Annotated in this window: 51 protein-coding genes, 1 tRNA gene, 1 other RNA gene and 1 riboswitch (1 of these 54 only partly in view); of the genes, 29 read left to right on the plus strand and 24 right to left on the minus strand. The window is 64.2% G+C overall.

Annotated elements, in window-relative coordinates:
* Positions 1–22: 22 nt before the first annotated feature.
* The gene (locus HMI58_RS00250) at positions 23–1,516 is read right to left on the minus strand and encodes a helix-turn-helix domain-containing protein (RefSeq protein ID WP_171617984.1); all 1,494 of its coding nucleotides are present in this window, start codon (positions 1,514–1,516) and stop codon (positions 23–25) included.
* Between the two features lie 142 nt (positions 1,517–1,658).
* Between HMI58_RS00250 and aceA the strand changes: the two genes are divergently transcribed.
* The 3 genes from aceA to HMI58_RS00265 all read left to right on the plus strand — a co-directional run bounded on the left by aceA (position 1,659) and on the right by HMI58_RS00265 (position 5,485).
* Positions 1,659–2,975: an isocitrate lyase gene (gene aceA, locus HMI58_RS00255; protein ID WP_171586207.1), complete on the plus strand. Its 1,317-nt coding sequence runs from the start codon at positions 1,659–1,661 to the stop codon at positions 2,973–2,975.
* A gap of 109 nt (positions 2,976–3,084) precedes the next feature.
* Positions 3,085–4,704: a malate synthase A gene (gene aceB, locus HMI58_RS00260; RefSeq protein ID WP_171586208.1), complete on the plus strand. Its 1,620-nt coding sequence runs from the start codon at positions 3,085–3,087 to the stop codon at positions 4,702–4,704.
* A gap of 64 nt (positions 4,705–4,768) precedes the next feature.
* On the plus strand, positions 4,769–5,485 hold the full coding sequence (locus tag HMI58_RS00265; RefSeq protein WP_171617762.1) for a DsbA family oxidoreductase: 717 nt from the start codon (positions 4,769–4,771) through the stop codon (positions 5,483–5,485).
* Here HMI58_RS00265 and HMI58_RS00270 read toward each other — a convergent pair.
* From HMI58_RS00270 to HMI58_RS00290, 5 genes are all read right to left on the minus strand, one after another.
* Positions 5,482–6,189 carry a LytR C-terminal domain-containing protein gene (locus HMI58_RS00270; protein WP_171586210.1) on the minus strand — a complete coding sequence of 236 codons (708 nt, stop codon included), beginning with the start codon at positions 6,187–6,189 and terminating at the stop codon, positions 5,482–5,484. The genes HMI58_RS00265 and HMI58_RS00270 overlap by 4 nt on opposite strands.
* The gene (locus HMI58_RS00275) at positions 6,182–6,481 is read right to left on the minus strand and encodes a type II toxin-antitoxin system VapB family antitoxin (protein ID WP_171586211.1); all 300 of its coding nucleotides are present in this window, start codon (positions 6,479–6,481) and stop codon (positions 6,182–6,184) included. Before HMI58_RS00275 ends, HMI58_RS00270 begins: the two co-directional genes overlap by 8 nt.
* 85 nt (positions 6,482–6,566) lie before the next feature.
* Entirely contained in the window at positions 6,567–7,676 is a 1,110-nt protein-coding gene (locus HMI58_RS00280) for a multicopper oxidase domain-containing protein (protein ID WP_318779093.1), read from the minus strand.
* Positions 7,673–9,118 carry a multicopper oxidase domain-containing protein gene (locus HMI58_RS00285; protein ID WP_171617763.1) on the minus strand — a complete coding sequence of 482 codons (1,446 nt, stop codon included), beginning with the start codon at positions 9,116–9,118 and terminating at the stop codon, positions 7,673–7,675. Before HMI58_RS00285 ends, HMI58_RS00280 begins: the two co-directional genes overlap by 4 nt.
* The gene (locus HMI58_RS00290) at positions 9,111–9,776 is read right to left on the minus strand and encodes a hypothetical protein (protein WP_225667805.1); all 666 of its coding nucleotides are present in this window, start codon (positions 9,774–9,776) and stop codon (positions 9,111–9,113) included. The genes HMI58_RS00285 and HMI58_RS00290 overlap by 8 nt, the downstream gene beginning before the upstream one ends.
* A gap of 99 nt (positions 9,777–9,875) precedes the next feature.
* Between HMI58_RS00290 and HMI58_RS00295 the strand changes: the two genes are divergently transcribed.
* Complete coding sequence (locus tag HMI58_RS00295) at positions 9,876–10,769, plus strand: hypothetical protein (protein WP_171617764.1); 894 nt, start codon at positions 9,876–9,878, stop codon at positions 10,767–10,769.
* On the opposite strand, the gene HMI58_RS00300 is transcribed toward HMI58_RS00295, so the two are convergent.
* A complete protein-coding gene (locus tag HMI58_RS00300) occupies positions 10,766–11,266 on the minus strand; it encodes a glutathione peroxidase (RefSeq protein WP_171617765.1) in 501 nt (166 codons plus the stop codon). The two genes, HMI58_RS00295 and HMI58_RS00300, sit on opposite strands and share 4 nt — an antisense overlap.
* A 74-nt stretch (positions 11,267–11,340) precedes the next feature.
* Between HMI58_RS00300 and HMI58_RS00305 the strand changes: the two genes are divergently transcribed.
* Entirely contained in the window at positions 11,341–12,300 is a 960-nt protein-coding gene (locus HMI58_RS00305) for an oxygenase MpaB family protein (RefSeq protein WP_171617766.1), read from the plus strand.
* Positions 12,301–12,453: 153 nt separating this feature from the next.
* Here HMI58_RS00305 and HMI58_RS00310 read toward each other — a convergent pair.
* Positions 12,454–12,538 (minus strand) — tRNA-Ser (locus HMI58_RS00310).
* Between the two features lie 124 nt (positions 12,539–12,662).
* On the opposite strand from HMI58_RS00310, the gene HMI58_RS00315 reads away from it, so the two are divergent.
* The 5 genes from HMI58_RS00315 to recR all read left to right on the plus strand — a co-directional run bounded on the left by HMI58_RS00315 (position 12,663) and on the right by recR (position 18,816).
* Positions 12,663–14,150 carry a glycosyltransferase family 39 protein gene (locus HMI58_RS00315; RefSeq protein ID WP_171617767.1) on the plus strand — a complete coding sequence of 496 codons (1,488 nt, stop codon included), beginning with the start codon at positions 12,663–12,665 and terminating at the stop codon, positions 14,148–14,150.
* Positions 14,151–14,197: 47 nt separating this feature from the next.
* An RNA gene (ffs, locus tag HMI58_RS00320) (signal recognition particle sRNA small type) lies at positions 14,198–14,293 on the plus strand.
* A 24-nt stretch (positions 14,294–14,317) separates the two neighbouring features.
* The gene (gene gluQRS, locus HMI58_RS00325) at positions 14,318–15,211 is read left to right on the plus strand and encodes a tRNA glutamyl-Q(34) synthetase GluQRS (RefSeq protein WP_171617768.1); all 894 of its coding nucleotides are present in this window, start codon (positions 14,318–14,320) and stop codon (positions 15,209–15,211) included.
* A gap of 44 nt (positions 15,212–15,255) precedes the next feature.
* Positions 15,256–18,180: a DNA polymerase III subunit gamma and tau gene (locus HMI58_RS00330; protein WP_171617769.1), complete on the plus strand. Its 2,925-nt coding sequence runs from the start codon at positions 15,256–15,258 to the stop codon at positions 18,178–18,180.
* Positions 18,181–18,219: 39 nt separating this feature from the next.
* Positions 18,220–18,816 carry a recombination mediator RecR gene (gene recR / locus HMI58_RS00335; RefSeq protein ID WP_171586220.1) on the plus strand — a complete coding sequence of 199 codons (597 nt, stop codon included), beginning with the start codon at positions 18,220–18,222 and terminating at the stop codon, positions 18,814–18,816.
* Positions 18,817–18,937: 121 nt separating this feature from the next.
* Here recR and HMI58_RS00340 read toward each other — a convergent pair whose 3' ends face one another.
* Positions 18,938–20,074, minus strand: a complete 1,137-nt coding sequence (locus HMI58_RS00340) for an ABC transporter permease (RefSeq protein WP_171617770.1) — start codon at positions 20,072–20,074, stop codon at positions 18,938–18,940.
* Positions 20,071–21,003, minus strand: coding sequence for an ABC transporter ATP-binding protein (locus HMI58_RS00345; protein WP_171617771.1), 933 nt, complete (start codon positions 21,001–21,003; stop codon positions 20,071–20,073). The genes HMI58_RS00340 and HMI58_RS00345 overlap by 4 nt, the downstream gene beginning before the upstream one ends.
* A gap of 162 nt (positions 21,004–21,165) precedes the next feature.
* Here HMI58_RS00345 and HMI58_RS00350 point away from each other — a divergent pair, with 162 nt between their 5' ends.
* Positions 21,166–22,458 carry an aspartate kinase gene (locus tag HMI58_RS00350; RefSeq protein WP_171586223.1) on the plus strand — a complete coding sequence of 431 codons (1,293 nt, stop codon included), beginning with the start codon at positions 21,166–21,168 and terminating at the stop codon, positions 22,456–22,458.
* Here HMI58_RS00350 and HMI58_RS00355 read toward each other — a convergent pair.
* The gene (locus HMI58_RS00355) at positions 22,455–22,676 is read right to left on the minus strand and encodes a hypothetical protein (protein ID WP_225667826.1); all 222 of its coding nucleotides are present in this window, start codon (positions 22,674–22,676) and stop codon (positions 22,455–22,457) included. The genes HMI58_RS00350 and HMI58_RS00355 overlap by 4 nt on opposite strands.
* A 216-nt stretch (positions 22,677–22,892) precedes the next feature.
* Here HMI58_RS00355 and HMI58_RS00360 point away from each other — a divergent pair, with 216 nt between their 5' ends.
* Positions 22,893–23,327 carry a maleylpyruvate isomerase family mycothiol-dependent enzyme gene (locus HMI58_RS00360; protein ID WP_225667807.1) on the plus strand — a complete coding sequence of 145 codons (435 nt, stop codon included), beginning with the start codon at positions 22,893–22,895 and terminating at the stop codon, positions 23,325–23,327.
* A 205-nt stretch (positions 23,328–23,532) separates the two neighbouring features.
* On the opposite strand, the gene HMI58_RS00365 is transcribed toward HMI58_RS00360, so the two are convergent.
* The gene (locus tag HMI58_RS00365; RefSeq protein WP_171617772.1) at positions 23,533–23,736 is read right to left on the minus strand and encodes a hypothetical protein; all 204 of its coding nucleotides are present in this window, start codon (positions 23,734–23,736) and stop codon (positions 23,533–23,535) included.
* Positions 23,737–23,921: 185 nt separating this feature from the next.
* On the opposite strand from HMI58_RS00365, the gene HMI58_RS00370 reads away from it, so the two are divergent.
* From HMI58_RS00370 to purL, 5 genes are all read left to right on the plus strand, one after another.
* On the plus strand, positions 23,922–24,848 hold the full coding sequence (locus HMI58_RS00370) for a 3-methyladenine DNA glycosylase (protein ID WP_171617987.1): 927 nt from the start codon (positions 23,922–23,924) through the stop codon (positions 24,846–24,848).
* 77 nt (positions 24,849–24,925) lie between these two features.
* Complete coding sequence (locus HMI58_RS00375; RefSeq protein ID WP_171617773.1) at positions 24,926–25,486, plus strand: hypothetical protein; 561 nt, start codon at positions 24,926–24,928, stop codon at positions 25,484–25,486.
* A gap of 200 nt (positions 25,487–25,686) precedes the next feature.
* Positions 25,687–25,959 carry a phosphoribosylformylglycinamidine synthase subunit PurS gene (gene purS / locus HMI58_RS00380; protein ID WP_171586227.1) on the plus strand — a complete coding sequence of 91 codons (273 nt, stop codon included), beginning with the start codon at positions 25,687–25,689 and terminating at the stop codon, positions 25,957–25,959.
* Complete coding sequence (purQ, locus tag HMI58_RS00385; RefSeq protein WP_318779094.1) at positions 25,956–26,717, plus strand: phosphoribosylformylglycinamidine synthase subunit PurQ; 762 nt, start codon at positions 25,956–25,958, stop codon at positions 26,715–26,717. Before purS ends, purQ begins: the two co-directional genes overlap by 4 nt.
* Complete coding sequence (gene purL, locus HMI58_RS00390; protein WP_171617774.1) at positions 26,718–29,030, plus strand: phosphoribosylformylglycinamidine synthase subunit PurL; 2,313 nt, start codon at positions 26,718–26,720, stop codon at positions 29,028–29,030.
* A 138-nt stretch (positions 29,031–29,168) separates the two neighbouring features.
* Here the strand turns inward: purL and HMI58_RS00395 are convergent, their stop codons facing one another.
* The gene (locus tag HMI58_RS00395) at positions 29,169–29,696 is read right to left on the minus strand and encodes a DUF1990 domain-containing protein (RefSeq protein WP_171617775.1); all 528 of its coding nucleotides are present in this window, start codon (positions 29,694–29,696) and stop codon (positions 29,169–29,171) included.
* Positions 29,683–30,078: an MmcQ/YjbR family DNA-binding protein gene (locus HMI58_RS00400; protein ID WP_171586230.1), complete on the minus strand. Its 396-nt coding sequence runs from the start codon at positions 30,076–30,078 to the stop codon at positions 29,683–29,685. The genes HMI58_RS00395 and HMI58_RS00400 overlap by 14 nt, the downstream gene beginning before the upstream one ends.
* Before the next feature lie 60 nt (positions 30,079–30,138).
* Here HMI58_RS00400 and HMI58_RS00405 point away from each other — a divergent pair, with 60 nt between their 5' ends.
* Entirely contained in the window at positions 30,139–30,966 is an 828-nt protein-coding gene (locus HMI58_RS00405) for a DUF1206 domain-containing protein (RefSeq protein WP_171617776.1), read from the plus strand.
* A 17-nt stretch (positions 30,967–30,983) separates the two neighbouring features.
* Here HMI58_RS00405 and HMI58_RS00410 read toward each other — a convergent pair whose 3' ends face one another.
* Positions 30,984–31,400 (minus strand): CoA-binding protein, encoded by a 417-nt coding sequence (locus HMI58_RS00410; protein ID WP_171586232.1) that lies wholly within the window; start codon positions 31,398–31,400, stop codon positions 30,984–30,986.
* Positions 31,397–32,407: a helix-turn-helix domain-containing protein gene (locus tag HMI58_RS00415; protein ID WP_171617777.1), complete on the minus strand. Its 1,011-nt coding sequence runs from the start codon at positions 32,405–32,407 to the stop codon at positions 31,397–31,399. The genes HMI58_RS00410 and HMI58_RS00415 overlap by 4 nt, the downstream gene beginning before the upstream one ends.
* A gap of 81 nt (positions 32,408–32,488) precedes the next feature.
* Between HMI58_RS00415 and HMI58_RS00420 the strand changes: the two genes are divergently transcribed.
* The 11 genes from HMI58_RS00420 to HMI58_RS00470 all read left to right on the plus strand — a co-directional run bounded on the left by HMI58_RS00420 (position 32,489) and on the right by HMI58_RS00470 (position 47,371).
* A complete protein-coding gene (locus HMI58_RS00420) occupies positions 32,489–32,668 on the plus strand; it encodes a hypothetical protein (protein WP_171586107.1) in 180 nt (59 codons plus the stop codon).
* Positions 32,668–32,886 (plus strand): hypothetical protein, encoded by a 219-nt coding sequence (locus HMI58_RS00425; protein WP_171617778.1) that lies wholly within the window; start codon positions 32,668–32,670, stop codon positions 32,884–32,886. The genes HMI58_RS00420 and HMI58_RS00425 overlap by 1 nt, the downstream gene beginning before the upstream one ends.
* Before the next feature lie 210 nt (positions 32,887–33,096).
* Complete coding sequence (locus tag HMI58_RS00430) at positions 33,097–33,909, plus strand: ABC transporter ATP-binding protein (RefSeq protein WP_171586235.1); 813 nt, start codon at positions 33,097–33,099, stop codon at positions 33,907–33,909.
* Between the two features lie 151 nt (positions 33,910–34,060).
* Positions 34,061–35,104, plus strand: coding sequence for an aliphatic sulfonate ABC transporter substrate-binding protein (locus tag HMI58_RS00435; protein ID WP_171586236.1), 1,044 nt, complete (start codon positions 34,061–34,063; stop codon positions 35,102–35,104).
* The gene (locus tag HMI58_RS00440; RefSeq protein WP_171617779.1) at positions 35,101–36,015 is read left to right on the plus strand and encodes an ABC transporter permease; all 915 of its coding nucleotides are present in this window, start codon (positions 35,101–35,103) and stop codon (positions 36,013–36,015) included. Before HMI58_RS00435 ends, HMI58_RS00440 begins: the two co-directional genes overlap by 4 nt.
* Positions 36,006–37,982, plus strand: coding sequence for an acetate--CoA ligase (gene acs, locus HMI58_RS00445; RefSeq protein ID WP_171617988.1), 1,977 nt, complete (start codon positions 36,006–36,008; stop codon positions 37,980–37,982). Before HMI58_RS00440 ends, acs begins: the two co-directional genes overlap by 10 nt.
* A 67-nt stretch (positions 37,983–38,049) precedes the next feature.
* Positions 38,050–38,745: a hypothetical protein gene (locus HMI58_RS00450; protein WP_171617780.1), complete on the plus strand. Its 696-nt coding sequence runs from the start codon at positions 38,050–38,052 to the stop codon at positions 38,743–38,745.
* Between the two features lie 75 nt (positions 38,746–38,820).
* A riboswitch (SAM riboswitch) is annotated at positions 38,821–38,925 on the plus strand.
* A 6-nt stretch (positions 38,926–38,931) separates the two neighbouring features.
* Positions 38,932–40,089: a dimethylsulfone monooxygenase SfnG gene (gene sfnG, locus HMI58_RS00455; RefSeq protein ID WP_171586240.1), complete on the plus strand. Its 1,158-nt coding sequence runs from the start codon at positions 38,932–38,934 to the stop codon at positions 40,087–40,089.
* The gene (locus tag HMI58_RS00460; RefSeq protein ID WP_171586241.1) at positions 40,089–41,423 is read left to right on the plus strand and encodes an O-acetylhomoserine aminocarboxypropyltransferase/cysteine synthase family protein; all 1,335 of its coding nucleotides are present in this window, start codon (positions 40,089–40,091) and stop codon (positions 41,421–41,423) included. The genes sfnG and HMI58_RS00460 overlap by 1 nt, the downstream gene beginning before the upstream one ends.
* A complete protein-coding gene (locus HMI58_RS00465; protein ID WP_171586242.1) occupies positions 41,420–41,923 on the plus strand; it encodes a CoA-binding protein in 504 nt (167 codons plus the stop codon). The genes HMI58_RS00460 and HMI58_RS00465 overlap by 4 nt, the downstream gene beginning before the upstream one ends.
* 294 nt (positions 41,924–42,217) lie before the next feature.
* A complete protein-coding gene (locus HMI58_RS00470) occupies positions 42,218–47,371 on the plus strand; it encodes an Ig-like domain-containing protein (protein ID WP_225667808.1) in 5,154 nt (1,717 codons plus the stop codon).
* 84 nt (positions 47,372–47,455) lie between these two features.
* Here HMI58_RS00470 and HMI58_RS00475 read toward each other — a convergent pair whose 3' ends face one another.
* From HMI58_RS00475 to HMI58_RS00510, 8 genes are all read right to left on the minus strand, one after another.
* Positions 47,456–48,709, minus strand: coding sequence for an ATP-binding protein (locus tag HMI58_RS00475; protein WP_171617782.1), 1,254 nt, complete (start codon positions 48,707–48,709; stop codon positions 47,456–47,458).
* 86 nt (positions 48,710–48,795) lie between these two features.
* On the minus strand, positions 48,796–49,494 hold the full coding sequence (locus HMI58_RS00480) for a response regulator transcription factor (protein ID WP_225667809.1): 699 nt from the start codon (positions 49,492–49,494) through the stop codon (positions 48,796–48,798).
* Between the two features lie 83 nt (positions 49,495–49,577).
* Positions 49,578–50,552 carry a BTAD domain-containing putative transcriptional regulator gene (locus HMI58_RS00485; RefSeq protein ID WP_171617784.1) on the minus strand — a complete coding sequence of 325 codons (975 nt, stop codon included), beginning with the start codon at positions 50,550–50,552 and terminating at the stop codon, positions 49,578–49,580.
* Between the two features lie 263 nt (positions 50,553–50,815).
* Complete coding sequence (mmsB, locus tag HMI58_RS00490; RefSeq protein WP_171586247.1) at positions 50,816–52,015, minus strand: multiple monosaccharide ABC transporter permease; 1,200 nt, start codon at positions 52,013–52,015, stop codon at positions 50,816–50,818.
* A gap of 5 nt (positions 52,016–52,020) precedes the next feature.
* On the minus strand, positions 52,021–53,550 hold the full coding sequence (gene mmsA, locus HMI58_RS00495; RefSeq protein ID WP_171617785.1) for a multiple monosaccharide ABC transporter ATP-binding protein: 1,530 nt from the start codon (positions 53,548–53,550) through the stop codon (positions 52,021–52,023).
* Between the two features lie 98 nt (positions 53,551–53,648).
* Positions 53,649–54,764, minus strand: coding sequence for a multiple monosaccharide ABC transporter substrate-binding protein (gene chvE, locus HMI58_RS00500; RefSeq protein WP_171617786.1), 1,116 nt, complete (start codon positions 54,762–54,764; stop codon positions 53,649–53,651).
* 51 nt (positions 54,765–54,815) lie between these two features.
* Positions 54,816–56,333 carry an L-arabinose isomerase gene (gene araA / locus HMI58_RS00505; protein WP_318779095.1) on the minus strand — a complete coding sequence of 506 codons (1,518 nt, stop codon included), beginning with the start codon at positions 56,331–56,333 and terminating at the stop codon, positions 54,816–54,818.
* Positions 56,330–56,936, minus strand: the 3' portion of a protein-coding gene (locus HMI58_RS00510) for an L-ribulose-5-phosphate 4-epimerase (RefSeq protein WP_171586250.1). The gene runs 113 nt beyond the window's last position; the window shows 607 of its 720 coding nt (coding positions 114–720); its start codon lies off the right edge, out of view; it ends in the stop codon at positions 56,330–56,332. The genes araA and HMI58_RS00510 overlap by 4 nt, the downstream gene beginning before the upstream one ends.

Genomic DNA, 56,936 nt, shown 5'->3' on the forward strand with positions numbered 1-56,936 from the left:
GCTAGATGGGGATAGTGCCTTCTCAGCCCGAGTGGGCCTCGAGAAATGTGTAGACCTCGGTTTCGTCGACGCCGGGGAACGCCCCGGGCGGCATTGCAGCCAACAGATGCGAATGTGCACGGGCGCTGGGCCACGCGTGGCCCGCCCAGTTCTCTGCCAACGACGACGGCGGCCGCCGACAGCACGACTCGTCGGGGCAAAAGGACTTCTCCCGTATGGGGGTGTCCCTGCCCCTAAACCACTTCACATGCGCGTAAGGCACCCCGATGCTCAGCGAGAACTCGCCGGCCGCTGACCGCTCGGTGCGCGCCGTGCACCAGTAGGTGCCGCTTGGGGTGTCGGTGTACTGGTTATAGGCACGGAACTTGTCGGCCACCTCGAACACCACCCGTGAGGTCCACCGTTTACAGGACGGTTGGCCCTCGATGGCCCCGGTGTGATCCTGGGGGAAGGTGACGCCGTCGTTCTCGTACGCCTTGTAGATGATCCCGCTCTCATGGGTCTTCTGAAAATGGGTGGGAATGCCCAGATGCTCGGTGGCCAGGTTGGTGAACCGGTGCGCGGCGGTCTCGTAGGACACCGCGAAGGCGTCGCGGATGTCCTCGACGGCGATCTCCTTGGCCGCCTTGGACCGCTGCAGGAACTCCACGGCTGGCTTCTCCGGGAGCAGCAGGGCCGCAGCGAAGTAGTTGGTCGCGACCCGCTGCCGCAGAAATTCGCGATAGTTTTCGGGTGTCTGATGATCCAGCACGTAGTGGCCCAGGGCCTGCAACAGGACGGAGCGCGGGTCATGATCGGTCCGCTGCGACTGGGTCAGGTAAATCCGGCGGTTCTTCAGATCGGTGACTGACCGGGTGGAGTGCGGTAGGTCCCCCACGTGGTGCAGGGTGAACCCCAGGTGGGCGGCGATGTCAGCGATCAGGTGCTGCGACATGGGTCCGGTGGTGTGCCCGACCGAATCGAGGACCTTCTGCGCTTCAGCCTCGAGCTCGGGAAAGTAGTTGTTCTGCTGGCGCATTTCCCGCCTCAACTCGGCGTTGGCCCGCCTGGCCTCCTCCGGGGTGGCGACTTGCTCGTTCAGGCGCCGCTCCAGTTCGCCCTGGAGGCCCACCAGTGATTCGAGCACCTCCATGGGCAGCCGGGACGAGATGCGCACCTTCGGCAACCCCAAGGACCCGTACAACGGCCCCCGCTGGGCCCTCTCCAACTCGATCTCCAGGGCGGCCCGGCGGGTCGGCGGTTCAGCACCGAGCAGCTGGTCGATCCCCACGCCGAGGGCAGCAGCCAGCCCCTGCAACATGCCCAGCTTGGGCTCCCGTTTGCCGTTCTCGATCAGCGACAACTGGGAGGCCACCGTCCCGACCAGCGCCCCAAGGTCATCGAGGGTCATGCCCTTGGCTTTGCGGAGGTGGCGGATCCGGCGCCCGAGACTGATCACGTCCAGCTCCGCGGGCGCTGCCGACGATCCCGCGCCGGACGGGTCCGGTCCGGGGCGGTTCCAGGTGGAAGTGGGCATTATCTTCGTCATTTGTTGAGGTTACGCCAAGAATCGCATTTCTTGCCAGGAGTTTTCTCTAGAAAGCCCCTTGAAATGCGAGAAAGGTTGGTTTTACGAAGCCCAAGACACTAGCGGCACCGGGAATTCAAAGGAGAATGCAATGACACAGGACCAGAGCACACCATCCGCCACCGAGGGATCGACGGAGCGGGAACTGGAACTCGAATGGGCAGCCAACCCGCGCTGGGAGTCAGTCCGTCGGGATTACTCGGCGGCCGACGTCGTCCGCCTCCGCGGCCGTGTCCAGGAAGAGCACACGCTGGCCCGGCGCGGCGCCGAGAAGCTCTGGACTCAGCTCACGGACCAGGCGCGCACTGGTGAGTACACTCACTCGCTGGGCGCCCTCACCGGCAACCAGGCGGTGCAGCAGGTCAAGGCGGGCCTCAAAGCCATCTACCTGTCCGGGTGGCAGGTAGCGGCGGATGCCAACAACTCCGGTCACACCTACCCGGATCAGTCCCTCTACCCTGCCAACTCAGTCCCAACTGTGGTGCGACGCATCAACAACGCACTGCTCCGCGCCGACCAAATCGACTTTGCTGAGGGCGTCCAGACGGTGGAGGACTACCTGGTTCCCATCATCGCTGACGCTGAAGCCGGTTTCGGTGGCCCGCTGAACGCCTACGAGCTGATGAAGTCGATGATCCAGGCCGGCGCCGCGGGCGTCCACTGGGAGGATCAGCTGGCCTCCGAGAAGAAGTGCGGGCACCTCGGCGGGAAGGTGCTCATTCCGACGCAGCAGCACGTCCGCACCCTCAACGCTGCCCGGCTGGCCGCCGACGTCGCCGGGACACCGTCCGTGGTGGTGGCCCGCACCGATGCGGAAGCCGCGACCCTGATCACCTCGGACGTGGACGAACGTGACCAGCCGTTCATCACCGGTGAGCGCACCCCTGAGGGTTTCTACAAGGTCCGCAATGGCCTTGAGGCCTGCATCGCCCGTGGCCGGGCCTACGCACCCTATGCGGACCTGCTGTGGATGGAGACCGGCACCCCGGACCTCGACCTGGCGCGAAAGTTCGCTGAGGGCATCAAATCGGAACACCCCGACCAGATGCTGGCGTACAACTGCTCGCCGTCGTTCAACTGGAAGAAGCACCTCGACGATTCGACGATCGCCAAGTTCCAGCGGGAGCTCGGCGCGATGGGCTTCACCTTCCAGTTCATCACCCTGGCGGGCTTCCACGCCCTGAACTACTCGATGTTCGATCTCGCCGAAGGCTACGCCCGCAATGGCATGAGCGCTTACGTCGAACTGCAGGAGCGGGAATTCGCTGCCGAGTCCCGCGGGTACACCGCCACGAAACACCAGCGTGAAGTGGGAACCGGCTACTTCGACCAGGTGGCCACCGCCCTCAACCCGACCGGCAGCACCCTTGCCCTGGCCGGCTCCACCGAGGCACAGCAGTTCCACTAACCGTTTGACCCCACCCTTGACCGGGTCAACAGAAATAGCCACCTTCCACCCGGAAGCCCGCCAGTTCTGTTGGCCCGGTCATCGGCCCCACTTTTCCAGGAGGCACACCATGAACGAACTGATCACCCTCAACGGCGTTACCTTGACGGCGCCGGCCGTGCGCCGCCAGGACGAAATCCTCACCCCCGAGGCCCTTGAGTTCCTGCGCCGGCTGCACCAGGCGACCGCCAGTCGGCGGCAGGAGCTGCTGCAGCTGCGGCAACAGTCCCGCGCCCGGATCTCCAACGGCATGGACCCGCGCTTCCTGCCGGAGACCAAACACATCAGGGACGACGACGGCTGGAAAGTAGCGCCGATCGCCCCCGGCCTGGAGGACCGCCGGGTGGAAATCACGGGGCCGGTGGACCGCAAGATGACCATCAACGCCCTGAACTCGGGCGCCAGGGTGTGGCTCGCCGACATGGAGGACTCGTCCACCCCCAGCTGGTCCAACGTCATCAACGGGCAGCTCAACCTGCGTGACGCGCTGGCCGGACGGATCGACTTCACGTCCCCGGAGGGCAAGGAGTACCGGCTGGGCGCCGACCGGCCCACCATCGTCGTCCGCCCCCGCGGCTGGCACCTGCCCGAAAAGCACCTCCTGATCAATAACACGCCGATCGCTGGCGGGCTGGTGGACTTCGGCCTGTACTTCTTCCACAACGCGCGCACCCTGATCAGCCAGGGGCGGGGACCGTACTTCTACCTGCCGAAGATCGAGAACCATCTGGAGGCGCGGCTGTGGAACGACATCTTCGTTCAGGCCCAGCAACTCCTGGGACTCCCCCAGGGCACCATCCGCGCGACGGTCCTGATCGAAACCATCACCGCGGCGTTCGAGATGGAGGAGATCCTCTACGAGCTGCGAGAACATGCCGCGGGCCTGAACGCCGGCCGCTGGGACTACATCTTCTCGGTAATCAAGAACTTCAGGACCAGGGGACCGCGTTTTGTCCTGCCGGACCGGTCAATGGTGACCATGACCGCCCCGTTTATGCGGTCCTACACCGAGCAGCTGGTCCGGATCTGCCACCGCCGGGGTGCCCACGCGATCGGCGGCATGGCAGCGAACATTCCGAACCGGCGCGACGAGGCCGCCAACGCCGTAGCGCTGGAGAAGGTGCGGGCAGACAAGACCCGGGAGGCCAACGACGGGTTCGACGGCTCCTGGGTGGCGCACCCTGACCTGGTTCCGGTGGCCATGGAGGTGTTCGACGCCGTTCTCGGCGACCAGCCGAACCAGCTGACGAAGCTGCGCGACGACGTCGTACCCGATGACAAGGCGCTGCTGCACATCGCCGGAACCCCGGGGGTCATCACCGAAGCCGGGATCCGCGAGAACCTGGCGGTGGGGGTCCGTTACATCGAGTCGTGGCTGCGCGGCAACGGGGCGGCGGCCATCAATTCCCTGATGGAGGACGCGGCGACGGCCGAGATCTCCCGGTCGCAGATCTGGCAGTGGATCTACTCGGGTGCCGTCACCGACGAGGCCGAGTTGATCACCCACAGCTGGGTCGCTGAACTGCTGGAGGAGGAATTCGAAGCGGTGGAGCGCTTCGACGGTGACCGGTTCAATGACGCCCGGGCCATCTTCGAAGAGGTGGCGCTCGGCGAGGAGTTCCCCACTTTCCTCACTGTTCCGGCCTACGCCCGCTACCTGCACGAGAGCCAGGAGCTGGCTGCCGTCTAGCCGCCAGCCCACCGCGGGGGTGGTCCCGGGAATACCCCGGAGCCACCCCCGCGTTGTGCCGGATATGCAGATTGAAATTTGGTCAGACGTGAAGTGCCCGTGGTGTTTCGTTGGGAAACGCCGGTTCGAGAAAGCCCTTGAAGGGTTTGAGCACAAGGACAAGGTCACCGTGACCTGGAAGAGCTTCCAGCTGGACCCGAACCTCCCGGACCACTATGACGGTACCGAGCAGCAGTATCTTGCCGAGCGCAAGGGCATCCCCGAGGACCAGGTTCGCGCGATGTGGGACAGCCTGTCCGCGTCAGCAGCCGGTGAGGGGTTGGACTTCCGCTTCGAGGACGTGGTGGTGGGCAACAGCTTCACAGCACACCGGTTCCTGCACCTAGCCAAGTCCCAGGGCCTGGGGGATGAGGCGAAGGAAGCCATCCTGTCCGCCCACTTCGAGCAGGGCAAGGACACCTCCGACACCGAGTTCCTGGTGCAGCTGGGAGCCGGGATCGGCCTCGCCGAGCAGGACGTGCGTGACACCCTGGGCTCCGACCAGTTCGCCGACGACGTCCGGCACGACATCGCCGAGGCGCAGACCCTCGGCATCAGTGGCGTCCCGTTCTTCGTGATTGACCGGAAGTACGGGATCTCCGGCGCGCAGCCGACCGACCTGTTCGCCGAGGCACTCGACACCGCCTGGAAGGAAGCGAACCCGTTGACCCTGGTGAGCCCCTCCCGTTCAGGCGCGCCGTCGGCTGACGGCGAAGCGTGCGGACCGGACGGCTGCAGCTAGGGAGCCGCCGGGGTTGACGCTGGAGCGCCCGACGTGGCTTCCGCCTCGGCGGAAGCCGTCGTCGGGTCGGTGCAGACCAGACCGGCGGCTGTCGCGTCGAGTTCCTCCTCGGGAATGAGGGCCTCGTAGCCCGAGCCGACCACGACGTCGACTGTCGCATCGACCCGTTCGTCCTCGACGAAGACGGTCCCCGGGATCTGCCGTTGCACTGTGAACGCGTTCGCGTAGCCGTTAGGGCCCGCCACCACGATCGCCGTCATGCCCTCCCTGTTTACCGACCGGTTGCCGATCTCGCCGAGGACGAAGGCCCGCTCCCGCAGGCTCTCCCCGACCGTGCCAGCCAGCCCGGAAATGGTGGTGCTGTTGTACAGGTTCACGGTGACCGCCGAGGGCGACTGCACCTCGAACGGCCCGGCGGGGCACGTGTAGGTGGGTTCGGGATCCGGTTCCAGCGCGGCGATGCGGATATCGCCACGGTTGATGCCGATCGCCACGAACACTGCCGCTGCCACCAGTGCAACCAGGAGTACGAGCACCACACCGTGCCGGAGCCGCCGCATGTAGATGTGCGGGCGTTCGACGTCGCCGGTGTCGGCGAACACATTGTCCAGGTCGTTCTCGGTGACAATCCGGTGGCCGTGCCACTCGATCGGGTTCTTCTTGGACTTCTTGGTCACATGCCGGTGCGGGGGCTGGTCAGTCATCGATCACCAGGACGCGGGCGTGCAGGATGGTCCGCTGATGCAGCGCGGTCCGTACCGCGCGGTGGAGACCGTCCTCCAGATAGAGGGTCTCGTTCCACTGGACCACGTGCGGGAAGAGATCACCGAAAAAGGTGGAATCCTCGGCCAACAGCGCCTCGAGGTCAAGGGTGGTCTTGGTGGTCACCAGCTCATCCAGGCGCACCTGGCGGGGGGCGACGCCGGCCCAGTCCTTGGGGGTCACGTAACCATGGTCAGGGTAGGGACGTCCTGCGCTTACAGCTTTGAAGATCACCAATACAGACTAGAGAAGATCACCGGGCAATGGAACACGGGCCGGACCACACGGGGTTTAGTGGCCAAAAGGTTACGCCGGGCGGTCAGCCAGCGATGATCGGTACAGTCCGCGCCGCGAGGATCTTACCGGTGATCCAATCTTCCCATTCGACCCTGAGCTGGTACCGGCCGGCCGTCGGGGGCCGCAGAATCACGTCGTAACGTTCAGCTGCTCCGAAACACAGCACACTGGTAAAGAGTGGATTCCCTGAGGCCCCACTGGGAAGAGATGGGGCTCCGGGCACCGATGTGTCTCTAAAGGGCCGTCCATCGTGCGCGATGATCTCGGCGATCTTCGCCGGTTTCCCCGCCGGATCAGTGAAGTACATCCGGTTGGGCAGATAGTTGGCATTGAGAATCCGCAGGAGGGTCGGCTTGCGAACGCCCGGTACTACATTGGCTGGAATGGAGGAGAGGCTCCAGGTCCGGCCATCGGTGTTGCCCCTCTTGGCCAGATTGCCTCCCAGCAGGTAAAAGTGCTTCGGCTCAAACCGGTTCAGGCCCGCATCTTCACCAGACAAGCCAGCGGCATGGTGCATTTTGTGCCAGCGAGGGTCAACTGAGTATGGAATGAGAATGCTCTCCGTCGCAATGTCGTACTCGGGCCCATCGACGAAGGGCCGCCGAGCGCCAAGGCTCACTGGATAGCTGGGGTGCATCACGGGGTCCACAACCAATGCGCCAAACATGCCCATCTGGGCGTGCAGAACGGTATTGACGTGGCAGTGATAGAAATAGGTGCCCGCCGCTCCGTAGTTCGGGTCACCGGGCCTACCTGGCTCGGCCTGCCATTGATAGGTGTAGGTTCCTCCGATTTCAAAGGAGGTGTGTCCCACCCCGTCGTTGCGGGGGTCAGGCTCCATGCCGTGCCAATGTATGGTGTGCGCCCCCTTGCTCGGGGTGAACTTGGCATGGAAGATTTCGCCTTCTTTGGGCCGGAGCGTCGGTCCCGGCAGGCTACGTCCAGAACTATTGGATTCGAAACTCCAGACAGTGAATATCTTTCCGTCACTGAATTTGAGATCCCGGGAAAAGAACTCCAGCGCCACCGACCGCTGTGGGATCTGGCGAAACTCCGTGACGGGATGGTCGAGATCCAGCTGTTCTGAGCTAAAATCCACTTGGCTGCGGAAGCGATGACTTGGGGTGCTCACAATGCCGCTCCTTTAATCGGGGCCTTAAGCGTCCAGTGTGCAACCAGCCCGCCGGGGTACAACCCGCCAGCAGCTGTCTGCGATGGTTCTGCGTGGCAGTGCATCGGATATTCCCAGTCTGTGGTTCGTGCGTCCCAGACGGGGTTGATGGCGTCCGGCGGCCGTTTGATCGGAATGATGCAGTCCTTACGGTCCATCGGCTCGAGTTCGACCACGTCCTCCCACTGCTGAATAACCACGTGCCCCTCGGGGTCCACAAAGCCGTTTCTGCGAGGCCAGTTATAGTTGTTGCGCCCCACAGTCCACAGGTGATTGCCGTGGAAGTGCATTTGATGGAACACGATGCCGGGGTTGACCATCCGGACGAGCTGCCCACCGCGCAGAGTGCCCAGCTCGGTGCCCTCGCCGAATTGCCGGACGTCCAGCTGCCGCGGATAACCCGAGATCAGCGTCTCTTCCTCGCTTGCCAAATTCAGCGCGTCGTCGGTGGTAATCCCCAAGGATTCGAAGCCACTGCGCCCGTTCAGGAGAAAGAACCGAGGCACTGCCTTGGTGACGCGAGGGTCAACGGTTCCCCCGGAGGCCTCAATCCCGGCCCAGACCGAGTCAACGTCATGACAGATCCAGAGCCATTGGCGTTCGAAGGATGCGAGGTCCTCCCCGATAGCCCACTGATGTTCCGGGTGGACAACCAGCAGCACTCCAAAGAGACCTAATACCCGTTCGACCGGGGCATTGGTCGGGTCAGCATAGATATACGTCCCCGGCGCCGGGGTATCCAATTCCAGCAGGGCGGTTCCACCTGGGTTGATTGAACCGGTACCAACGTCGCTTCGATCAGGGCCGGCTCCATGGAGGACGAACTGATGCGGTTTTGACAGACGATTATGGATACGAATCCGTATCCGGCCTCCCACCTCGGCGATGATGGTCCGCTGCGGGTAATAACTCGCCCAATAGTTCCGGCGAATGTAATACTGTCCAGGATTAGCAGGATCCGGACCGAAGGGCTGTGGCGTTCCGTGAGGCGGAAGTGGGGCTCCCAAAGGATAGCTCCGACTTTCCACGAGTCGTCCGTCAGCCGTGAACACCTTCGGCGTTACTGCAAGGCTGGGGCTGAAGTCGTTCAGATTAGAAGGACGGTCTCCAAATCCACGGTGGTACACCAATGACCTATCAACCATTCTCAGATAGCCTTCGTTGATATAAAGGTCGAGCACACCGGGGATCGGGCTGACGGCGAAGGGCTGAGCCGTCGCTACCCTGTTGACCTGCGTGGCTTTGGCGGGCTGGGAGTTTAGCAGTGCGATTGCGCCAAGACCTGCTGCTGCCCCGTATCGAAGGAAGTCCCAGCGACCAAGTTGGCCGGGAGCCGCCGCAAGCTCGGTGGACTTCTCCCCGCTAGCGAAGCCAGTTTCCCGGTTATCCTGATGATCAGACATGATCCACCGCCAACGAACCAGGCCGGTTGAGCACCGATGGCAGTTCAAGAGTCAGATGGGTTCCTCCGCCCCCCGAATCGGTGAAATCAGCGGTGAGTCCCGTCTCCCCGGACGGCACCAGAAAACTGATCCATAAAGAAGTCGCCGTTCCCGCCAGCAGCGGGCCGGTGACAGGTTCCGCGTCCCGGTTCGTCACGGTCGGCCCGTCCGCCCCGATCTGCAGCCGCAGTTGACCGGGCGCGAAGAGTAACGGCTGATCAGAGTCGTTGCGGACCTCTAATCGGAGGGCCAGGTGTTCCCCCCAGGTACTGTTGGGTGGCTGAACCGCGTTGCTGACCGCATCGTGACCACGGTGGGCGGGGCTGGGCAGTTCACCTGGACTGGCGCTGCCCTGACCGGGCTGTGGCAGGAACCTCATCTGCCGCTCAGCCTCAATCAGCCGGACGCTGCCGAAGGAAGTCTTGACTGCTGGCGGGCCAGCCGAACTACCGGCTGCCAGTAGAGAGCCGGCCGCCGCTGTGCCAGCCACGGCGACACCGACCAAGACCCCAAAAACCCGACGCGTTAGGCCGGTCCTGTCCTCGGATGTGATGCCTTCGTCAACCATTACGTCTGTTTCGACAATGGGTCGCTCAACGTCCCCCAATAATGTGGTCATTGGTGATGTCCGCTCACTCGGTGTGGATCGATCTGGGTAATGCGTGTCACCGAACGATTCTGGCTTCGACACCTTGTAAAAAACATGGAGAATTGACCTATGTTCGATAGAGATGCTCACCGACCCACCGGACTCCTGCTCGATGTTGACGGACCTGTCGCGAGCCCCGTGTCGCGGACCGTGCGGCCCGCCATCATCGACGATCTCCTGACCCTTGCCGCCGCCGGATGGCCGGTCATCTTCAACACTGGCCGCTCCGATACGTTCATCCGCAGCGAGGTCATGGCCCCCATGCTCGCGGCCGGCATCCCCGAGGGTGTGGTGTTCCACGCCATCTGTGAAAAGGGTGGCGTCTGGTTCAGCTTCGACCAGTCCGGGGCGGGGGAACTGCACGTGGATGAGACGCTTGCCCTGCCGCGGGAGTTCGGCGCAGGGATCCGCGACCTGGTGGCCGAGAAGTACTCGGGCCACATGTTCTTCGATGAGACCAAGTACGCGATGGTGTCCGTGGAACAGCACATCGAGGTGGACAACACCGACTATCTGGCGAAACAGGCCGGGTTCGACGCCGACGCGCTGGCCCTGATGCGCTCGTTCGGAATGGGTGTCTGCCGGCTGGCCCACCACGCCCCGGACAGCGACGATAACATCGACTTCCGGATCGACCCGACCATCATCTCCACCGACATCGAGTCCGTCCGGCTGGGGAAGGATCTCGGCGCCGAGCGTGCCCTAGGCCTGCTGGGCACCGCCATCCCGGCACGCTGGCGGACCGTCGGCGATTCGCGCACCGACTATGCGATGGCGGACTACCTCCACGAGCACGGCTACGACGTCGCTCACGTGGATGTCCGCCCGGCCGACGGCGTCCCGGAGAAGCCGTACCCAGTGCTCACCGAGGGGCAGTTGACCAACGACGACGCTGGCGCCGCTTTCCTCGCCGGCTGCGTGCAGTCCCTGCGGGCCGTCAGCGGCGAGCCAACCGGTCGTTAGGAAGTCTTGGCGAGGGTCTCTTCGATTGCCGCGACCACCTCGGCCGATTCGGGTTCCACTGTGGGAGCGAAGCGCGCCACCACCGAGCCCTGACCGTTCACCAGGAACTTCTCGAAGTTCCACTTCACCAGCCCGGGCAGCACACCGTTCTTGAACTTGGTCAGCTCCGAGTACAGGGGGTGCTGGTTCTTCCCGCGCACGTCGGCCTTTTTGGTCAGCGGGAACGTGACGTCGTAGGTGGTGGAGCAGAAAGCCTGAATGTCCTCGTCGGTGCCGGGCTCCTGGCTCATGAACTGGTTGCAGGGCACCCCGACCACCACAAATCCCTGGTCCCGGTACTTCTGGTACAGGTTCTCCAGGCCACCGTACTGCGGGGTGTAGCCGCACTTCGACGCAACGTTGACCACCATGACCGTCTTCCCCGAAAAGTCGCCGAACGACTTCTCGGTGCCGTCGTTCATGGTCAGAGGGATTGAGTGAAGATTAGTTGAAGGCATGGTTACTCCCGGTAGTCGTCTGCAAAGCATTCGTACAGTAACAGCCGGCGGATGGGCCTGGGCGATAATGAGGGGTGGCCTCACTGAAGAACACCTGGCTCAACCGTTCCCTCGACAGCTGGCGGACGCAGCTCCGCAAGACGTTCACCGGCAACTCCGAGGTGCCTCCGTCCTGGGCGGAGAAACTGGACGAGGGCGACGACGTCGGGTACTTTCCGCCGTCGTCGGCGGCCTGGGCGGTGCACGGTTCGATGACCCCGCTGGTCGGCGGGATCCGGGCCCTGCTACTGCAGGCCCTTCACCCGGGGGCCATGGCGGGAGTCCATGACTTCTCCCGGTACCGCGAGGACCCGCTCGGCCGGTTGGCGGGAACCATCCAGTGGATCTTCACCGTCACGTACGGGTCCGCGGAGGCAGCCAAGGGCGGCTCGGCCTGGGTGCAGCGCCTGCACCAGCGGGTTACCGGAACCTACATCGACAGCCAGGGGGCTACCCAGCCCTACTCCGCGGGTTCCCCCGATCTGCTGCGCTGGGTGCACCTTGCCTTCACCGATGCGTTCCTCGCCTCCCATCTGGCGTATGGTCCGCCGATCCCGGGCGGAGCCGACGGGTATGTGTCCGAGTGGGCCCAGGCGGGCCGGCTGATGGGTGTGACCGATCCTCCCACCTCGGCGGCGGAACTCGCCGCCCAGCTGGCAGCCTTCGATGACCAGCTGGTCTGCGGCCCGCAGGTCACCGAAGCCCTCCGCTACATCAAGCGACCGCCGTTGCCGATGTCGCAGCGGTTCGGGTACCAGGTGCTGTTTGCAGGCGCGGTGGCCACGCTTGAGCCCAGGCATCGGAAGCTGCTGGGCCTCCGTGTCCCCTCGCTGGGTCCCATTCCCCTCCCGGTACGCACCGCGACCCGGCTGGTGATGTTCGTTGTACGGCTAGGGCTCGGCCCCGAAGGTCCAAGCGAGGCCGCCGCCAAGCGCCGCCTGGACCGGCTGCGGGGCACCGCGGCCGAGGCGAATCCGCCCCAGCCAGGGGCGTGAGGCCGCGCTTTTTCCCACCGAACGCCCGCCATGAGTGGGATTGTCTAGACATGCCCACCGATCGCCGCCCACCGGTGGGAAACTCGATGGGTGAACAACAAAAAACACCCCCGGCCGAAGCTGGGGGTGTTTCTTTGGTGCAACTCACATGTGCGGAGGATGGGGGATTTGAACCCCCGAGGGCGTTAACCCAACACGCGTTCCAGGCGTGCGCCATAGGCCGCTAGGCGAATCCTCCTAGTTTGGAGCAGATACCAGAATACCCACTGGGGAACGATCTAACGAATCGCGGCCCTGTGACCCTGTCGAAAACCCCTCACTAGCCCTTGGCCCGGAGGGTGCAGGAGCCCCATACTCTGTGCATGGATGACACGCGTCCGGGCCGGCACCGGTTGGCGCTGGGGCCGGTCTGGTCAGCGGCGGCAGCCCTCGCCGTCGCCCTCACCCTCTTCAGTGCCCCCTACGGCTTTCACCGGGACGAACTCTATTTCCGGATGCTGGAGCCCGCCTGGGGATACGTGGACCAGCCGCCCCTGACCCCGCTGCTGGTGCAACTCTTCAGCTCGGTCGTGGCCGACGAACCCTGGGCTATCCGGATCCCTTCGACCGTGGCGGCGAGCGCCTCGGTGCTGGTGGTCGCTGGTATCACCAGAGAACTCGGCGGGAACCGCGCCGCTCAGACGCTGTCCGCCTGGGCCTACGCCTTCGCCGCCACCCCACTGCTGATGGGGCACGTGATGCTGACCTCGTCACTCGACCTGCTGGTCTGGCCGGCCGTGTGCCTGCTGGTGATCATGGCAGTCCTCCGGGACGAAAAACGCTGGTGGCTGCTCACCGGCGTCGTCGTCGGGCTCAGCATGTACAACAAGTTGCTAGTGGCCGGGTTGCTGGCCTCGCTGGTCGTCGGTCTGTTGCTGGTGGGGCCGCGCAGGGTGCTGGTCTCCCGCGCGGCAATCTCGGCCGCTGTGATCGCACTGGCGATTGGCGCACCCAACCTGATCTATCAGGCGGCGAACGGTTGGCCGCAGCTGGCCATGGGTGCCGCTCTGGCGGAGAACAACGCCGGAGAAGTGAGAATCCTTATGTGGCCATTCCTACTGCTGCTGCTCGGGCCGCCGCTGGTGCTGGTCTGGGTGGCCGGGGTGGTGGCGCTGGTCCGCCGCCCGCAGTGGCGGGCCGTCCGGTTCCTGGCAGCGGCCCTCCCCGTGCTCCTGGTGCTGACCTTTCTGGCCGGTTCGCAGGTCTACTACCCCTTCGGGCTGCTGGCGGTGTTGTTCGCCGCCGGATGTATTCCAGTGGTGGAGTACGTTGACCGGTCGGGTCGGAAACTGCGACCGGTCCTGGCGGGCGCCGTCGCACTAAATGCGGTGGTGTCGGCGGTGATCGCGCTCCCGCTCCTGCCCGTCCGGACGCTGGGGGCCAGCCCCATTCCGGCGCTCAACCAGCTCGCGGCCGATCAGGTGGGGTGGCCGGAGTACACGCAGCAGGTGGCCTCCGCCTATCTCTCCCTACCCGCCGGGGAGAGGGAAAGCGCCGTGATCATCACCAGCAATTATGGCGAGGCGGGCGCCGTGGCCCGGTACGGCGCGGACCTGGGCCTCCCCGGCCCCTACAGCGGCCACAACCAGCTGCACTTCGACCGGATACCGCCCGAAAGCGCCGACACGGCGGTGATCGTGGGCGGTCAGGTGGAGCGGGTGTCCGCCTACTTTGCCTCCTGCGAGCACGTGGGGACACTCGATCACGGGTTGGGCGTCGACTCCGAGGAACAGGGCCAGCCGCTCGCCCTCTGCCGCTCCCCGCTCGGTTCCTGGGCCGCCATCTGGCCTGTCTTCCACCACTATGACTGACGATCCCAGCGGTTCGAAACCGGTCCCGGGATTCCTGTAGACTATTTCCCGGCCCCTCATGTGGTGTCACCCTGTGAACTCCCCCAGGACCGGAAGGTAGCAAGGGTAAGCGGGCTCTGGCAGGTGCATGGGGGGTCTTCTCATTCCCTGACGCAGCAGGAGCACCGATGAACAGCCCTGGCGCCGGCCGCTTCGCCCCGAGCCCCTCCGGCGAACTGCATGTGGGAAACCTCCGCACCGCCATGCTGGCCTGGCTGTTTGCGCGCAGCACCTCCCGGGAGTTCCTGGTGAGGATCGAAGACCTGGACCGTTCCCGCGCCGGAGCCGAGGCCGCCCAGCTCGCCGAGCTTGCCGCCGTCGGGATCGACTGGGACCACGAACCTGCCCGCCAGAGCGACCGTCTCCCCCTCTACCAGGAGGCGATTGACTCGCTTCGGGAGGCCGGCCTGCTGTACGAGTGCTACTGCACCCGCCGCGACATTGCCGAGGCCGCCACCGCACCCCATTCCCTCCCCGGCTCTTACCCGGGCACCTGCCGTACCCTGTCGAAGGCGGACCGGGACCTGCCGCACGACCGACCGCCGGCGCTGCGGCTGCGATCAGGGGTCACCAGCTGGACGGTCGAGGATCAGCTGCACGGTGCGTACACCGGTCCGGTGGATGACCTCGTCATCGTTCGCAGCGACGGGGTGCCCGCCTACAACCTGGCGGTGGTCGTCGACGACGCCGCGCAGGGTGTCGACCAGGTGGTCCGCGGCGATGACCTGCTGAGTTCCACCCCGCGGCAGGCCTATCTGGCGGGTCTGCTGGGGTTGGCCCCACCCCGGTATGCCCACGTTCCGCTCGCCCTGAACCAGGACGGACAGCGCCTGGCCAAACGGGACGGTGCCGTCACCCTTGAATCACTCGCCGGGAAGGGTCTGGGCCCGGACCGGGTGAGGGACCTGATCCTTCGCTCGGCGGGCCTCCCTGAGGGTACGCTGGCAGGAGCGCTTGAGGCGTTTGATCCCGCAGGGTTGCCGCGGGAAGCCTGGGTGGTCCAACCCGGCGAGCTGTCCTGATTCCGCCACTGCACTACGTCACCACCAACCGATAGGGTTCTTCTGTGAGCACAGCCCTTTACCGCCGATACCGCCCGGAAGCCTTCGCGGATGTTATCGGCCAGGAGCACGTCACCGAGCCCCTCATGGCTGCCATCGAGAAGGGCCGGGTCAATCACGCCTACCTGTTCTCCGGCCCCCGCGGCTGCGGAAAGACCACCTCCGCCCGCATTCTCGCCCGCTGCCTGAACTGTGCGCAGGGCCCCACCCCCGTCCCGTGCGGTGTCTGCGACAGTTGCGTGGAGTTGGCCCGGGGCGGATCCGGCAGCCTCGATGTCATCGAGATTGATGCCGCCAGCCACGGTGGTGTCGACGACGCCAGGGATCTCCGCGAGCGTGCCACGTTCGCTCCCGTCCGTGACCGCTACAAAATCTTCATTATTGACGAGGCCCACATGGTCACCTCGGCGGGCTTCAACGCGCTCCTGAAGATCGTTGAGGAGCCGCCCGAGCACATCAAGTTCATCTTCGCCACCACCGAACCCGACAAGGTGATCGGCACCATCCGGTCCCGCACCCACCACTACCCGTTCCGGCTGGTGCCGCCCGAGCCGTTGATGGGATACCTGGATCTGCTCTGCACCCAGGAAGGAATCCCGGTTGCCCCAGGGGTCCTCTCGCTGGTGATTCGCGCTGGCGGCGGATCAGTGCGCGATTCCCTATCGGTCCTGGACCAGCTGATGGCCGGCGCCGGCCCCGATGGTCTCGACTATGAACTGGCCGTGTCCCTCCTCGGGTACACCCACGCTTCGCTGCTCGACGACGTCGTCGACGCCTTCGCAGCAGGAGACGCCGGCACCGTGTTCAGCGCCGTCGACCGGGTCATCCAGACCGGACACGACCCCCGCCGGTTCGTCGAGGACCTGCTGGAACGGTTCCGTGACCTGATCATCGTGAACGCGGTTCCAGACAGTGCCGCCGCGATCCTCCGCGGCACCCCGGATGACCAGCTGAACCGCATGCGGACCCAGGCCAACCAGATGGGACGCGGTGAACTGTCCCGCGCCGCTGACATCACCAACACGGCGCTGACTGAAATGACCGGCGCCACCTCGCCGCGCCTTCACCTTGAACTGCTCTGCGCGCGGATCCTGCTGCCAGCCGCCGATGAAACCGAACGGGGAACACTGGCCAGGGTGGACCGGATTGAGCGTCGCCTGCAGTACGCCGGGTCCGACGCCGTGCCCGCAGCGGCACCCGTCGCGCCGACAGCGCCCGCACAAACGCAGGGCGGTGGTACGGGTGATCAGGCTATTCCTGAGCGTGGCACCCCTGAGAAAGGTGTTCCTGCCCAGTCTGGATCTGGTCAGTTTGGTTCTGCTCAGCCTGGTTCTGCTCAGGGTGCCCCGGCGGCAGCTGCCCCGGATGCTGGCGCAGCACCCCAGGAGCGTATCGCGCCCCCCGCAGCGGACGCGGTCGACGCCGCCCCGGCCCAGAACACGGTGCGTCCGGTTCCGGACGACGCGGCGTGGCCCGACGAGTCCACCTTCAGGGAGTCCGCACCCGTTTCCGCAGTGTCAGCACCAGCTGGCCCGGCCACTCCCTCGCCGGAGACGTCGATGCCAGCCCAGGCGGAGCCTGCTCCCGCGCCCACCACCGCGGGTGCGCCTCAGGTGGAGATGATCAGGCGGGCCTGGCCCGAAATCATGGACGAGCTGGCCAGGATCAAACGCACCACCTGGCTCAACGTCAACCCCGACGCCAAGCCACGCACCATGAACGGCAACCAGCTGCTGCTTGCCTTCGCCACCCAGGGGAACGCCATCGCCTTCCAGCGCGGCCCCCACATGGATAACGTGAAGCAGGCCATCCACAAGATCCTGGCTCTCGACGTCACCATTGAAGTGGTGCACGACGGCGCGGCGGCAGCGGGTGAGCCAAACCCAAAAGTACCCACTAGTCGGCAGGCGCCGACGGAGCCGCACAGCAGCTCAACACCCGAAACGCGTCGCGTCGAGCCCGTCGCCGCGACCCCGCGACCCGCAGCGGTGTCCCCGGACACGCGTTCAACCGAGCCACCCTCGGTCACGGCTCCGCGGACCTCACCGGACACGTCCCCGGCGAACCCGGCGCCCGTCGCTGCGGCGACGGCACGACCCGGGACCAGCCCGGCGTGGCCAGCCCCCTCGGCCACGTCACCCGCTACCGTGACACCGGAAACTTCCGAGCCCGCCACGGTAGGCCAGGTCCCGTCAGCAGCAACACCTGCCACCCCGGCAGCTGTCTCCCCTGCACCCGTACCGGAAACCGTGCAGCCGACGCGGCGGCCGTCCGCAGCGTCGACGACGGCGGGGCACGCCCCCACCACCCGGTGGAACACGGGCCCCGCCGCTGCCGGGAACCAGTCCCCCGCCCGGAGTCCAGCCGCACACAAAGCACCGGGTCCACGCGACGGATCGGATGCGCGTGGAGGTACCCGGCCTGCCCGGACCGCTCCCCAGCCGGACGATTCGTGGGCCTCGGTGGAACCGCCCTCCGATGAGTACGACCTTGGGCCGGAAAGCACAGCCTGGCAGACACCAGAGCCGTCCGAAGCCGAGACCTGGGCGCCCGAATCGCCTCAGCCGGCACCTGCCAGACCGCCCGCCGCCGCGCCGCAGGACAGTGCACCTCCACGCCAAGCGGATCCGGGACAGCGCCCGGAAGTCACGCCGCCCGCGCAGCGGCCACCGTCCCCGTCGCCGGAGGCTGCACCGTCCGCAGCCAAACCGCTCAGCCGCTACCAGCGGCTGCTCGATGAAGCCGAGCGAAAACGGCAGGAAGAGGAAGCGGCAAATCCCCGAAAGGGCGCCGTAGACTTGACCTACATTGAGGACGAGCCCAGCGCCGACGATGTCACCATCGAAGAGTCTGGGTTGGTGGGCCGTTCGGCAATCGAACGCATCCTCAATGGCAGGCTGATTGAGGAACGCGGCGTCGACAGCCCCTAGCTCTCCTCCTCAGCAAACCAGCAACCAGAAGAAGGTTCAGTGTACGAAGGCGCAGTCCAGGAGCTCATTGACGAACTGGGCCGGCTCCCCGGAGTAGGACCCAAATCCGCGCAACGACTGGCGTTCTACATCCTCGAAGGCGACAGCGAAGATATCAAACGCCTTGTCACAGCCATCGTCACTGTGAAGGAGCGCGTCAAATTCTGCACTGTCTGCGGCAACGTCGCCGAGCAGGACACCTGCGGCATCTGTCGTGACCCACGCCGGGACCCGACGGCAATCTGCGTTGTCGAGGAATCCAAGGATGTGATCGCCGTTGAACGCACCCGATCGTTCAGGGGTCGCTATCACGTGCTCGGCGGAGCCATCAACCCCATCGCCGGGATTGGGCCGGACCAGCTCCGCATCCGCGAACTGCTCAGCAGGCTCTCCGATGACAAGATCGAAGAGATTATCATCGCCACCGACCCCAATCTGGAGGGGGAGGCAACCGCGACCTACCTCGCCCGGATGCTCAAGACCATCGGGATCAAAGTGACCCGCCTTGCCTCGGGGCTACCCGTCGGCGGCGACCTTGAGTACGCCGATGAAGTGACGCTCGGCCGGGCCTTCGAAGGACGCAGGACCGTTTCCTGATCCGGTGAGGAACCTGGACATCGGTGCGCAACCTTCCGCTCACGGATGTCCAGGTTCACACCTCCAGTCCAGGTTGCTCACCGGAACAGTACTATTCGTGGGATGAATCCCAGCGAACCGCTCAGGCGATCCGGGTTCCCTGGGCGAGCCGCCTGGCCGGGGTGGCAAGCTTTCCACGTCCCAACCACAGCAGACCCCCGGCGAGCGCAGACTGCAGTACGAGACCGAGAGGCCAGATCGGGAAACTATCGTCCGGTAGGTCCCGGCCAAAACCCTGCGCTTCCTCACAGGTGGTCTCGTAGTCAGGCCCCGCCTGCAACAGGCGGACCCCCACACTGATGCCCTCCATGATGCCGGGCTGGACATACACGTCCGGGTTAGCCGGTTGGGACACCTGCCCGAAGTCACCGCCGCGGGAGTACGGCACCGAGTCGGCCACGATCACGAACGGGTTGGCGGCCAGCAGCCAGGTGGTCCGATCGGTGTGGTGCACGGTCTGGAGTTGGGTGCGGGTGACGCATTCCAACTCGACGGACGCCGGGATCGGTGCAGAAAAGTCGGTGCCCGGTGGGTAGTCCAGATAGGAGTACGTCACCTCCACATTCTCCTCGTCGACCAGAGCGTAGCTAAGTCCAAAGGTGATCAGGGTGCCGATGCCGAGCAGGGCCACCACCATGTAGGTGGTGACAATCGAGAACAGCGGCCGGTTGGCGAGGGCGGAGATGCCGATGCCGATCGCCGACACGATCCCCAGTTCCACGCTGAGCATCAGCAGCGAGGTGAAGGCCTCCGCCGGGTTCACCCCACCCAGTGCCAGCGCCCAGAAGATGAACGGTGAGCTGACTAGGAGGAAGGCCAGCGACGCCACCCAGGAGGCCAGCCATTTACCCCAGAGGATCTGCCCCGGGGTGAGGAGTGTGATCTGCAGGATGGCGAGGGTCCCCGCAGCGCGGTCACCGTTCACGGCGTTGGCTGACAGGCCCGGCGCCACCAGCAAACCGAAGAACAGGACGAATCCCACCACCAGGTCAAAGAGAATGGCGCCCGAGCCCTCGGTGGCCGCGGTGGTGACCGACGCCAACAGGAACACCAGCCCAATGACGAAGAACCAGATGACGAGCATGATGTACCAGGCCCGGGCCCGCAACCGTTGACGCATTTCAAGGCCGAACACTGCTTTCACCCCGTTCCAATAGGAGAGGGTGAGGTCGGTCGACGCGCCGGTTGAGCCCGGCTGCTCAGTCGTTGAGGTGCTCATTGTCTGTCCGTATCAAGGCTCATGTAGGTTTCTTCGAGGGCGCCGCCAGCTGGGGCGAAGGCGGTGATCGCGACGTCGGCCAGGACCAGAGTGCGAAGCAGCCAGGCCGCCTGGTCGGTGCTGCTCATCATCACCTGATACTCGGCACGGCGGGAGTCCCCCCGCACCTCGAACGTCACGCCGTGGCTGGTGAGCGCCTCCGCCAGCGGCTCCATCGGGTCAGCCTGGATGTAGTAGCGGCGAATTTGGGTGCCGGCCTCATCAAGGGTCTGGTTTTTGACCGATTCACCCCGGTTGATGAACACTGCACGATCCGCGATCTCGTCCAGTTCGGAGAGCACATGGCTGGACACCACCACCGTCTTCCCCTGGTCCGCCAGGGAGCGCAGGGTGGCGCGAAGCTCCACCCTCGATCCCGGGTCCAGCCCTGACGCGGGCTCGTCCAGCAGTAGCACCGCCGGATCGTGAATCAATGCACGGGCAAGACTCAGCCGTTGCTGTTGCCCGCGGGAGAGCACCCGTGCGGGTTTGTCAGCGAACTCCTCCAGCCGGACCGCGGCCAGCAGCTCGGCGGCCCGCTCCCGGCGCCGGTCCGACGGCATCCCGTAGAGGGAGCCCATCGTGGTCAGGATTTCCGTAGCTGTCAGGGATTCCCAGACCCCCAGGGTGTCCGGCATCCAACCGACGGTGCGCCTCACGGCCGCAGCATCTCGCAGGGGGTCCACCCCACCGACCGTCAAGGTTCCCGTGTCGGGCGCCAGCAGGGATGCCAGGATCAGAAGCAGAGTGGTTTTACCCGACCCGTTGGGCCCGATCAGTGCCGTCACCTCCCCGGGCGGCGCCGCAAAGTCAATATGCCTGATCGCCGCGACGGTGCCGAAGCTCCGTGCGATTCCCGTGGCAACGATTCCCCCATACTCGTTGTTCATAGTTGAACCCTATGCGACTTGCGTCACACCCCGGGGACATCGGCGGAACAATCGGACGCGCAATTGACTGCCGCAAAACCCGCGGGGCTAAACTTGGACCGTCTACCGAGGCGCCAGTGATGTCGCACGGCTAACCCCCAACATCCGTCAGCGAGCGTGTGCATGAGCCTGATCGTCCAGAAGTTTGGTGGCTCCTCAGTTGGGGATGCCGCCGGAATCAAGCGTGTCGCGCAACGTGTTGTCCAGACCCAGCGCGCCGGCCACCAGGTAGTGGTGGTGGTATCGGCGATGGGTGACAGCACCGATGAGCTCCTCGACCTTGCTGCCCAGGTTTCTAACGACGCCGTCGCGAATCCCCGCGAAATGGACATGCTCCTGAGCGCCGGCGAACGCATCTCGATGGCCCTGCTCGCGATGGGGATCCACGGGCTGGGTGCGTCGGCCCAATCGTTCACCGGCAGCCAGGCTGGCATGATCACCGACGCGATCCACGGCCGTGCCCGCATCATCTCCGTTTCACCCCATCGGATCAGGACAGCGATCGACCGCGGCGACGTCGCGATTGTCGCCGGATTCCAGGGCATGAGCCGGGAAAGCAACGACATCACCACACTCGGGCGGGGCGGTTCCGATACGACGGCGGTTGCCCTCGCCGCGGCACTGGGAGCTGACGTGTGCGAGATCTACACCGACGTCGACGGCGTCTACACCGCAGACCCGCGCGTCGTCCCGAGCGCAAAGAAAATCGAGGAGATCTCCAGCGAGGAGATGCTCGAAATGGCTGCCTCGGGTGCGAAGATCCTGCACCTGCGCAGCGTGGAGTATGCGCGGCGGTTCGGGGTTCGGCTGCACGTGCGCTCATCGTTCAGTGACCACGTGGGCACCTGGGTGCTTCCCAGCCCTGACGACCAGATCAAAATTCAAGAGGGAGATCCCATGGAACAACCCATCATCTCGGGCGTGGCCCATGACCGTTCGGAAGCGAAGGTCACAGTGGTGGGTGTCCCCGACATCCCGGGCAAGGCCGCCGAGATTTTCGGTATCGTCGCGGGCGCCCACTCCAACATCGACATGATCGTGCAAAACGTTTCGACTCACGGTTCCGGGCGCACTGACATCTCGTTTACCCTGCCGATCGTTGAGGGCTCAGATGCCCTGGCCGCGCTGAAGGCCGCGCAGGAACGGGTGGGATACGAGAGCGTCGACTACAACGAAAAGATCGGAAAGCTCTCGCTGATTGGCGCTGGCATGCGCTCCAACCCGGGCGTCTCCTACCGGTTCTTCAAAGCCCTCTCCGATGCGGGAGTGAACATCGACATGATCTCGACGTCAGAGATCCGCATCTCGGTGGTGACCGACGCGGACCTGCTGGACCGCGCAGTCCGCGCGGTGCACGCCGCGTTTGACCTCGACGGCGAGTCGGTAGCCACGGTCCATGCGGGGACCGGGCGCTAGTCCTCGGTGTGTAGGACCTTCTTGCCGGTGTAGTCCGTGTATTTCATCGGGGGTTCCGGCGGGCGGACCGGCGGGTGCTCTTTCCGCACCGCGTAGTGATGCCCCTCGGAATCCTCCTCCACCTCAAACCCGGCGAGGTCGGCTTCCGAGGCCTGCTCAAACTCGTCGTGCCGGTGGACTACCGGAAGGGTGGGATCACTGCGTTCCGCGGGACCCATGAACACCTTGGCCGGGTTTTTCAGCCACTTCCGGGGGGACCGCTTCGTGGGATTACTCATTCGAACCGCCTTCTTCCTATGCGATGCGCCTGGGGATAATTTTACTGCCGGAACATGGAAAAGGCGCCGCCGCTGGCGGGGTCCTTCTTTCACTTCCCGGCCCGAATGCGCCAGAATCGGGAGGACGGACAACGGCACCCACCCAAAGGATCACCCATGCGGAACTCAGCGGCGGACATCTGGCCGACGGTCCACGCCGAGAGGCACAAACTGGCTGAGGATCTGTCATTGGTGAGTGGCACCACATGGCTGACCCCGTCGCTTTGTCCTGGCTGGGATGTCCACGATGTCCTGGCACACCTGGTGGATACGGCCCGCACCGGACGGGCGTCCTTCATCAGAGGCCTGCTGGCGGCGCGAATGGACTTCGACCGGCTGAATGAGATCGGCATCGCCCGGGCTAAACACTCCGACCCGAGGGACACGCTGGCGGCGCTCCGCCGCGACGCACCACTCACCCGGACACCGCCAGCGAACCTGGCGACCCGGCTGGTCGAAGCCTTCGTGCACGGTGAAGATATCCGCCGCCCCTCGGCATCTCGGCAACGTATCCTCACGACGCTGTCGCCACCGCCCTCGCCTACCAGCTGAAGACCAGTGTCTCCTACGGCGGAGGGCGGGAACGTGTCCAGAATCTTCGGCTGGTTAATCGGGACACCGGCGCCTGGTGGGGCGAGGGGGACACCGTCGAGGCCGACGGTATCGACCTGCTCCTCGCGGTCTCTGGACGATCGGTGGAGGCAGCCCGCCTCACGGGTGACGGGGCACCACGCCTCAGCGGTCCTGCGGCGGCCGGCTAGCTCTTCGGCACGATGTAGGTGCTACCGTCGGGGCGCTTCACAGTTTCCCACCGCGACGCGTCAGCTTCCCGGTCCTTCAGCAACGCCTGGTTCTCGCGGGTCATCGGATGATCCAGCGAGCTGCTCTGCGCGGGACCGAAAACGGCCCGCGCGCGGCCGGTCGCCTTCATGAACCGTTGCACAAAACTTGGATTAGCCATCTCGTTCCTTCCACGCGTCCTGATCGGCAAAGTGGTGCCGTTCTTCCCATTGTCCTCCCGATTGATGCCCCGGGAGCGCGTCCCACTTCCTGTGACCTCCTTGGACCCATGGGAGGCCGCGGTGAGACACTGGGTGGGTGATCAGTCCACCCATCAGCGCGACGGCGCCCACCCGCGCTCCCACCCTGACGGTGCTCCAGCGTGGGGACTGGCTGGCTGCCGCGGCAGCACACCGAGACCGGGTGGAGCCGTTTGCCCGGCCCTACCTGGAGCGGCGCGCGGCGGGGAAGAAGCACCCGGTGGAGGACTTCCTGTTCACCTACTACACCCAGAAACCGGGTCCACTGGCACGCTGGCACCCGGGGGCCGGCGTCGTCCTGATCGGACCCGAGGCCGCCGAGCGGGCGAGCTGGAAGCACTACCGACTGATCACTTCCGCGGAGCGCTCAGCCCTCGCCCTGCCCGACCACGTCGACGCCGTCACCGGGGATGTCGAGGGGTTCCGACGAGACCGGGCCGAGGCGCTGGACTTCGCCGCGATCATCGTCCGTCGCACCCAGGCCAGGCGGGCCCAGCTCGGTTGCTTTGGGTTGCACGAGTGGGCCATGGCCTACCGGTCGCAGGTGAACGGCATCCGCCATGAGTACCTTGAACTGAGGCTGGGTGCTGCTGGTACCGACCAGCTGGTGGAGGACAGCAGAATCACGTGCACCCACTTCGATGCGTTCCGCTTCTACACCCCGCAGGCGACACCCCTCAATACGCTTCAGCCCACCCGCGAGACGCAGCGCGACCTGGAACAGCCCGGCTGCCTTCACGCCAACATGGACCTGTACAAGTGGGCGTACAAGCTCACTCCCCTGCTTCCCAGCGACCTGGTGATGGACTGCTTTGAACTGGCCTGGCGGATCCGCGCGATGGACATGCGAGCTTCGCCGTATGACCTGGGAGCCTGGGGGTACGCGCCGATCCGTATTGAAACGCCTGAGGGACGTGCCGAGTACGCCCGGCTCCAGCGTGGTTTCTCCGAAGAGTCCCAGGTGCTTCGGCAACGATTGGGTACCGCTTTGGAAAACGTGGAACTGGCAACAAACGAGTCAGCGTTGAGCTAGGTGAAGGAACGTCTCCAGTTTCAGAGCAGCATCCGATAGCCGCGGCAGCGTCGCCGTCGGCTGGTGAAGGAGTTTCAATGATCAGCGACCGCCTGACACGTCGACAGCTCTCACGCAGCAGTTTCCTGGTGGGTTCCGGCCTGGCACTGCTGGTGCTCGCCGGGTGTGGCGCGGAGAGCGGCGGCACGGCACAGGGCACCGCGACCGGTTCCCCGACCGCCACCACCCAAAGCGAAACGCCCGCCCCCTCCGGCCAGCCCACGCCGGATCCCTCGGACACAGCCACTGGCAATGCTGCCGCCGATGCCCAACTCTCGATCGTCATTACCGCCGGGGAGGGCGCCGAACCGGTCACCTACGAACTCGCGTGCGAGGCTGGCGAGCCGGTCGGGGACTCTGCCCTGCCGGATCCGTCGGCTGCCTGCGACGTGCTGGCGACGAACGGTGACCTGATCATGGACGAGCCTGCTGCCGGGGCAATGTGCACCCAACTGTACGGCGGGCCGGAGACCGCAGTCGTGACCGGCACCCTTAACGGGAATGCGGTGGACGCCTCCTTCTCTCGTGACAATGGGTGCTCCATCGACCGGTGGGCCATGTTCGAGCCGCTGCTCGGAACCCCCGGCGGAGTCCAGTAACAGTCCAGTAACAGTCCGGTGGCAGCCCGGTAGCAACGGGGCGTCGTGTGCCCTGGTGCCAGCGAATGACGGGTGACGGGCGATCGCCGTTAGACTGGAAGCGCAAGCTCGCGGAGCGCTGGATTCACCACTCTTCTCAGCGTGAGACGGCACCTCCGAAGCCACTGCATTTAACGCACCTTGAGCCCAGGAGTTACCGGATGCCCCGGATAGTTGTCGACGTCATGCCCAAACCCGAGATCCTTGACCCGCAGGGCAAGGCCATTGCCGGCGCACTGCCCCGGCTGGGCTTTACCGGTTTCTCCGGAGTCCGGCAGGGCAAGCGTTTCGAACTCACCGTTGACGGGGAGGTCACCGAAGAATTGCTGGAACAGGCACGAACCGCTGCCAGCACCCTGCTGTCGAACCCGGTCATTGAGGACGTCACCCGTGTGGAGGTCCTCGCCGACGACACCGCCGAGGGCCAGCAGTGACCCTGGAAACCGACGCACCGTTCGACGCTCCGGCCCTGGACTCCGTCCGGGTCGGCATTGTCACCTTCCCCGGCTCGCTCGATGACCGCGACGCCGCACGGGCAGTCCGCCTCGCCGGCGGCACCGCCGTCCCCCTCTGGCACGGGGACCACGACCTGCAGGATGTGGATGCCGTCGTCGTCCCCGGTGGGTTCTCCTATGGCGATTACCTGCGCGCCGGCGCCATCTCGCGTTTCGCGCCGCTGATGGAGCAGATCACCGCTGCCGCGTCCGGCGGCGAGCGGGCGTTGCCCGTCCTGGGCATCTGCAATGGGTTCCAGGTCCTCACCGAGGCCCACCTGTTGCCCGGTTCGATGATCAAGAACAACCACCTGCACTTCCTGTGCCGTGACCAGCGCCTCCGGGTGGAGAACGCCGACACGGCGTGGACCGCTTCCTACGCGGCCGGAGACGAGATTGTGGTCCCCCTGAAGAACCAGGATGGACAGTTCGTCGCCGACGAGCGCACCCTCGACGAGTTGGAGGGTGAGGGCCGGGTGGTATTCCGCTACGTCGGCGCCAATCCCAACGGATCACGCCGCGACATTGCCGGAATCTCCAACGCCGCAGGCAACGTGGTGGGCCTGATGCCGCACCCCGAGCACGCGGTCGAGGCGGGTTTTGGCCCGGATTCCTCCGCCGCAGGGCTGGTCGGTGTCCGCGGCGGCACCGACGGGCTCGGAATATTCACCTCTGTACTGAAGAAGCTGGTTAAGTAAGTGACGATCAATAGCTCCTCCGCGCCCACCGAGGCCCGCAAGTTCAACATCGACACCGTGGCCAACGCCGCTGAGACCCCCGACGTCGAACTGCCCTGGGCCGCCCTCGGCCTGAAGGAAAACGAGTTCGACCGGGTCGTCGAGATCCTGGGACGCCGCCCCACCGCCGCCGAGCTGGCCATGTACTCGGTGATGTGGAGCGAACACTGCTCCTACAAGTCCTCGAAGGTGCACCTGGCGCAGTTCGGCTATAAGGTCACCGACGCCATGAAGGAACACCTTCTGGTCGGCATCGGCGAAAACGCCGGCGTCGTCGACATCGGGGACGGCTGGGCGGTCACGTTCAAGGTGGAGTCCCACAACCACCCCTCCTTCGTGGAGCCGTATCAGGGCGCTGCGACCGGCGTCGGCGGCATCGTCCGCGACATCATCTCGATGGGCGCCCGCCCGGTGGCGATCATGGATCCGCTCCGCTTCGGCGCCATCGACCACCCGGACACCCCGCGGCTGGTGCACGGGATCGTCTCCGGCATCGGCGGCTACGGCAACTCCCTGGGCCTGCCGAACATCGGCGGCGAAGTGGTGTTCGACTCCGTCTACCAGGGCAACCCGCTGGTCAACGCACTCGCCGTCGGCGTCCTGCGCCACGAGGACATCCGCCTTGCCAACGCGTCCGGCGTCGGCAACAAGGTGGTGCTCTTCGGAGCCCGCACCGGTGGCGACGGCATTGGCGGCGCCTCGGTGCTGGCCTCCGAGTCCTTCGACGCCGACAAGCCGTCCAAGCGTCCCGCCGTCCAGGTGGGCGATCCGTTTGCCGAGAAGGTCCTCATTGAGTGCTGCCTCGAGCTGTTCAAGGCCTCGGTCGTGGAAGGTATCCAGGACCTGGGTGCCGCCGGAATCTCCTGCGCCACCTCCGAGCTGGCGTCCAACGGCGACGGCGGCATGCACGTCGAGCTGACCGACGTGCTGCTCCGCGATCCGTCGCTGACCCCCGGCGAGATCCTGATGTCCGAGTCGCAGGAACGCATGATGGCCGTGGTCACCCCGGCCAACGCCGCCGCGTTCGAAGCGATCATGGACAAGTGGAACGTCGAATACTCGTGGCTGGGTGAGGTCACCGACACGGGCCGGCTCATCATCGAGTGGGACGGCGAGAAGATTGTCGACGTCGACCCTCGCACCGTCGCCCACGACGGACCCGTCTACCACCGGCCGTTCCACCGTCCCGAGTGGCTCGACGCTCTGCAGGAGAACACCTTCGACGGCGACCGGCCAGCCGACGGCGACGCCCTCCGCGCCGCTGTCCTTGAGCTGATGGCTTCGCCGAACATGTGCTCCAAGGACTGGATCACCAACCAGTACGACAGGTTTGTGCAGGGCAACACCGCCCTCGCCATGCCCGACGACGCTGGCGTGGTCCGCGTGGATGAGGAAACCGGTCTCGGCGTCGCCATCTCCACTGACGCGAATGGCCGCTACTCCTACCTCAACCCCTACGAGGGTGCCCGGCTGGCCCTCGCCGAGGCCTACCGCAACGTTGCCACCACCGGCGCGAAGCCGCTGGCAGTCACCGACTGCCTGAACTTCGGCTCCCCCGAGGACCCCGAGGTGATGTGGCAGTTCGCCGAGACCGTGCGTGGCCTGGCCGACGCCTGCCAGGAACTCGGCGTCCCGGTTACCGGCGGCAACGTGTCGCTGTACAACCAGACGGGTGGTGTGCCCATCCACCCCACCCCCGTGGTCGGTGTGCTCGGCGTGTTCGACGACGTCGCCCGCCGCACCCCCTCGGGCTGGCGCGACGACGGACAAGCCATCTACCTGCTGGGCACCACCCGGGACGAGCTGGACGGCTCGGAGTGGGCCAACCTGCGCGGGCACCTTGGTGGGCAGCCACCGGCCGCCGACCTGACCGCCGAGAAGACCCTGGCCGCGATCCTGATCAATGCATCCCGGGACGGCATGATCGACGCCGCCCACGACCTCTCCGAGGGTGGCCTCGCGGCTGCACTCTCCGAGGCGGCGCTGCGCTTCGGCGTCGGCGCGCGGATTGGGATCGATGAACTGTGCGAGCGCGACGGGATCGACCCGTTCACTGCCCTGTTCTCCGAGAGCCAGGGTCGCGCCGTCGTCAGCGTCGCCCGCTCCGAAGAGGTGCGGTTCAACGACATGTGCACGGCGCGCAACTACCCGCACCTGCGGATCGGTGTGGTTGACGTGGAGAACGGCGCCCTGGACGTGCAGGGCCACTTCACCCTGCCGCTAGAGGAACTACGGAAAGCCCACGAGGCGACCCTGCCGGAGCACTTCGCCTAACCCGGCCGGGTGACTGTGCAGGTTTCCCCACCTTGTCGTCCGGAATCCCCAGAAACTCCGCGTGTTGCACTGCGACACGCGGAGTTGGGGTCAGAAGGTGGGGAAACCTGCACGGGCCGGCACCTTCAGGGTGAGGGACTAACCGGCGAGTCGCTGCGCCGTGGACAGGTACCGGCGGGTGACCAGCTCCTGGAAGAAGCGGGCCACCGGGGCGCCGAGTGTGAAGAACCAGTTGGCATGCTGGCTGAAGGCAAACACCTCGAAATACACTGCACCATCCGGGTCGAGTACGGCGATGAACGCCTCCTCACCCCGTTCCGGGTGACCCGGCAGCGTGCCGTACCCAAACCCGGCGCGCTGCGGTCCGCCGTCGTTGTCGATCGGCTCCTCGACCCACACCACGCGGCACGGAGCGGGCAACCGCACCGGACCGATCCCAAACGCTGGCACCACCTCACGGCCGACGACGGCCCGGCCCTGCCCCGGGGAGACCCTCAACCCGGCCCCCCTGTGCAGTTCCCAGGACAGGATCCCCTCGGCGAGCCGGGCGTAGGCGGCATGTCCGTTCCCGACCCGGACCCGCCGGCTGACCGTGCGGTAGCCGGCAGGTGACTCTCCGCGTTGGCTCAGGCCCTGGGGTTCATAGGTGAAATCAGGAGTCGTCATCTGCTGCCCATCTGCTCCAGCCGAGCATTATGCGGTCCCGTAGCGGCAGGGATGCCACCACCAGGTCGTACGAATCCTCAATCATCTCGCGGATCATCACGGCCGACAGCTCACCGGTGCACGAGACGCCATTCCAGTGGGTCTTGTTCAGGTGGTAGGCGCCCACGATCTCGGGATGCGCCGCCCTCAGCGCTTCAGCGATCAGGGGCTCACATTTGAGGCTGACCGACAGGTCTGGATCCGACAGGTCAGACAACGCAAACATTTTCGCGGTACCGCCCGCCGCGGAGACTTTGAACACCGAGACGACCGGTCCAAACGGAAAGTCCTCGAAGGTTCCTGGTAGGCCCAGGCAAAACTGTCGCAGCTCATCGGCGTCCATTCGCTGAGCGTACCGGCAATCAATGGCAGGATAGGAGAAAACCAACCGCAGGAGCACACCATGGGCGAGGCAAAACGCCAGGCCGGCAAGGCGAAGGACACCGCGGAAGACGTCTCGGACTCCAAAACCTTTGAGGTCCTGGCCAGGGCCGGCTACATCGCCGCAGGGCTCCTGCACATCCTGATCGGCGTCATCGCTCTTCGGGTGGCAATGGGTGGCTCGGGGAGCGCCGACCAGAGCGGAGCGATCAGCGCCCTGGGTGAAGGCCCCGGCGGATCGCTCCTCCTGTGGGCGTGTGCCATCGGGTCCATCGCCCTGGCACTGTTCATGCTCAGCGAGGTGTTTTTTGGCGCACGCGGTCTGAAGGATTCCGACAAGCTGAAGTTCCGCGCCAAGAACGGCGGCAAGGCGGTGACCTACGGCGTGATCGGCGGGACCTTCGCCAGGTACGCGGCCGGCGGCAGCAGCGACAGCAGCGAGAGCACCCAGAGTGTCAGCGCCAGCCTCATGTCCAACCCAGCAGGTTCGGTCCTGCTGATGGCGGTCGGGGCTGGGGTCATGGTGGTGGGCGGCTACTTCGTTTACAGCGGGGTCACCAAAAAATTCAAGGAGAACCTGAAGAGCCTGCCGGGCAAGGGCGCCGGACAGGCGATCGTCCGCCTGGGAATGACGGGGTATGTGGCCAAGGGCGTGGCACTGCTTGTCCTGGGATTGCTCTTCATTGTCGCGACCATCAACAACAATCCTGAAGAATCGACCGGCCTGGATGGCGCGCTGAAGTCCCTGCAGGATCAGCCGTACGGCGCCTGGATCCTCGGCGCCGTGGCGCTGGGCCTGATTGCTTACGGCGTGTTCATGGTGATCAGGTCCCGCTACCAGAGGATGTAGCGGGACCACCGCATCAGTTAGAGCCCCAGCCCCGGCGCCTCGATGGCCGGGCAGGTATTCATGACGACGTCGAGTCCTGCCGCCTTGGCCCGTTCCGCCGCCGCCTCGTCGATGACCCCGAGCTGCAGCCACACGGCCTTCGCACCCACCTCGATGGCCTGATCCACCACCGCTCCGACCTTTGACGAGTTCACAAAACAGTCGACGACGTCGATCGCTCCGGGGATGTCTGCAAGCCGCTGGTACCCCTTGCGGCCATGCACGTCGTCGCCCTTGAGGCTGACCGGGATCACTTCCATTCCGAGGTGGTCGATCAGGAACCGGGAGACGCCGACCGCTGCCCGCCGGGGGTTGTTGGAGAGCCCCACCACCGCCCACCGGCCGGGCGTAGTGAGGAGTTCGCGGACCACTTGGGGATCGTTGGTGTGGGTCACGGTGTTTTGCCTTTCGCTGTAATCTGTCGGGCTGAGGTTGAGACGGCTGCCTGTGGGACGCGCTTGCCTCTGAAGGTTCTGCGGTAGCCCGCAGGGCTGATCCCCAGGGTCCGGTGGAAATGGTGGCGCAACAGGACCGACTGCCCGAACCCGGATTTGGTGGCCACGGCGTCAATGCTCAACTCGGTATCCTCCAGGAGCGCCTGTGCGCGCAATAGCCGTTGGGAATTTACCCAGGCAGCAGGAGTGGCACCCGTTTCGGCCCGGAATCTCCGGGCGAAGGTGCGCTCCGACATGTGCATTCGGGCGGCGAGCGCGCTCACAGGTAAGTCCTGTTCCAGGTGATCGGCCAGCCAGACCAACAGGTGCTCCATCGTGTCGGACCTGACGGCCGGGAAGGGCCGCTCGATATACTGCGCCTGTCCACCGTCACGGTGGGGCGGGACCACCATTCCCCGGGCAATCGTATTGGCGGCCTTGCTGCCCAACTCGGTACGCACCAGGTGCAGACACGCATCCACCCCGGCGGCTGATCCGGCGCTGGTGATGATGTTGCCGTCATGGACGTAGAGCACATCCTCATCGACGATCACGTCCGGATAGCTCTGGGCGAGTCTTTGGGAGTGCTTCCAGTGGGTCGCTGCACGCCGCCCGTCGAGCAGGCCCGCCTCCGCCAGGAGGAAGGCACCACTGCAGACCGACAGGATCCAGGCGCCTCTTTCGTTTGCCTGCCGCAGCGCGCTGATGACGGCCGGCGGAACGGGCGAACCGCCGTCGTACGGACAGACCACCACCAGATCCGCTACTTCGACCGGGTCGAGGCCTTCCCCAACCTCCATGGCGAAGCCGAGGCTGGTCGGCACCATTCCAGGGGATTCGGCACAGATTCGAAAGTCAAAGGGTGGCACGCCGTCAGCGGTGCGGTCTTCGCCGAAGACCTCGCACACCACACCAAACTCGAAGGGTGTCACCCCTGGAAGGACCACCGCTGCCACGTTCTTCAGCACACATCCAGTATGGCAGAAAATTATCGATTAGGGTCTTTTCAGCCACTGTTTTCTTCGGATCAATCGGCAGACCATCGAGGTATGGAACTAATTGCAGCCCTCGCTTTGATAGCAGTATTCGGTGCCGCAGTACAGGTCTTCCGGGCCGTCCTACGCGACGGCGCCGGACACGCGCCAACCGTCCGGTCAGAGGCACCCTGGGCCGGGGACTACCTTCCCAGCACCGGATACCGCAACATGCTGGAACCGGGAGATCACTGATGGCCCTTCTCATTATTGTCGGCAGCACGATAGCCCTGTTTGCCTACATCGGCAGGATGAGCATGCCAGCCGCCGAGCGTCTGCCGGTCCGGTCCTGGGGAATCCGGAGACTCGCAACGAATGTTTGGCGCGGATTGGCCGTCTGTTCCATGCACACCCCCGTGGACCGGGCACTGGAAGACATCGACCGGTGGCAGCGGGCCGCCGGGCGGAACTAGCCTGCCAATCAGTCGGAATGTTACGTCAACACTTGCGGTGAACCCCTGCACAGGAGTTTAGTGGTGCTTGACCATCCCGAGCGGCCGAGAGACCTGGATCGATGAAGCCGCAGCAACCCTGGCCATCCGGCTGACCTTTTGCAGAGCAGCAGTGCAGAAGTAATCCGGTGACATTAGGGTGCTACCGCCAGGATCGATGGAGTTAATCCTATGACCGTTCTGGCAACACCTAAGTCCCGTTCCGCCGTGTCCGCCAAGCAGGCGCTCAACGTGAGGTTCACCGGCCTCGGCCGCAGTTTCGGACCCCCCGCTGACCGGCGCACCGTCCTCCGCGACATCAACTTCGACGTCGCAGCGGGGGAAGTCCTTGCCATTCTCGGGCCCAGCGGGTGCGGGAAATCCACCCTCCTGCGGGCCGCAGCAGGCCTGGACGCCCTCAACGCCGGTTCAGTGGTGATCGACGGTACCGAGGTCCGCGGCATTGACGAACGCTGCGCGGTCGCTTTCCAGGAGCCACGCCTGCTGCCATGGCACACCCTTCAGGCCAATGTGGCGATCGGTCTACCCAAAGCATCGAGCGCCAGCGAGGGCAAGGCCAAAGTTGCCGAGCTCCTGCAGCTGGTGGAGCTCGACCAGTTCGCCAAGCACCGCCCGCGGGAAGTCTCCGGCGGAATGGCTCAGCGGGCCTCCCTGGCCCGGGCGCTGGCCCGTAACCCAGGGGTCCTCCTCCTCGACGAACCGTTCGGCGCCCTGGACGCTCTCACCCGGATCAAGATGCAGGACCTCCTGCTCGACATCCATAAGGCCCAGCCGACCACGGTATTGCTGGTCACCCACGACGTCGATGAGGCGCTGCAACTGGCCGACCGGATTGTCGTCCTGGGTTCCGACGGGGATCAACCCGGTGCCACGATCACCGAGGTCCTCACGGTCCCGGGAGACCGACCCCGCGACCGCAACTCGGCTGACCTCGGCCGAATGCGCAGCTCCCTGCTGGCCTCCCTCGGAGTGACCGGCCACTAGGCTGCGCCTTCCTGGCTTTCCTCTGCGGCCCCCGGCCTCCCGGCGCCGCGGTTTCGCGCACCCCCGGCACCCGTGCCGCACCCAGAATTACCGATCTGTTTACAGTCCCATCCACCCCGTCCCCCAGGACTTGTCTCACCAAAGGACCACCATGAACCGCCAGCCATCTCACCTCCCCCGCCGCAGCGCACTGGGCGCAGCCTCCCTCGCCGTCGTCGCCTCCTTCGCCCTGACCGGGTGCATGGCTGGTGAGGACGCCGTCGGAACCGCCGGTCCGGCGGGCGGCGAGCTGAACATCGACTTCGCCACCTACAACCCTCTGTCGCTGGTCATCAAGGAACAGGGCTGGCTGGAGGATGAGCTGGCGGAGGAGAACGTCACCGTCAACTGGATCCAGTCCGCCGGGTCCAATAAGGCCAATGAGGCGCTGCGTGCCGGGGCGATCGACGTCGGGTCCACCGCCGGATCGGCCGCTCTGCTCGCCCGCTCCAACGGCTCACCGATCAAGACGATCGACATCTACTCCCAGCCGGAATGGGCCGCCCTGGTCACCAACGCGGATTCGGGTATCGAGGAAATCAGCGACCTGCGCGGCAAGTCGATCGCCGCCACCAAGGGAACGGACCCGTACTTCTTCCTGTTGCAGGCGCTCGAGGCTGGCGGGGTAGATCCCTCCGAGGTGACGGTGCAGAACCTGCAGCACGCCGATGGCCGCGCCGCGCTGGCCAACGGATCGGTCGATGCGTGGTCCGGACTCGACCCGATCATGGCGTCCGCCGAGCAGGACGGCGCCACCCTCTTCTTCAGGGACATCGACTTCAACACCTACGGGTTCCTCAACGCCACGGAGGAGTTCCTTGAGGAGTCCCCCGAACTGGCCCAGACCGTAGTGAATGCCTACGAGAAAGCCCGCGAATGGGCTATCGAGAACCCCGAAGAGACGGCGGAAATCCTCGCCGAAGTGGCGGGGATCGACGTCGAGATCGCCAACGCCGTCATCATCGACCGCACCAACCTGAGCGTCGACCCCGCCCCGGGGGACGCACAGCGCGCCGTGCTGGAGAAGATCGGGCCGGTATTCGTCGAATCCGGTGACGTCTCCAGCCAGGAACAGGTCGATGAAGCGCTGGACACCCTCTTTGATGACTCCCTGGTGCGCAATGCGGACCCCGCGGCGATTGAGGCCTCCTCATGACCCATCAGGGGAACCCGTACGTGACCGGGAACAGTGTTACGGCAGTGAGCAAGGCCGGTTTAGAGGCCTCAGGCTCCACCGTGACAACGGCAGACGCCACCCAGCCGCCGCCCGAACGGGGTGGGCCGGCACATGGATGGTCCCAGACCGGCCCGCTGCGGCGTGGCTGGGTGCGTCTGCTCCTCGGGCTGATCCTGCCGGCACTGATCATCACCGTCTGGCAGCTGAACTCGGTCACCGGCCTGTTCAGCTCCGTGCAGGTCCCGCCACCCGCGGCGGTCTTCAACGCCGCCGTGGAACTGATCCAACGTGGTGAATTGTGGACGCACATCGGGATTTCCACACAGCGGGTACTGCTGGGCTTCACCTTCGGTGCGGCCCTGGGCCTGGTGATTGGTTCACTGGTGGGGTTGTCCCGGATCGCCGACGCCCTGTTGGCCCCGACCATCGGGGCGTTGCGTGCCGTCCCGTCGCTGGCCTGGGTGCCCCTGCTGATCCTGTGGATGAAAATTGGTGAAGATTCCAAGATCACCCTGATCCTCATCGGCGCCTTCTTCCCCGTGTTCACCACCGTCTACATTGCGCTACGCCACGTGGACCGGAACCTGGTCGAAGCTGGCCGGGCGTTCGGGCTCAGCGGCTTCAAGCTGCTGACCACTGTGCAGCTCCCGGCCGTGATCCCCGCCGTCTTCTCGGGCCTGCGTCTGGGCCTCGCCCAGGCGTGGCTGTTTCTGGTCGCCGCGGAACTGATTGCCTCTTCCCTGGGGCTCGGCTATCTGCTCAGCGATTCACAGAACAATGGACGGGTGGACAGAATCTTCCTGGCCATCATCCTGTTGGCCATCATCGGCAAGACCACCGACGCCCTGCTGGGGATCGCCGAGAAGTGGGCGGTACGACGATGGGCGTAAGCCTGCAGGACGCCGACCCGCTCACCGAGGCAGAGCATCTGAACTTCTGGGACCGGCAGGCACGCCGGCTCGACTGGGCCACCGAATGGTCGACCGTGCACAGCTTCGCTCCGGCCCGCCCGGTTCCCGGGCGTAATGCCGGTGGGAACGATGACGGTGACGACGTCGAACTGACAGTCCCGGTGATCGAATGGTTCGCCGGTGGCCGCCTGAATGTGGCCCACAACTGTGTGGACCGGCACGTCAGAGCCGGATTGGGGGCCAAAGTTGCCCTGCACTTCGAGGGCGAACCCGGCGACCGGCGCACCGTCACCTACGCGGACCTGCAGGACGAGGTGTCGCGGGCCGCCAACGCGTTGCTCGCGCTGGGGATAGGCAAGGGCGACCGGGTGGTGATCTATCTCCCGGTTCTCGTGGAAACTGTGGTGATCACCCTGGCGTGCGCCCGGATCGGGGCGGTCCACTCGCTGGTGTTCGGCGGCTTTTCGGCCGAGGCGCTCCGGTTCCGGGTCGAGGACACCGGCGCCAAGCTCCTGGTGACCACCGACGGGCAGTACCGTCGCGGGGTTGCTGTACCCGTGAAGGCCAACGCCGACCAAGCCGTGGCCGGATCAGACACCATCGAACATGTCCTGGTGATCCGCCGCACCGGCGACGACGTCGAGTGGACCGAGGGGCGCGACGTGTGGTGGCACGACGTCGTCGACTCCGCCTCCCCGGAGCACACCCCTGAGGCGTTCGACGCCGAGACACCCCTGTTCATCATGTACACCTCCGGGACCACAGGAAAGCCCAAGGGCCTGGTCCACACGTCCGGCGGCTACCTCACCCAGGCGTCCTGGAGTTTCGAGTACCTGTTCAGCCATCCCGACCCCGAGTTGCGGGAGCGTGATGTCCACTGGTGCACCGCCGACCTGGCCTGGGTCACCGCCCACACCTATGAGATTTACGGACCACTCTCCAACGGCGCCACCCAGGTGATCTTCGAGGGCACTCCCAACACTCCACACCCGGGCCGGCACTTCGAGATCATCGAACGTTACGGCGTGACCAGCTACTACACGGCACCCACACTGATCCGGTCCCTGATGGGCTGGTTCCCGGACGGCGCCCCAGCCAGCTACGACCTGTCCTCGATCCGGTTGCTCGGCACGGTCGGCGAAGCCACCAACCCCGAAGCGTGGCGCTGGTTCAGGGAACACCTCGGAGCGGGCACCGCACCAGTCGTGGACACCTGGTGGCAGTCCGAGACCGGCGCCACCATCCTCTCCCCGCGTCCGACCGACGCTTCGTTCAAACCGGGGTGCGCCTCTCGCGCCCTCCCTGGAGTCAGCACCAGGATTGTCGACGACGCCGGCCACCCCGTGCCCGTCGGTGAGCAGGGCCTGATCGTGGTGGACCGCACCGGCCCGGCGATGGCCCGGACCGTGTGGGGTGACCCGCAGCGCTACCTCGACTCCTACTGGCGGAAGTTCGCTGCGCAGGGCTGGTTCCTCGCCGGAGACGGCGCGAGGTACGACGACGACGGCGACACCTGGATCCTCGGGCGGGTGGATGACGTGCTCAATGTGTCCGGTCACCGGCTGTCGACTATCGAGATTGAATCGGCCCTGGTGGCCCACCCGTGGGTGGTCGAGGCAGGAGTCTGCCCGGTATCCGACCCGCGGACCGGACACGCCATCGCCGCGTTCGTGGTCCTGTCCCCCTCGGCGGGCACAAATCCCGCTGCCGGGGAGGACGTGGGCCGGGTGCTGCGGGACCACGTAGCAGCCGTGATCGGACCGATCGCGAAACCGGCCGCCGTCGTCGTCGTCGATGATGTCCCCAAGACCCGGTCCGGCAAGATCATGCGGCGGCTCCTGACCCAGCTGTTCGAAAACACTGCACTCGGTGACACCACGTCGCTGCAGAACGAGGGGTGCGTGCCCGGGATTGCGGCGGTCCTCGCCGCCCGCCCGGACAGGTGAGCAACACATCCCACCGGGCGGGTCCAGCGTTTGGCGGTGATACCGCGCCTGTGATCGGGTTAAGACCATGAGCGTTGACCAGGATGAACAGAAGCGGCGCGAGGACCGGCTGGCAATAACCCGGATCGTGCTCCGGCCCACCGGAACGCCCCTCCCCCTGGCGTTCATGGGGCTGGCAGTGGCGACCATCGGAGTCAGCGCACTCCAGTTGGGGATCGTCCCGGCCCGGGAGGAACAGATTATTGCGCTGGGGATCCTGGTGCTCACGGTGCCGCTGCAGCTGTTTTCCTCGGTGATCGGCTTCGGTGCACGCGATCCGATCGCCGGGACGGGCATGGCCATGGTCGCCGGTACCTGGGCGCTGATCGCGGTGGCGATGCTTGTCACCCCGGACGGCGCATCGCTTTCCGCGCTGGGGGTACTCCTGATTACCGCGGCGCTGGCCATGCTGGCGCCGATCCTGGGCGCGAAGGGCAAACTGGTGGCCGCAGCGGTGCTGGCTGGTTCAGCCCTCCGGTTCGCCATCACCGGCGTCGCGCACCTGACCGGCTCGGACGGCTGGGAAACCGCCGCCGGAATCTTTGGTTTCGCCCTCGGCGCGTTGGCGATCTACGCGGCAATTGGCTTCGAGACGGAGGAGGCCGGCGGGCCGTTCCACCTCCCGCTGCTCCGCCGCGGATCGGGCACCAAACCGCTGGCCGACGACATGGGTGAGCAGGTCGAAGGGATTGCCCGGGAGGCGGGCGTGCGCCGCCAACTGTGAGAGCCGCATTCCGCCAAACGCTGCAACGGAGAGCAACAATGTTGGTCCACCGTGATGGTGCTGTCACACTGGTGGAGACCATCCCGAGCGGTTGAGAGATCTGGCTCATTGACACCGCAGCAACCCTGGCCACTGCCTACGGCAGTGACATTAGGGTGCTAATGCCAGGCACGATGGAGGACCAATATGGCTATTGACCTTTCCCAACCCCTGAAGTTTGCGTACTGGGTTCCCAATGTGAGCGGTGGCCTGGTGGTCTCCACCATTGAGCAGCGCACCAGCTGGGACTTCGAGTACAACAAGAAGCTGGCCCGCATCGCGGAGAACGCCGGCTTCGAGTACGCCCTCTCGCAGACCCGGTACGCTGCGAGCTACGGGGCAGACAAGCAGCACGAGGCGACGTCGTTCTCGCTGGCCCTGCTCGGTGCGACCGAGAAGCTGAAGGTAATCGCCGCTGTCCACCCCGGCATGTGGCAGCCCGGCGTCCTCGCGAAGTTCATCATCACCGCTGACCACATTTCCAATGGCCGGGCGGCCGTGAACATTGTGTCGGGCTGGTTGAAAAGCGAGTTCACCGGCTTCGGGCTCCCCTGGCTGGAGCACGACGAAAGGTACGTCCGCACCGAGGAGTTCATCAGGATCCTCCGCGGCCTCTGGACCGAGCAGAACTTTTCCCAGTCCGGAAAGTACTACAACATCACCGATTTCACCCTCAACCCGCCACCGGTTGACGTTCCCGGACGGCCGCATCCGGAGGTCTTCTTCGGCGGGAACTCCACTGCCGCGCAGGCCACCGCTGGCCGGGTGGCCGACTGGTACTTTTCCAACGGCAAGGACCTTGAAGGATTCAAGGAGAACATCGCCGGTGTGCAGGCCTCCGCGGCCGATGCTGGGCGGCACCCACGGTTCGGGCTGAACGGGTTCGTGATTGCCCGCGACACCGAGAAGGAAGCCCGCGAGACCCTCCGGGAGATTGTGGCCAAGGCGCACAAGCCCGCGGTCGAGGGGTTCCGCGACGCCGTCCAGGAAGCCGGAGCCTCCACCAAGGACGGTAAGGGCATGTGGGCGGATTCCTCCTTCGAGGACCTGATCCAGTACAACGACGGTTTCAAGACCCAGCTGATCGGCACCCCCGAGCAGGTTGCCGAGCGGATCGTCGAGTACAAGAAGATCGGCGTGAACCTGATGCTGACCTGTTACCTCCACTTCCAGGAGGAGGTCGAAGCCTTCGGCAAAGACATCCTCCCCATTGTCCGCGAGCTTGAGGCGGACCTCGCCCGTAAAGAGGGCCTGGATTTCATCATCGACGACGTCACTCCCGAGAATATTAAGGCAGGTGTCTAATGGCTGACCGCAGCTTCGGATTCCGTACCCGTGCCCTCCATGCTGGAGGCACCCCCGACTCGGCCCATGGTGCCCGGGCCGTCCCCATCTACCAGACGACTTCCTTCGTGTTCAAGGACACGGCCGACGCCGCCAACCTCTTTGCGCTGCAAAAGTACGGCAACATTTACTCCCGGATCGGTAACCCCACGGTCGCCGCCTTCGAGGAGCGGATCGCGTCCCTGGAGGGAGGCATCGGGGCGGTCGCGACGGCGTCGGGCATGAGCGCTGAATTCATCACCTTCGCCGCCCTGTGCCAGGCGGGCGACCATATCGTCGCCGCTTCTCAGCTGTACGGGGGCACGGTCACCCAACTCGACGTGACCCTGCGCCGGTTCGGTATCGACACCACCTTCGTCCCCGGCACTGATCCCGCCGACTACGCGGCAGCCATCCAGGACAACACGAAAGCGGTCTACGCCGAAGTGATTGCCAACCCGTCGGGCGAAGTGGCCGACATCCAGGGCCTGGCGAAGATTGCCCACGACGCCGGAGTGCCGCTGATCATCGACTCCACCCTGAGCACTCCCTACCTGATTCGCCCGATCGAACACGGCGCTGACATTGTGATCCACTCGGCGACGAAGTTCATCGGCGGGCATGGGACCACCCTGGGCGGCGTCATCGTCGAGGCCGGTACCTTCAACTGGGGCAATGGCAGGTTCCCCACCATGACCGAACCGGTTCCCTCCTACGGGAACATCCAGTGGTGGGCGAACTTCGGGGAGTACGGGTTCCTGACGAAGCTGCGCACGGAGCAGCTCCGGGACATCGGCCCGTCCCTGTCCCCCATGTCCGCCTTCCAGCTGCTACAGGGCGTGGAGACACTGGCCCAGCGGATGGACGAGCACCTCTCGAACGCGCAGGCGGTCGCCGAGTGGCTGGAGAACGATCCGCGGGTGGAGTACGTGAACTACGCCGGACTGCCCTCCCACCGCCACTTCGAGCGGGCGGCGAAGTATCTTCCACAGGGCCCCGGCTCGGTGTTCAGCTTCGGGGTGAAGGGCGGCAGGACTGCCGGGCAGACCTTCATCGAGTCGCTGCAGCTGGCCTCGCACCTGGCGAACGTGGGGGACGCCAGGACACTAGTCATCCACCCGGGGTCGACGACGCATCAGCAGCTTTCCGCCGAGCAGCTGGTCACCGCCGGAATCCCTGAAGACCTGGTGCGCATCTCGGTGGGGCTGGAGGACCTGGAGGACATCCTGTGGGACCTTGATCAGGCCCTGGACCTTGCCACGGCACCGAAGCTTGAGGACCAGTTGAACCCCAATGTTGAAGGAGTGAAGGCGTGAGCGCTGACCTGGAAACGGCACGCACCTGGGAGGGCCCGTCCGCCCCTGAGCGGCTCTCGCTGCTGCGCAACGCCAAGTCGGTGGCCATCGTCGGGGCGTCGGACAAGCCGTCCCGAGCGTCCTACTTCGTGGCGACCTACCTGCAGTCGTCGTCGCCGTACCGGCTGTACTTCGTGAACCCGGTGGCGAAGGAGATCTTGGGACAGCCCGTCTACGCGTCATTAGCGGATCTGCCGGAGGTGCCCGACATTGTCGACGTGTTCCGCAAGCACGACGACCTGCCGGGTGTCCTTGAGGAAGCAAAGGCTGTCGGAGCGAAGACCCTCTGGTTGCAGCTCGGCTCCTGGCATGAGGGGGTCGCCCGTGACGCCGAGGAGGCTGGCCTGAACGTCGTGATGGACCGGTGTATCAAGATCGAGCACGCACGGTTCCACGGCGGGCTGAACCTCGCCGGCTTCAACACCGGCGTGATCTCCTCGAAGCGCCAGGTTACCGCCTAGCGCTTCAAAAACGCCGCAATACTCCTACAGAAACTGCCCTGAGGCCCAGGCCCGCTGATTGTCAACGGAAACCCTTTGCCTCAGGGTAGTTTTTTCATGTGTGGTGGGACTTCGCCGATGGTGCCGGCGCTGGTTAAAGATATTCCCAAGGTGAAAGAGGGACTCTGTGCCCAGCTAACACCAGCAAACAGGGAGATCACCATGCGTACTAATCCCATTTTTCGCAAGCGGCAGTTCAGGGCGCAGAGTGATGCCCGCGCTCATCCCACATTCAGACGGCGCCTCACTGCCGGAATGATCACTGTTCTCCTGGCGGGTGGTGCATTGCCGGTTGTTGTTGCACCCGCCGCGCAAGCCGCACCGGTCGGTCAAGGGCTTACGCTCAACGCCGGCGACATGCGCTTCATTCTCAAGCAGATCAAGATTGCGGAAAATCACGCGACCAAGGAGGACGCCCAAGGCAACCCAGTTCCAGGTCAGCCGTTGCTCGGTTCCGGCCCCAACCAGATCGCCAACGCCCTGCTGCCCTACGGGCTGCGGACAGTGGACGGATCAGAAAACAATCTGGTGTCAGAGCGCACGGAATTCGGCGCCAGTGGCCTTCCGTTCCCGCGGTTGGCCACGCCACAATGGCGGACCACCGCAGCCGGTCAGACGTACAAGTCGGTGAACACCAATGTAACGGACGCCGAACCGAGGTTCATCAGCAACGTCATTGTGGATCAGACGTCCACCAACCCTGCCGCCATCGCTGCGGCCGGCCAGGCACACCGGACAGTCAATAACGCCGCTACGGCAGTGCCGTGTGATGCTAACGGTTTGCCGGCCGGTTGCGTGCCCGCCGGCGAAACCCTTGACATTCCCAACGTCACCACGGACTTCGGATTGTCACCCCCCTACAACGGAATGTTTGCCTTATTTGGCCAGTTCTTTGATCACGGGGTCGATTTCACCAAGAAGACCAAGAACTATGTGATGGTTCCGCTGGCCCAGGATGACCCGCTGATAATGGATGGCTCAGCACGGAATGCACCGTTCATGATCCTGAACCGAGCGGAGAACCAGCCCGGCCCGGACGGAAGACTTGGCACCGCCGACGACGTCCAGGATGGCACCAACACTGACTCGCCGTGGGTGGATCAGAGCCAGACCTACGGCTCACATTCCTCCCACCAGGTCTTCCTGCGGGAATACGAGATGAATGCCGACGGAAAGCCGGTTTCCACCGGCGAGCTGATCGAAGGTGTACCAGGAGGGATGGCCACCTGGAAGGACCTCAAAGCACAGGCATCCTCGAAGCTCGGACTGTTGCTCTCCGACGCCGACGTCGCCGACCTTCCGATGCTGGCCACTGACCAGTATGGGCGCTTCCTCCGGGGACCCAACGGCCTGCCCCAGTTCATCAACCAGGATCTCAGCCTGACTGAAGGAAACCTGGAAACCCCGGTAGCCCCTCCCGCCAATGTGCAGCGCGTCGGCATCGCGTTCCTCGACGACATCGCCCACAACGGCAATCCCTTCAATTCCCAGACCGGCGCGGCACTTACGGCGGACACGGATACCGAGATTGCGGAACCCACCTCCCGCCAGCCAGCGGGGACCTACGACAACGAAATGCTTGACACCCACTTTGTTGCTGGAGACGGCCGCGTGAACGAGAACATTGGCCTCACCGCTATTCACCAGATCTTCCACTCCGAGCACAATAGGCTCACCGGTTACATGAAGGACCTGCTGACGTCCCTGAACCTGGACCTGAATGAGTGGAAGTTGCCCTCGGGTCAATGGAACGGTGAACGCATCTTCCAGGCGGCCAGGTACGTGACGGAAATGGAATACCAGCACATCGTGTTTGAAGATTTTGCCCGGAAGATCCAGCCTGGCATCAACCCCTTCAACGTCTTCACGCAGTCCGACACAGGAATCAACCCGGCGATCATGGCCGAGTTTGCCCATGCAACCTACCGTTTCGGCCACTCAATGTTGACTGACACGGTCGACCGGAAGACCAACACGGGATCCGATCTTGGTCTGCCCCTGCTTGAGGCTTTCCTCAACCCGCCAGCCTACTACGAGAGCACCGAAGGGACGCTCACTCCGGAGAAGGCCGCTGGCGTCATTGCCATGGGCATGACCGACCAGGTGGGTGCAGAGCTGGACGAATTTGTCACTGACACCCTGCGCAACAACGTTCTGGGTCTGCCACTCGACTTGGCTACCCTCAACATCGCCCGCGGACGGGAAACCGGCATTCCATCGCTGAATAACTTCCGCAAGGAACTGTACCGGACAACCGGCGAATCCTCCCTGAAACCGTACACCAGCTGGGTGGACTTCGGGCAGGGACTGAAGCACCCAGATTCGGTGGTCAACTTCATGGCTGCCTACGGCACGCATGAGACCATCCGAAACGCCACGACGATCGCTGGCAAGCGCGCTGCCGCTCAGCTCCTGTTTGACATGAATCCTGCCAACACTGACACACCGGCCGACGCGTACGATTTTGTCAACAGCACGGGAGCCGATTGGACGCCTGTCAACGGCAACTCCACGACGGGTGTCGACGGCGTCGACCTGTGGGTAGGCGGCCTCGCCGAATCACAGAACCTCTTCGGAGGTTTGCTTGGATCGACCTTCAACTACATTTTCGAACGTCAAATGACTGACCTGCAGGACGGTGACCGGTTGTACTACCTGTCCCGCACTTCGGGCCTGAATCTTCGCACCCAGCTTGAAGGGAACTCACTGGCGGAGTTGATCATGCGCAACACCGATGCAAAAGCCCTGAAAGCTGACGTGTTCGGAGTAGCCGACTGCGAGTTCGAACTGGAGAACATTGTGCCGACCACCGGCAACAATGTGGCTGACGATCCTACCTCAGCCTGCAACGAGTCAGCGCTGCTCCTGCGGATGGCTGATGGCACCATCCGTTACCGGCTGACTAATACCGTGGACCGCCCAGGGCTCAACGCCCAGTCCACCTTCAACGGCACACCCGCCCGCGACAGGATCTGGGGCGGTATTGACAATGACACCGTCTGGGGAAACGACGGTGATGACATCGTTGAAGGCAACGATGGTGCTGACACTGTCCTCGGCGGCGAAGGCAACGACATCATCACTGACTCCCACGGGGACGACGTGCTCAAGGGCGGACCCGGCAACGACGCGATCGACGCCGGCCCGGGCCTGGACATCATCATGTCCGGTACAGGTGATGACTTTTCCAACGGCGGCCTCAACGGAAACGAAACCTTCGCGGCGGAAGGAAATGACCTTATCCTCTCCGGTGACGGACCGGACGCTGTCTTCGGCGGGGGAGGAAATGACTGGATGGAAGGCGGCAACGCCAACGATCTCCTGCAAGGCGACAGTGGCGCTCCCTTCTTCGACGATCTCAACGACCCGGGCCACGATGTACTCATTGGGGACAGCGGCGAGGATGACTACGATTCAGAGGGCGGCGACGATGTCATGGTCGGCGGCCCGGGTATCGAGCGCAACCACGGCCTCTACGGCTTCGACTGGGTGACCCACGCTCGGTCCGGAGAAGCCGCGGATTCCGACATGCGCATGGTCATCGTGGAAGGCCCCAACGCTCTTCGGGACCGCTTCCTGCTGGTTGAAGGGCTGTCCGGCTGGGATAAGAACGATGTCCTGCGCGGCAACGATGATATCCCTTCAGAACCGGACGAAGAGGTAGCAGTGCCCGGGGCGAGCAACGTTCTCACCGAGGAAGGTATTGGACGGATCAGAGGTCTTGCTGAACTGCTGCCGGCAAATGCCACCACGTTCGGGGAAGGAAACATCATCATCGGCGGATCGGGGAGTGACCAGATCTGGGGCAATGGCGCAGATGACATCATTGATGGGGACAGGTGGCTCAATGTGAGGCTCAGTGTCCGTACTGATGTGAATGATCCGGCCACTGAAACCCGGACCGAAAGCACCTTGAAAAATCTCCAGGCGGACATCATGGCGGGAACCATCGACCCAGGCAAGGTAGCTATTGTCCGGGAAATTCTTTCCACACCAGGGGCCACAGATGTGGATACCGCCAACTTCTCAGGGGCGCGTGCCGAGTATGCCATCAGCACTGAGAACGGCGTCACCACGGTGGCCCATACCGGCGGTACCGGCGCAGACGGCACCGACCGCATCACCAATGTTGAACAATTGCGATTCACTGACGCCACGGTCGACCTGACCGAAACGTCAGCACCCACTGTGACGGGGCGCACCCCGGCGGAGGGAGCCACCACTGCCGCAGTTGCGGGCAACATCACGGCGACCTTCAGCGAGGCTGTCAGTGGCGTCAACAGCACGTCGGTCACTCTGGCTACAGCCGCTGGCGCCCCAATCCCGGCTGTCGTGACCTACGACGCCTCCACCAGGACAGCGACGCTGAACCCCAACGCAAACCTGGCCAATGGCACCCAATACCGGGTGAACCTGGCAGCAACTATCAGGGATGCAGCGGGGAATGCACTACCGGCAACCACCTGGACCTTCACCACCATCGGGACTGCCCCGACGGTGACCGGACGGACCCCAGGGGTGAACGCGACGAACGTGCTGATCAACGGCAATGTCACAGCCACCTTCAGCCAGCCCGTCACCGGAGTCAGTACCACCACGGTTCGGTTGGTTAATCCGACCGGCGCTGCGGTGGCAGCGGTAGTCAGCTACAACGCGACCACCCGCACAGCAACACTGAACCCGAACGCCAACCTGGCAGTGAACACCCGTTACACGGTGCAGCTGACCAACGGCATCAGGAATCTGCAGGGAACCGCAATCCCAACCACCAGTTGGGCCTTTACCACCGAAGCCGCTCCAGCAATCACCGGACGGGCCCCGGGGGTGAACGCGACGAACGTGCTGATCAGCTCGAATGTCACGGCCACCTTCAGCAAGCCCGTCAACGGGGTCAGCGCCGCTACCGTCCGGTTGGTTAACCCGGCCGGCGCTGCGGTGGCAGCGGTAGTCAGCTACAACGCGACCACCCGCACAGCAACACTGAACCCGAACGCCAACCTGGCAGTGAACACTCGTTACACGGTGCAGCTGACCAACGGCATCCGGGACCTGCAGGGAACCGCGATCCCCACCACCAGTTGGGCTTTCACCACCGAAGCCGCTCCCGCCATCACCGGACGGACCCCAGGAGTGAACGCGACCGGTGTCAGCAGAACCGGCAATGTGAGCGCCACCTTCAGCAAGCCCGTCACCGGAGTGAGCGCCACCAGCGTCTGGGTGACCAACCCGGCCGGGGCAACAATGTCAGCGGTAGTCACTTACAACGCCACCACCCGGACTGCCACACTCAACCCAAATGCCACCCTGGCAGCTAACACCAGCTACACGGTTCGCCTCTCCAACGCGATCCGGGATGCTTCGGGGATTCCGTTGCAGGCAACGGCCTGGTCGTTCAGGACTGGAGGGTAATTGACACAGTGAGTTGGATCGGCAGAGGCCGGGCTCGGGATACCGGGCCCGGCTTCTGTCTGTCTAGGACAGACATAGGGTGGCTCAGCGTGCCGCATCGGCGCGAGGAGCGCCCAGTATCACCACAACACGGGTTCCCTCTCCCAATCGGGATCGGACCTCGATGGACCCTCCGGCTTCACTAATCGCATCCTTCATGATCATCAAACCTAGATGTCCTTCGCGCGGTTGAGCTTTCGCATCAAATCCGATCCCATCGTCATGAACGACCATCACCGTGCGACGCGCTTCCCGGGTGAGAACCAGGTCCACGGTGCGCGCATGGGCGTGCTTCGAGATGTTCATCAGAATCTCACGGGCAAGGCGGTAGAGGACCGCCGACTGTTCCGAACTGAGATCGCTACATTCGGCAAGTTGCGAGCGGACGTCGACTCCCTGGTCCTTCAAAGGTTCGGTGAGTCGCTCCAGCGACGAGCACAGGTCAAGGTCCTGCACGTCGGTGAGGTAGAGCGCGCTCGTCATGCTCCGCAGCGTGCGAACGTTTTCCTGCAGCATAGTCCGCGATTGGTTGAGGAATTGCTGCTGACCTGGGTCTCCGTGGGTTTCTTGCGACTCCATTGCGTAGGCCAACCCTGAGAGGTCCTGGATGACCTCATCATGTAGCTCCCTGGCAATCCTTCGGCGTTCCATTTCGGAGGCGTCCATGGCGCGCTGTAGCAGCAACCGTCGGACAACCTGGTGCCCCTGAACCCTTCGCGCCAATCGGACCGCAGGAACCAATTGCGCCAACTGCAGCACCACGAGAGCCAGCAGGATGGCGGGCACAATTCCGAGCAAGAGGTCGCCGTGCTGCGCCCGCACGTTCTCGTCGTCGTAATAGGCTTGCACAATCAACGGGTCTCCGTCGGCTCCGCGAGATCCGACCAGCACCTCGACCAACTCTTCAGTACCCCCGTCAAGCTCGTGTATCAACTCGTCACGACTCTGATAGGTCACCGATCCTTGGCCTTCTGCCAGAAGTGCAGTACTACTCTCCCGCAGCTCTAGTTCCCTTCCGATGAGGGTAGGTACATTCGAGTAGATGACCTGGCCATCCGCGTTCAAAACCTTAATCCTTGACACTGCCCCGTTAGCGATCCAGGGAGAAAGGCGATTATCCAGCCGTCGAATCGACTCCGGATTACCCGCCAGGAGCTCATCGCTCACCAGCGGACCAACAGCGTAATCGGCGAGCCTTTGGGTGATGCCCTTTGCGTTTTCGAGGGCGTAATCCTCAGATACTTCACGGATCCAGAAACCCACAGGAATTGCCACGATAACAAGGGCGACCAGCCCCATGAGAAGGAATCTGTACACGGCTATTCTGACTTCAGAACGTTCCGCCCCACTCACAGGCGGTGCGGGGAGATAAGCTGGCTCCATTGTTAAAGTGCCTGATATGCCGACAGAAGGCCAAGTTTCCTGGCAGTGACAACCGCCTCCAACTGCGAATGTGCACCCAGTTTCGCGAGGATTGTCTTTACATGGCCCCGGCACGTGTTCTGCGATATGCCCAACGCCACGCTACTGGCCTTCACATCACTGCCCTCGGCCATCCTGCACAGAACCTCCATCTCCCGCGGTGTCAGGTATGGGACCGGGACATCGTTGATACGAGCACGTCGTCGTTCAACCAGCTGAGCGAGCAGGGTCGGGTGCACCACCATGCTTCCACGCCGGGCATGGCGGAGTGTATCGAGCATGATGGCCAAAGATCCGTCTTTTGGAAGGAATGCACAGATGCCGATTCCGGCTGCCCTCTCAAGGGCCTCAGGTGTCGGATCGCCGGTAAGCATAATTATCCGGGTCTGGGGTTGCTCGGCCAGGATTCTTTCAGCCGCGGTGATACCTGTGCCGTCCGGTAGGTGGAAGTCCATTACCACGACGTCGGGAAGCAGATCACGCCAGAGCGCGATGCCCGCTGCAACGCTGCAAGCGAAACCGACGCTAAGCAGATCCTCCTCACGGTTCAACGCCCCCGCGAGGAGCTCCGCGAAGGTCGCATGGTCGTCGATTATCAGAACCGTCGTCGGTTTGATGGCAACCGTCTGTTCAATATCTAAATCTGACTCAAATACTGACATGATCTGTCCCCCGCCAGAGCCCGCCCCCAACGGGATCATGTCACCCGGATCAGATCTTGTACAGAGCGAACCTCAACGAGACCTCAGCAGGCGGCGAGTGCGCGCCGCAGGAACGAATCGACCACTTTTCCCGCCTCCTCGAGCGAAGCGCGGATTTGCGACGCGGAAGTGGTTGTTATCGGGCCCAAACTGCCGGAAGATCCGGCGCTCAGCCGGTCATTCAGCATCAACAATGCCGACAGTACGTCCGACAATTCGTTGCTGTTCGCGGCGGTAGCCTGCAGTAACCGGGCATGGGCTGCCCTTAGAGCCGGGCCGGGCTCGCAGCCCAGTTCGCGGTTCAGGGCCTGACGCCATTGTTCATAGGCACGAAGGCATTCTGCATAGTGGCCAGCCTCTTCGAGACCCGTAATCAGGAGGGTCCAGGCCGACTCATTGAGCGGGTCTTCGATCACTGCACGCCGTGACCAAACCACCGCCTCATTGAACTTGCCGAGCTTCAGCGCGGCTTCCGCCGCCCGTATCCTGGCCCCGGTGACGCGGCCAGCATGGAAGCCCCTCTCTTCCTCAGCCCAGCCAGGCAGCAATTCATCACCCAGCAATGGAGCCACGGCCAGTTCAAGCGCCTGGCACAGCAGCGGGTAGGAATCCGCCAGAGTTGCCTGTTCAGCTATCGCGATGAGGTTATTGAACCGGGTCACATCAAGATCCACCATCGACCGGTCCATCAAATAGCCTCCGGGCGTGGTCTGTAGCGGTCCATACTTCCCCAAACCCGGTTGGAGGCGCCGACGCAGCACGCTGACGTAGCTTTCCAAGGTGGCCAATGCTGCGGCTGGCGGATGCCCTTCCCAGATCATTTCGATCAGGCGGTCCTTAGAGACCGGAGTCCCGAGTCGAAGGAGAAGGATCTCCAGGATCTTGCGAGGTTTCGGCCCCCCAAGCTCGTGTGGATGCACCATTGTGTTACCGCGCTGTATCCGAATGCTGCCAATAATTTGCACTGACAAGTGATAGGTAGTTGGAACGGGTGCGGACAAATCTCTATTGATATCCATTGAGCGCCTCTCCCAATGATGGAATAACCCAATTCTGCAAGACCGGTGACCGTCGCCCAACCCCCACCTAGGTGGTCGAATCCGCCCAAATTTGGGGGGGAGTAGTCGGTGGGAGTCAAAAGGGTGAGCCCAAGATAGTGCACCTATTGCCGCAAAGACGCACCCCAGCACAAAAACGGCCCCGCGGCCAAGAAACGCCGGAAGCAACCGGCAATCCTTGGCCTCAGGGCCGTTTCTCTGTGTGGGGTCAGACGTGACCCCAGCTATTTCAGCGCGTTCCCGGCGCGGCGCTTGTTGAAGATGTCGAACGCTACTGCGAGCAGCAACACCATCCCCTTGATGAACTGCTGGAAGTCGGTGCCCACACCCAGCAGCGACATTCCATTGTTCAGCACGCCGACGATCAGACCGCCGGTAATGGCACCGATGACGGTACCCACACCGCCGGTCACTGCCGCCCCACCAATGAAAGCAGCGGCGATCGCGTCCAGTTCGAAGAGGTTACCTGCGCCGGGTCCGGCGGAGTTCAGCCGGCCGGTGAAGATCAGGCCGGCGAGGGCGGCAAGCACCCCCATGTTCACGAACAGCATGAAGTCGATCCGCTTGGTGTTCACGCCGGACAGCTGGGCTGCCTGCAGGTTGCCACCACGGGCGTAGATGTGACGGCCAAAAACTGTCTTGTTCATCACGGCACTGTAGAGAACCACCAGCAGCCCGAGGACCACCAGCACGATTGGGGTACCGCTGCGCGAGCTGGCCAGGAGGTAGGTGAGTCCCAGGATGATGAAGGTACCGAAGGCCACCTTGGTGTAGAACCAGCCGGCCGGCTCATCGATGAGTCCCAGCTTGGCCCGGGTGGCCCGACCGCGAAGCATGCTGACCACCAGGAGGATGGCTGAGATGACACCGAGGGCAACCGTGGTCCAGTCAAGAATGTTGGTATCCGCCGGGAATAAGCCAGGGAACAGGAAACCTCCGCCCAGCTGCCGGTACTCCTCCGGGAAACCGGTAATCCGCGCGTTCTCCAGGGTGATCTGGGTCAGGCCGCGGAAGATCAACATGCCAGCGAGGGTCACGATGAACGCTGGTATCCCCACGTAGGCGACCCAGAACCCTTGCCAGGCACCCACCAGGGCGCCAACGAGGAGGGAGGCAGCAAACGCCATCCACCAGTTGAAACCCCAGTCCCGGATCATCACCCCGGACATAGCGCCCACGAAGGCGGCCACGGATCCCACCGACAGGTCAATGTGACCGGCGATGATGATCATGACCATGCCGATGGCGAGCAACAGGATGTAGCTGTTCTGGACGATGATGTTGGAGACGTTGTCGGCCTGCAGCAGCCTGCCGCCAGTAAGGACCTGGAAGAGGACAACAATTACCAACAGCGCTAAGAAGATGCCGATTTGTCGGAGCCGGCTAGTGAGAAACTGAGCGGCGTCCTTAACGGTAGAAGCCATTGAAGTTAGTCCTTTTCCTTGGTCATGTACTGCATCAGAGTTTCGGGGGTGGCCTCGCTGATGGGGACGTCGGCGGTGATGACGCCCTCGGCGAGGGTGTAGATCCGGTCGCAAATTCCCAGAAGCTCAGGAAGTTCGGAAGAGATCACGATGACCGCTTTACCGTCGGCTGCGAGCTGATTGATGATGGTGTAGATCTCGTACTTGGCACCGACGTCGATCCCGCGGGTCGGTTCGTCAAGAATCAGGACATCCGGGTCGGAGAACATCCACTTGGACAGCACCACCTTCTGCTGGTTACCACCGGAGAGTTTTCCGGTGATGGATGCAACCGAGGGTGCCTTGATGTTCATTGACTTGCGGTAACCCTCAGCGACGACGGTTTCCTTGCCGCCATCCACCCAGCCCCTGTTTGCGAGCTTGTCGAGGGCGGCACCGGAGATGTTGCGCTTGATGTCGTCGAGCAGGTTGAGCCCGTACTTTTTGCGGTCTTCGGTGGCGTAGGCCAGGCCATGCCCGATCGCCTCCGTCACGGTCCGCGCCTTGATCGGCTCACCGGACTTGTAGATAGATCCGCTGATGTTGGATCCGTAGCTGTGACCAAAGATGCTCATGGCCAATTCGGTGCGGCCCGCGCCCATCAGCCCGGCGATGCCCACAATCTCACCGGCCTTGACTGAAAGGTTTGCCCCATCGATGACTACCCGTGAGTGCTCGGTCGGGTGGTGCACCGTCCAGTTCTCCACCCGCAGCACTTCCGCGCCGATGTCGGGGGTACGGTCCGGGTAGCGGCTGAGCAGGTCGCGGCCGACCATGCCCTTGATGATGCGCTCCTCGGTGACTGATCCGTCGTGAAGGCTCAGGGTCTCGATGGTCTTGCCGTCCCGGAGAATGGTGACCGAGTCGGCGATGGCCCGGATCTCGTTGAGCTTGTGGCTGATGATGATGCAGGCGATGCCCTGGTCCCGAAGCCCCTTCACCAGGCCCAGCAGGTGCGCCGAGTCCTCGTCGTTGAGTGCAGCGGTGGGTTCGTCGAGGATCAGCAGCTTAACGTTCTTGGAGAGCGCCTTCGCGATTTCCACTAGCTGTTGCTTGCCGACGCCGATCTCTCCGGCCTTGGTGGCGGGGTTCAGGTTAAGTCCCACCCGGTTGAGCAGCTGGGCTGCGAGGTGGTTGGTCTCGTTCCAGTCGATGATGCCGCGTTTGGAGCGTTCGTTGCCGAGGAAGATGTTCTCCGCCACTGACAGGTACGGGGACAGGGCCAGCTCCTGGTGGATGATCACCACACCCAGTTTTTCGCTGTCCTTGATGTCACGGAAGGCAACGGTTTTGCCTTCGAACACAATGTCGCCCTCATAGGTCCCGTGCGGATAGACGCCGGAGAGCACTTTCATCAATGTTGACTTACCGGCGCCGTTTTCGCCGCAGATCGCGTGTACTTCGCCAGGCGCCACCTCAAGGCTGACGTCCTGGAGTGCCTTGACACCGGGGAAGGACTTCGAGATCTGGCGCATCTCCAGGATGTGCTCTGCCATGGGATCCTCAGTTCATCGGGGGTAAATACTGGAACTTCAAGAAAAAGATGGATCTGCGGTCGGCGGCCCGGGAGGCCGCCGACCGCAGGATGAGGGGGTTAGAGCTCGTCAGCGGTGTAGTACCCGCTGTCGACCAGAACTTCCTCGTAGTTGTCCACAGTCACGATGGTGGATTCGAGCAGGTACGAGGGGACGACGATCTCGCCGTTGTCGTACGTCTCGGTGTCGTTGACCTCGACCTCTTCACCGTTGATGATCGAGTCGACCATGGTCACTGCACGCTCGCCGAGTTCACGGACGTCCTTGAAGATGGTCGAGTACTGCTCGCCAGCGATGATCGACTGGACCGAACCAACTTCGGCGTCCTGGCCGGTGACGATCGGCAGGTCGTCTGCCGAGTATCCGCCCGAGGTCAGCGCCGAGATGATGCCGATCGACAGGCCGTCGTACGGGGAGAGGACGCCGTCGACGGTTTCGCCGCCACCGATCGTCAGGAGATCTTCCATGCGGTCCTGGGCGGTGTCGGGCAGCCAGCGAAGGATTGCTGCCTGCTCGAAGTCAACCTGGCCGCTCGGCACGTTGAGGACGCCGCTGTCCAGGTATGGCTGCAGGACGCTCATGGCGCCGTTCCAGAAGAAAGTGGCGTTGTTGTCGTCGGGGCTGCCGGCGAAGAGCTCCACATTGTAGGGGCCCTCTTCACCCGTTTCCTCACCGTTCTCATCCAGGACACCCAACCCGGTCAGCAGCGAAGTGGCCTGCTGGACACCCACCTGCTCGTTGTCGAAGGTGGTGTAGTAGTCGACCGTGTCGGAACCGTTGATCAGGCGGTCGTACGCGATGACCGGAATGTCCTGCGCCTCGGCAGTGTCGAGCACGCTGGTCAGCGTGGTGCCGTCGATCGAGGCAATGATGAGCGCCTCAGCACCGCCGTTGATCATGTTCTCGATCTGGGAGATCTGGGTGGGAATATCGTCGTTGGCGAACTGCAGGTCCACTTCGTACCCGAGTTCCTCCAGCTGTGCCTGGACGTTCTCGCCGTCAGCGATCCAGCGCTCTGACTGCTGGGTCGGCATGGCCACACCAATGCGTGCGCCCTCGGTTGAGCCGCTTTCGCCGGCTTCGCTGCCGCCACGGTTGCTTCCGCCGCAGGCGGTGAGGCTGAGCGCCAGCGCACTGGTGGCAGCGATGCCAACGAGGAATTTCTTCTTCATCATTGTGTTTACCTTTCATTTACCGGGCACCAGTGCCCGGTCCTTTTGGTTCGGTTAGAGTTTCTGGGCAAGTCGGTAGTAGGCGGAATTCCACCGCAGTTCACGCTGGAATTCGCGCAGGGTGGTGGAGCTGTTAATGCTGAGCAGCTCGGTCCCGGCGATGTCGGCGAAGTCTTCAAAGACGTCCAGCCCGACGGCGGTGCTCATCACCGTGTGATGAGCGGCTCCGGCGCTGAGCCAGGCAGCGGCCGACGTCGCGAGGTCCGGCTCCGGCTTCCACACGGCCCGAGCCACGGGAAGATTAGGCAGCGGCGCGTCCGGCGGCACCACCTCGACGGCGTTGGCCGTGAGCCGGAACCGGTCGCGCATGTCGGACATGGCGACGACGACCCCGGGGCCAGCATCGGCATCGAACACGAGCCTGACCGGGTCCTCCCGCCCACCAATCCCGAGCGGGTGGACTTCGAGGGTCGGCTTCGAGGTGGTCAGCGACGGGCAGACCTCCAACATGTGGGCGCCGAGGATCTTCTCTTCGCCGGGCACCAGGTGGTAGGTGTAATCCTCCATCAGCGAGGCGCCACCGGGGAGTCCCGCGCCCATGACCTTCGCCGCGCGCACCAGGATGGCGGTTTTCCAGTCGCCCTCCGCACCGAACCCGTACCCCTGGGCCATCAGCCGTTGCACCGCCAGTCCGGGAAGCTGACGGAGCCCGCCAAGATCCTCGAAACTGGTGGTGAACGCCCCGAAGGATCCTGACTCCAGGAAGGACTTCAGGCCCAGCTCCAGCCGCGCGCCGTAGCGGAGGGAATCGTGCCGGTCGCCTCCGCTCCGCAGATGACCGGCGACGTCGTACGTGTCCTCATACTCGGCGATCAGCTCATCGATGTCGGCCTCGGACTGCGCGTCCACCGACTCCACCAGGTCGTTGACACCCCAGGTGTTGACCGAGACGCCGAACCGGAGCTCGGCTTCGGTCTTGTCCCCCTCGGTGACGGCGACGTTGCGCATGTTGTCCCCGAAACGGGCCACCTTCAGTTCGTGGACGGCTGCCCAACCGGCAGCGGCACGGGACCACGAGGAGATCTGAGCGGTAACGGCCGGGTTGGACACATGCCCGACGACGGTCTTCCGCGCCATCCCGAGGCGCGAGGCGATGTACCCGAACTCGCGGTCACCGTGGGCGGCCTGGTTGAGGTTCATGAAGTCGAAGTCGATCTCGGCCCACGGGAGTGCGACGTTGATCTGGGTGTGGAGGTGCAGCAACGGCTTGCGCAGTGCGTCCAGTCCAGCGATCCACATTTTCGCGGGGCTGAACGTGTGCATCCACGCGATCACGCCGATCGTCGAGTCGCTGGCGTTGGCTTCCAGCGCGGTGCGGCGGATCGACTCGGAGTCCTTCAGGGTCGGCTTCCAGATGATCTTGACGGGCAGTCCGCCGAGCATGCCCACGATCTCCTGGGACTGCTCGGTGACCTGGCGAAGGGTGTCCTCCCCGTAGAGGTCCTGGCTACCGGTGAGGAACCAGATCTCATAGTGGTCCAGATCGGTGCGTAGAATCCCGGGCGAGGTCACAGTGCGGCTCCTTTAGGTGCGGGCGTGGATTGCCCGTAGACGTTCTGATAGCGGTCGAAGAGTGATTCGATGTGGGGTTGCCCGATGGTCAGGGGCTCGCCCAGCTGGCGTGCAATGTGGATGGTGCGGGCGACGTCCTCGAGCATGACCGCGGCCTTGACGGCGTCCCGCGCGTCCTTCCCGATGGTGAAGGGCCCGTGGCTCTTCATCAGCACGGCGCGGGACCGGTGTCCGGTGAGCGTCTCGACGATTCCACGGCCGATCGAATCGTCCCCGATGATGGCGAACGGGCCCACGGGGACTTCGCCGCCAAACTCGTCGGCCATGGCGGTGATGACGCAGGGGATGGCTTCGCCGCGGGCGGCCCAGGCGGTGGCGTAGGTGGAGTGGGTGTGCACCACCCCGCCGACGCGGGGCATGTTCCGGTAGACGTAGGCGTGGGCGGCGGTGTCCGACGACGGCGAGCGCTCGGATCCCGCCGTGCCGGGGATGACGTTGCCGTCGAGGTCGCAGAGGATCTGGTTCTCCGGGCTCAACTTGTCATAGTCAACCCCGCTCGGCTTGATCACGAAGAGATCCATACCGGGCACCCGGCCGGACACG

Origin of the sequence: Arthrobacter sp. 147(2020) (assembly GCF_013116715.1) — a bacterium.
Lineage (GTDB): Bacteria > Actinomycetota > Actinomycetes > Actinomycetales > Micrococcaceae > Arthrobacter_D.

Excerpts from the sequence above, each read along its gene's own strand:
- HMI58_RS00250 (WP_171617984.1), bottom strand. The coding sequence starts at position 1,516 with ATGCCCACTTCCACCTGGAACCGCCCCGGACCGGACCCGTCCGGCGCG.
- aceA (WP_171586207.1), top strand. The coding sequence starts at position 1,659 with ATGACACAGGACCAGAGCACACCATCCGCCACCGAGGGATCGACGGAG.
- aceB (WP_171586208.1), top strand. The coding sequence starts at position 3,085 with ATGAACGAACTGATCACCCTCAACGGCGTTACCTTGACGGCGCCGGCC.
- HMI58_RS00265 (WP_171617762.1), top strand. The coding sequence starts at position 4,769 with ATGCAGATTGAAATTTGGTCAGACGTGAAGTGCCCGTGGTGTTTCGTT.
- HMI58_RS00270 (WP_171586210.1), bottom strand. The coding sequence starts at position 6,189 with ATGACTGACCAGCCCCCGCACCGGCATGTGACCAAGAAGTCCAAGAAG.
- HMI58_RS00285 (WP_171617763.1), bottom strand. The coding sequence starts at position 9,118 with ATGTCTGATCATCAGGATAACCGGGAAACTGGCTTCGCTAGCGGGGAG.
- HMI58_RS00290 (WP_225667805.1), bottom strand. The coding sequence starts at position 9,776 with ATGACCACATTATTGGGGGACGTTGAGCGACCCATTGTCGAAACAGAC.
- HMI58_RS00295 (WP_171617764.1), top strand. The coding sequence starts at position 9,876 with ATGTTCGATAGAGATGCTCACCGACCCACCGGACTCCTGCTCGATGTT.
- HMI58_RS00300 (WP_171617765.1), bottom strand. The coding sequence starts at position 11,266 with ATGCCTTCAACTAATCTTCACTCAATCCCTCTGACCATGAACGACGGC.
- HMI58_RS00315 (WP_171617767.1), top strand. The coding sequence starts at position 12,663 with ATGGATGACACGCGTCCGGGCCGGCACCGGTTGGCGCTGGGGCCGGTC.
- gluQRS (WP_171617768.1), top strand. The coding sequence starts at position 14,318 with ATGAACAGCCCTGGCGCCGGCCGCTTCGCCCCGAGCCCCTCCGGCGAA.
- HMI58_RS00340 (WP_171617770.1), bottom strand. The coding sequence starts at position 20,074 with ATGAGCACCTCAACGACTGAGCAGCCGGGCTCAACCGGCGCGTCGACC.
- HMI58_RS00345 (WP_171617771.1), bottom strand. The coding sequence starts at position 21,003 with ATGAACAACGAGTATGGGGGAATCGTTGCCACGGGAATCGCACGGAGC.
- HMI58_RS00350 (WP_171586223.1), top strand. The coding sequence starts at position 21,166 with ATGAGCCTGATCGTCCAGAAGTTTGGTGGCTCCTCAGTTGGGGATGCC.
- HMI58_RS00355 (WP_225667826.1), bottom strand. The coding sequence starts at position 22,676 with ATGGGTCCCGCGGAACGCAGTGATCCCACCCTTCCGGTAGTCCACCGG.
- HMI58_RS00360 (WP_225667807.1), top strand. The coding sequence starts at position 22,893 with ATGCGGAACTCAGCGGCGGACATCTGGCCGACGGTCCACGCCGAGAGG.
- HMI58_RS00365 (WP_171617772.1), bottom strand. The coding sequence starts at position 23,736 with ATGGCTAATCCAAGTTTTGTGCAACGGTTCATGAAGGCGACCGGCCGC.
- HMI58_RS00375 (WP_171617773.1), top strand. The coding sequence starts at position 24,926 with ATGATCAGCGACCGCCTGACACGTCGACAGCTCTCACGCAGCAGTTTC.
- purS (WP_171586227.1), top strand. The coding sequence starts at position 25,687 with ATGCCCCGGATAGTTGTCGACGTCATGCCCAAACCCGAGATCCTTGAC.
- HMI58_RS00395 (WP_171617775.1), bottom strand. The coding sequence starts at position 29,696 with ATGACGACTCCTGATTTCACCTATGAACCCCAGGGCCTGAGCCAACGC.
- HMI58_RS00400 (WP_171586230.1), bottom strand. The coding sequence starts at position 30,078 with ATGGACGCCGATGAGCTGCGACAGTTTTGCCTGGGCCTACCAGGAACC.
- HMI58_RS00405 (WP_171617776.1), top strand. The coding sequence starts at position 30,139 with ATGGGCGAGGCAAAACGCCAGGCCGGCAAGGCGAAGGACACCGCGGAA.
- HMI58_RS00420 (WP_171586107.1), top strand. The coding sequence starts at position 32,489 with ATGGAACTAATTGCAGCCCTCGCTTTGATAGCAGTATTCGGTGCCGCA.
- HMI58_RS00425 (WP_171617778.1), top strand. The coding sequence starts at position 32,668 with ATGGCCCTTCTCATTATTGTCGGCAGCACGATAGCCCTGTTTGCCTAC.
- HMI58_RS00430 (WP_171586235.1), top strand. The coding sequence starts at position 33,097 with ATGACCGTTCTGGCAACACCTAAGTCCCGTTCCGCCGTGTCCGCCAAG.
- HMI58_RS00435 (WP_171586236.1), top strand. The coding sequence starts at position 34,061 with ATGAACCGCCAGCCATCTCACCTCCCCCGCCGCAGCGCACTGGGCGCA.
- HMI58_RS00440 (WP_171617779.1), top strand. The coding sequence starts at position 35,101 with ATGACCCATCAGGGGAACCCGTACGTGACCGGGAACAGTGTTACGGCA.
- acs (WP_171617988.1), top strand. The coding sequence starts at position 36,006 with ATGGGCGTAAGCCTGCAGGACGCCGACCCGCTCACCGAGGCAGAGCAT.
- HMI58_RS00450 (WP_171617780.1), top strand. The coding sequence starts at position 38,050 with ATGAGCGTTGACCAGGATGAACAGAAGCGGCGCGAGGACCGGCTGGCA.
- sfnG (WP_171586240.1), top strand. The coding sequence starts at position 38,932 with ATGGCTATTGACCTTTCCCAACCCCTGAAGTTTGCGTACTGGGTTCCC.
- HMI58_RS00460 (WP_171586241.1), top strand. The coding sequence starts at position 40,089 with ATGGCTGACCGCAGCTTCGGATTCCGTACCCGTGCCCTCCATGCTGGA.
- HMI58_RS00470 (WP_225667808.1), top strand. The coding sequence starts at position 42,218 with ATGATCACTGTTCTCCTGGCGGGTGGTGCATTGCCGGTTGTTGTTGCA.
- HMI58_RS00475 (WP_171617782.1), bottom strand. The coding sequence starts at position 48,709 with ATGGGGCTGGTCGCCCTTGTTATCGTGGCAATTCCTGTGGGTTTCTGG.
- HMI58_RS00480 (WP_225667809.1), bottom strand. The coding sequence starts at position 49,494 with ATGTCAGTATTTGAGTCAGATTTAGATATTGAACAGACGGTTGCCATC.
- HMI58_RS00485 (WP_171617784.1), bottom strand. The coding sequence starts at position 50,552 with ATGGATATCAATAGAGATTTGTCCGCACCCGTTCCAACTACCTATCAC.
- mmsB (WP_171586247.1), bottom strand. The coding sequence starts at position 52,015 with ATGGCTTCTACCGTTAAGGACGCCGCTCAGTTTCTCACTAGCCGGCTC.
- mmsA (WP_171617785.1), bottom strand. The coding sequence starts at position 53,550 with ATGGCAGAGCACATCCTGGAGATGCGCCAGATCTCGAAGTCCTTCCCC.
- chvE (WP_171617786.1), bottom strand. The coding sequence starts at position 54,764 with ATGATGAAGAAGAAATTCCTCGTTGGCATCGCTGCCACCAGTGCGCTG.